This window comes from Stenotrophomonas sp. YJH_SMC_105-26, assembly GCF_059368915.1.
This window is the reverse complement of record NZ_JCAFSD010000002.1, coordinates 505,627-562,044: the sequence shown is the minus strand read 5'-3', so window position 1 is coordinate 562,044 and position 56,418 is coordinate 505,627. Positions and strand designations below refer to the sequence as shown.

General features: G+C 66.5%; 54 protein-coding genes and 1 tRNA gene (1 of these 55 only partly in view). 21 read left to right on the top strand and 34 right to left on the bottom strand.

Features of this window, described 5'->3' with window-relative positions:
- The first annotated feature begins 15 nt into the window (after nt 1–15).
- Nucleotides 16–561: a GspH/FimT family pseudopilin gene (locus tag AC5P7F_RS09505; protein WP_051007154.1), complete on the top strand. Its 546-nt coding sequence runs from the start codon at nt 16–18 to the stop codon at nt 559–561.
- 52 nt (nt 562–613) lie between these two features.
- On the opposite strand, the gene AC5P7F_RS09500 is transcribed toward AC5P7F_RS09505, so the two are convergent.
- From AC5P7F_RS09500 to grxD, 11 genes are all read right to left on the bottom strand, one after another.
- Nucleotides 614–690 (bottom strand) — tRNA-Asn (locus AC5P7F_RS09500).
- Between the two features lie 47 nt (nt 691–737).
- The gene (locus tag AC5P7F_RS09495; protein WP_014646597.1) at nt 738–1,145 is read right to left on the bottom strand and encodes a type IV pilin protein; all 408 of its coding nucleotides are present in this window, start codon (nt 1,143–1,145) and stop codon (nt 738–740) included.
- Between the two features lie 23 nt (nt 1,146–1,168).
- Nucleotides 1,169–4,936, bottom strand: a complete 3,768-nt coding sequence (locus AC5P7F_RS09490) for a pilus assembly protein (protein ID WP_049407951.1) — start codon at nt 4,934–4,936, stop codon at nt 1,169–1,171.
- A gap of 13 nt (nt 4,937–4,949) precedes the next feature.
- The gene (locus tag AC5P7F_RS09485) at nt 4,950–5,471 is read right to left on the bottom strand and encodes a pilus assembly PilX family protein (RefSeq protein ID WP_046429812.1); all 522 of its coding nucleotides are present in this window, start codon (nt 5,469–5,471) and stop codon (nt 4,950–4,952) included.
- Nucleotides 5,472–5,476: 5 nt separating this feature from the next.
- On the bottom strand, nt 5,477–6,634 hold the full coding sequence (locus AC5P7F_RS09480; protein ID WP_046429811.1) for a PilW family protein: 1,158 nt from the start codon (nt 6,632–6,634) through the stop codon (nt 5,477–5,479).
- Between the two features lie 8 nt (nt 6,635–6,642).
- On the bottom strand, nt 6,643–7,140 hold the full coding sequence (pilV, locus tag AC5P7F_RS09475; protein WP_046429810.1) for a type IV pilus modification protein PilV: 498 nt from the start codon (nt 7,138–7,140) through the stop codon (nt 6,643–6,645).
- A complete protein-coding gene (locus AC5P7F_RS09470) occupies nt 7,137–7,652 on the bottom strand; it encodes a pilus assembly FimT family protein (protein WP_041863227.1) in 516 nt (171 codons plus the stop codon). Before AC5P7F_RS09470 ends, pilV begins: the two co-directional genes overlap by 4 nt.
- 161 nt (nt 7,653–7,813) lie before the next feature.
- Nucleotides 7,814–9,202, bottom strand: coding sequence for a nucleotide 5'-monophosphate nucleosidase PpnN (ppnN, locus tag AC5P7F_RS09465; protein WP_014036604.1), 1,389 nt, complete (start codon nt 9,200–9,202; stop codon nt 7,814–7,816).
- Between the two features lie 252 nt (nt 9,203–9,454).
- Nucleotides 9,455–12,676 carry an outer membrane beta-barrel protein gene (locus AC5P7F_RS09460; RefSeq protein ID WP_164076932.1) on the bottom strand — a complete coding sequence of 1,074 codons (3,222 nt, stop codon included), beginning with the start codon at nt 12,674–12,676 and terminating at the stop codon, nt 9,455–9,457.
- Nucleotides 12,677–12,909: 233 nt separating this feature from the next.
- On the bottom strand, nt 12,910–13,686 hold the full coding sequence (locus AC5P7F_RS09455) for an SDR family NAD(P)-dependent oxidoreductase (protein ID WP_014646589.1): 777 nt from the start codon (nt 13,684–13,686) through the stop codon (nt 12,910–12,912).
- A complete protein-coding gene (gene grxD, locus AC5P7F_RS09450; protein WP_005415957.1) occupies nt 13,683–14,003 on the bottom strand; it encodes a Grx4 family monothiol glutaredoxin in 321 nt (106 codons plus the stop codon). The genes AC5P7F_RS09455 and grxD overlap by 4 nt, the downstream gene beginning before the upstream one ends.
- Before the next feature lie 120 nt (nt 14,004–14,123).
- Between grxD and AC5P7F_RS09445 the strand changes: the two genes are divergently transcribed.
- On the top strand, nt 14,124–14,702 hold the full coding sequence (locus AC5P7F_RS09445) for a superoxide dismutase (protein ID WP_075075694.1): 579 nt from the start codon (nt 14,124–14,126) through the stop codon (nt 14,700–14,702).
- A gap of 75 nt (nt 14,703–14,777) precedes the next feature.
- On the opposite strand, the gene AC5P7F_RS09440 is transcribed toward AC5P7F_RS09445, so the two are convergent.
- The 3 genes from AC5P7F_RS09440 to purE form a co-directional block, all read right to left on the bottom strand.
- Nucleotides 14,778–15,119 (bottom strand): carboxymuconolactone decarboxylase family protein, encoded by a 342-nt coding sequence (locus tag AC5P7F_RS09440; protein ID WP_004152082.1) that lies wholly within the window; start codon nt 15,117–15,119, stop codon nt 14,778–14,780.
- Nucleotides 15,120–15,231: 112 nt separating this feature from the next.
- Nucleotides 15,232–16,380: a 5-(carboxyamino)imidazole ribonucleotide synthase gene (locus AC5P7F_RS09435; RefSeq protein WP_164076933.1), complete on the bottom strand. Its 1,149-nt coding sequence runs from the start codon at nt 16,378–16,380 to the stop codon at nt 15,232–15,234.
- Nucleotides 16,377–16,880 (bottom strand): 5-(carboxyamino)imidazole ribonucleotide mutase, encoded by a 504-nt coding sequence (gene purE / locus AC5P7F_RS09430; protein WP_164076934.1) that lies wholly within the window; start codon nt 16,878–16,880, stop codon nt 16,377–16,379. Before purE ends, AC5P7F_RS09435 begins: the two co-directional genes overlap by 4 nt.
- Nucleotides 16,881–16,938: 58 nt before the next feature.
- Here purE and AC5P7F_RS09425 point away from each other — a divergent pair, with 58 nt between their 5' ends.
- The 4 genes from AC5P7F_RS09425 to AC5P7F_RS09410 all read left to right on the top strand — a co-directional run bounded on the left by AC5P7F_RS09425 (nt 16,939) and on the right by AC5P7F_RS09410 (nt 19,656).
- Entirely contained in the window at nt 16,939–17,208 is a 270-nt protein-coding gene (locus AC5P7F_RS09425) for a Trm112 family protein (protein WP_014036599.1), read from the top strand.
- Nucleotides 17,205–18,056: a carboxylating nicotinate-nucleotide diphosphorylase gene (nadC, locus tag AC5P7F_RS09420; RefSeq protein WP_014646586.1), complete on the top strand. Its 852-nt coding sequence runs from the start codon at nt 17,205–17,207 to the stop codon at nt 18,054–18,056. Before AC5P7F_RS09425 ends, nadC begins: the two co-directional genes overlap by 4 nt.
- Before the next feature lie 180 nt (nt 18,057–18,236).
- Entirely contained in the window at nt 18,237–19,238 is a 1,002-nt protein-coding gene (locus AC5P7F_RS09415; RefSeq protein WP_164076935.1) for a DUF2272 domain-containing protein, read from the top strand.
- 67 nt (nt 19,239–19,305) lie between these two features.
- Complete coding sequence (locus tag AC5P7F_RS09410; protein ID WP_005415950.1) at nt 19,306–19,656, top strand: DUF3301 domain-containing protein; 351 nt, start codon at nt 19,306–19,308, stop codon at nt 19,654–19,656.
- 104 nt (nt 19,657–19,760) lie between these two features.
- Here the strand turns inward: AC5P7F_RS09410 and AC5P7F_RS09405 are convergent, their stop codons facing one another.
- The 7 genes from AC5P7F_RS09405 to AC5P7F_RS09375 form a co-directional block, all read right to left on the bottom strand.
- Nucleotides 19,761–20,213 (bottom strand): ClpXP protease specificity-enhancing factor, encoded by a 453-nt coding sequence (locus tag AC5P7F_RS09405; RefSeq protein WP_014646584.1) that lies wholly within the window; start codon nt 20,211–20,213, stop codon nt 19,761–19,763.
- An 84-nt stretch (nt 20,214–20,297) separates the two neighbouring features.
- Complete coding sequence (locus tag AC5P7F_RS09400; protein WP_005408842.1) at nt 20,298–20,933, bottom strand: glutathione S-transferase N-terminal domain-containing protein; 636 nt, start codon at nt 20,931–20,933, stop codon at nt 20,298–20,300.
- Between the two features lie 134 nt (nt 20,934–21,067).
- A complete protein-coding gene (locus AC5P7F_RS09395) occupies nt 21,068–21,817 on the bottom strand; it encodes a cytochrome c1 (protein ID WP_032960911.1) in 750 nt (249 codons plus the stop codon).
- Entirely contained in the window at nt 21,810–23,069 is a 1,260-nt protein-coding gene (locus tag AC5P7F_RS09390) for a cytochrome b (RefSeq protein WP_014646581.1), read from the bottom strand. Before AC5P7F_RS09390 ends, AC5P7F_RS09395 begins: the two co-directional genes overlap by 8 nt.
- Nucleotides 23,069–23,689 (bottom strand): ubiquinol-cytochrome c reductase iron-sulfur subunit, encoded by a 621-nt coding sequence (gene petA / locus AC5P7F_RS09385; protein ID WP_004151998.1) that lies wholly within the window; start codon nt 23,687–23,689, stop codon nt 23,069–23,071. Before petA ends, AC5P7F_RS09390 begins: the two co-directional genes overlap by 1 nt.
- A gap of 199 nt (nt 23,690–23,888) precedes the next feature.
- Nucleotides 23,889–24,794, bottom strand: a complete 906-nt coding sequence (locus AC5P7F_RS09380; protein ID WP_014646580.1) for a lytic transglycosylase domain-containing protein — start codon at nt 24,792–24,794, stop codon at nt 23,889–23,891.
- Nucleotides 24,795–24,840: 46 nt separating this feature from the next.
- Nucleotides 24,841–25,809, bottom strand: a complete 969-nt coding sequence (locus AC5P7F_RS09375; RefSeq protein ID WP_164076936.1) for a WYL domain-containing protein — start codon at nt 25,807–25,809, stop codon at nt 24,841–24,843.
- Nucleotides 25,810–25,889: 80 nt separating this feature from the next.
- Between AC5P7F_RS09375 and AC5P7F_RS09370 the strand changes: the two genes are divergently transcribed.
- Together AC5P7F_RS09370 and miaB are read left to right on the top strand one after the other, a co-directional pair.
- Nucleotides 25,890–26,507, top strand: a complete 618-nt coding sequence (locus AC5P7F_RS09370; RefSeq protein ID WP_164076937.1) for a glutathione S-transferase N-terminal domain-containing protein — start codon at nt 25,890–25,892, stop codon at nt 26,505–26,507.
- A 187-nt stretch (nt 26,508–26,694) separates the two neighbouring features.
- A complete protein-coding gene (gene miaB / locus AC5P7F_RS09365; protein ID WP_053496485.1) occupies nt 26,695–28,113 on the top strand; it encodes a tRNA (N6-isopentenyl adenosine(37)-C2)-methylthiotransferase MiaB in 1,419 nt (472 codons plus the stop codon).
- 42 nt (nt 28,114–28,155) lie between these two features.
- Here miaB and AC5P7F_RS09360 read toward each other — a convergent pair whose 3' ends face one another.
- Genes AC5P7F_RS09360 through AC5P7F_RS09350 form a run of 3 tightly spaced genes read right to left on the bottom strand, consistent with a single transcriptional unit; the run spans nt 28,156 to nt 31,165 of the window.
- On the bottom strand, nt 28,156–29,268 hold the full coding sequence (locus tag AC5P7F_RS09360) for an ABC transporter permease (RefSeq protein ID WP_142234483.1): 1,113 nt from the start codon (nt 29,266–29,268) through the stop codon (nt 28,156–28,158).
- Nucleotides 29,265–30,188: an ATP-binding cassette domain-containing protein gene (locus tag AC5P7F_RS09355; RefSeq protein WP_164076938.1), complete on the bottom strand. Its 924-nt coding sequence runs from the start codon at nt 30,186–30,188 to the stop codon at nt 29,265–29,267. The genes AC5P7F_RS09360 and AC5P7F_RS09355 overlap by 4 nt, the downstream gene beginning before the upstream one ends.
- 20 nt (nt 30,189–30,208) lie before the next feature.
- Entirely contained in the window at nt 30,209–31,165 is a 957-nt protein-coding gene (locus AC5P7F_RS09350) for an HlyD family secretion protein (protein ID WP_164076939.1), read from the bottom strand.
- 524 nt (nt 31,166–31,689) lie between these two features.
- Between AC5P7F_RS09350 and AC5P7F_RS09345 the strand changes: the two genes are divergently transcribed.
- The 7 genes from AC5P7F_RS09345 (at nt 31,690) to AC5P7F_RS09315 (ending at nt 37,686) form a co-directional block, all read left to right on the top strand.
- Complete coding sequence (locus AC5P7F_RS09345; RefSeq protein WP_032960924.1) at nt 31,690–32,676, top strand: PhoH family protein; 987 nt, start codon at nt 31,690–31,692, stop codon at nt 32,674–32,676.
- Nucleotides 32,673–33,158: an rRNA maturation RNase YbeY gene (gene ybeY, locus AC5P7F_RS09340; RefSeq protein WP_014036587.1), complete on the top strand. Its 486-nt coding sequence runs from the start codon at nt 32,673–32,675 to the stop codon at nt 33,156–33,158. The genes AC5P7F_RS09345 and ybeY overlap by 4 nt, the downstream gene beginning before the upstream one ends.
- Nucleotides 33,159–33,235: 77 nt before the next feature.
- Complete coding sequence (locus AC5P7F_RS09335; protein ID WP_014646572.1) at nt 33,236–33,811, top strand: hypothetical protein; 576 nt, start codon at nt 33,236–33,238, stop codon at nt 33,809–33,811.
- Between the two features lie 77 nt (nt 33,812–33,888).
- Entirely contained in the window at nt 33,889–34,455 is a 567-nt protein-coding gene (locus tag AC5P7F_RS09330) for a hypothetical protein (RefSeq protein WP_014646571.1), read from the top strand.
- Nucleotides 34,456–34,519: 64 nt separating this feature from the next.
- Nucleotides 34,520–35,401 carry a transporter associated domain-containing protein gene (locus AC5P7F_RS09325; protein WP_164076940.1) on the top strand — a complete coding sequence of 294 codons (882 nt, stop codon included), beginning with the start codon at nt 34,520–34,522 and terminating at the stop codon, nt 35,399–35,401.
- Entirely contained in the window at nt 35,398–36,657 is a 1,260-nt protein-coding gene (locus AC5P7F_RS09320) for a lipoprotein N-acyltransferase Lnb domain-containing protein (protein WP_164076941.1), read from the top strand. The genes AC5P7F_RS09325 and AC5P7F_RS09320 overlap by 4 nt, the downstream gene beginning before the upstream one ends.
- A gap of 6 nt (nt 36,658–36,663) precedes the next feature.
- Complete coding sequence (locus AC5P7F_RS09315) at nt 36,664–37,686, top strand: magnesium and cobalt transport protein CorA (RefSeq protein ID WP_014646569.1); 1,023 nt, start codon at nt 36,664–36,666, stop codon at nt 37,684–37,686.
- 166 nt (nt 37,687–37,852) lie between these two features.
- Here AC5P7F_RS09315 and AC5P7F_RS09310 read toward each other — a convergent pair whose 3' ends face one another.
- The 7 genes from AC5P7F_RS09310 to AC5P7F_RS09280 all read right to left on the bottom strand — a co-directional run bounded on the left by AC5P7F_RS09310 (nt 37,853) and on the right by AC5P7F_RS09280 (nt 45,752).
- Nucleotides 37,853–39,217: an NAD-dependent succinate-semialdehyde dehydrogenase gene (locus AC5P7F_RS09310; RefSeq protein ID WP_049408076.1), complete on the bottom strand. Its 1,365-nt coding sequence runs from the start codon at nt 39,215–39,217 to the stop codon at nt 37,853–37,855.
- 83 nt (nt 39,218–39,300) lie between these two features.
- Nucleotides 39,301–40,143: an ABC transporter permease subunit gene (locus AC5P7F_RS09305; RefSeq protein WP_005415928.1), complete on the bottom strand. Its 843-nt coding sequence runs from the start codon at nt 40,141–40,143 to the stop codon at nt 39,301–39,303.
- A complete protein-coding gene (locus AC5P7F_RS09300) occupies nt 40,140–41,072 on the bottom strand; it encodes an ABC transporter permease subunit (protein WP_014646567.1) in 933 nt (310 codons plus the stop codon). The genes AC5P7F_RS09305 and AC5P7F_RS09300 overlap by 4 nt, the downstream gene beginning before the upstream one ends.
- Nucleotides 41,069–42,205, bottom strand: a complete 1,137-nt coding sequence (locus AC5P7F_RS09295) for an ABC transporter ATP-binding protein (RefSeq protein WP_014646566.1) — start codon at nt 42,203–42,205, stop codon at nt 41,069–41,071. The genes AC5P7F_RS09300 and AC5P7F_RS09295 overlap by 4 nt, the downstream gene beginning before the upstream one ends.
- Before the next feature lie 189 nt (nt 42,206–42,394).
- Nucleotides 42,395–43,504 (bottom strand): polyamine ABC transporter substrate-binding protein, encoded by a 1,110-nt coding sequence (locus AC5P7F_RS09290; protein WP_197641400.1) that lies wholly within the window; start codon nt 43,502–43,504, stop codon nt 42,395–42,397.
- 92 nt (nt 43,505–43,596) lie between these two features.
- Nucleotides 43,597–44,994, bottom strand: coding sequence for a glutamine synthetase family protein (locus tag AC5P7F_RS09285; protein WP_032960938.1), 1,398 nt, complete (start codon nt 44,992–44,994; stop codon nt 43,597–43,599).
- Nucleotides 44,991–45,752, bottom strand: coding sequence for a gamma-glutamyl-gamma-aminobutyrate hydrolase family protein (locus tag AC5P7F_RS09280; RefSeq protein WP_014646563.1), 762 nt, complete (start codon nt 45,750–45,752; stop codon nt 44,991–44,993). Before AC5P7F_RS09280 ends, AC5P7F_RS09285 begins: the two co-directional genes overlap by 4 nt.
- Nucleotides 45,753–45,913: 161 nt before the next feature.
- Between AC5P7F_RS09280 and AC5P7F_RS09275 the strand changes: the two genes are divergently transcribed.
- Both AC5P7F_RS09275 and AC5P7F_RS09270 read left to right on the top strand, forming a co-directional pair.
- The gene (locus tag AC5P7F_RS09275) at nt 45,914–47,191 is read left to right on the top strand and encodes an NAD(P)/FAD-dependent oxidoreductase (protein ID WP_164076942.1); all 1,278 of its coding nucleotides are present in this window, start codon (nt 45,914–45,916) and stop codon (nt 47,189–47,191) included.
- A 225-nt stretch (nt 47,192–47,416) separates the two neighbouring features.
- Nucleotides 47,417–49,009, top strand: coding sequence for an MASE1 domain-containing protein (locus AC5P7F_RS09270; protein WP_049405548.1), 1,593 nt, complete (start codon nt 47,417–47,419; stop codon nt 49,007–49,009).
- Between the two features lie 158 nt (nt 49,010–49,167).
- Here the strand turns inward: AC5P7F_RS09270 and AC5P7F_RS09265 are convergent, their stop codons facing one another.
- Nucleotides 49,168–49,656: a hypothetical protein gene (locus AC5P7F_RS09265; RefSeq protein WP_049405537.1), complete on the bottom strand. Its 489-nt coding sequence runs from the start codon at nt 49,654–49,656 to the stop codon at nt 49,168–49,170.
- A 157-nt stretch (nt 49,657–49,813) separates the two neighbouring features.
- Here AC5P7F_RS09265 and AC5P7F_RS09260 point away from each other — a divergent pair, with 157 nt between their 5' ends.
- The 4 genes from AC5P7F_RS09260 to AC5P7F_RS09245 all read left to right on the top strand — a co-directional run bounded on the left by AC5P7F_RS09260 (nt 49,814) and on the right by AC5P7F_RS09245 (nt 53,665).
- A complete protein-coding gene (locus AC5P7F_RS09260; protein WP_154583325.1) occupies nt 49,814–49,981 on the top strand; it encodes a hypothetical protein in 168 nt (55 codons plus the stop codon).
- A 134-nt stretch (nt 49,982–50,115) separates the two neighbouring features.
- Nucleotides 50,116–51,678, top strand: a complete 1,563-nt coding sequence (locus AC5P7F_RS09255; RefSeq protein ID WP_164076943.1) for an MASE1 domain-containing protein — start codon at nt 50,116–50,118, stop codon at nt 51,676–51,678.
- Between the two features lie 96 nt (nt 51,679–51,774).
- A complete protein-coding gene (locus tag AC5P7F_RS09250) occupies nt 51,775–53,118 on the top strand; it encodes a diguanylate cyclase (protein WP_069117316.1) in 1,344 nt (447 codons plus the stop codon).
- Between the two features lie 85 nt (nt 53,119–53,203).
- Nucleotides 53,204–53,665, top strand: coding sequence for a bacteriohemerythrin (locus tag AC5P7F_RS09245; protein WP_164076944.1), 462 nt, complete (start codon nt 53,204–53,206; stop codon nt 53,663–53,665).
- Here the strand turns inward: AC5P7F_RS09245 and AC5P7F_RS09240 are convergent.
- Nucleotides 53,646–54,947, bottom strand: a complete 1,302-nt coding sequence (locus tag AC5P7F_RS09240) for an MFS transporter (RefSeq protein ID WP_032961593.1) — start codon at nt 54,945–54,947, stop codon at nt 53,646–53,648. The two genes, AC5P7F_RS09245 and AC5P7F_RS09240, sit on opposite strands and share 20 nt — an antisense overlap.
- 200 nt (nt 54,948–55,147) lie before the next feature.
- Nucleotides 55,148–56,418: the 3' portion of an aldehyde dehydrogenase family protein gene (locus tag AC5P7F_RS09235; RefSeq protein WP_164076945.1), read on the bottom strand. The gene runs 226 nt beyond the window's last position; only the last 1,271 of its 1,497 coding nucleotides appear in the window; its start codon lies off the right edge, out of view; its stop codon occupies nt 55,148–55,150.

Below are 56,418 nucleotides of genomic sequence, written 5' to 3'. Positions count from 1 at the left end.
GCGGAGGCTGGATGCATGCACCCGACCCATGCCCCCTGCCCCCTCGGCCCCCGCTCTGCGCGGGGCGTGCACCTGACCGAACTGCTGGTGGTCATCGCCGTGCTGGCGGTGCTGCTGGCGGCGTCCTGGCCGGCGCTGCAGCCTTTGCTGCTGCGGCAACGCGCCGATGCACTACAACTGACCCTGCACGCCAGCCTGGCCGGCGCGCGCAGCGAGGCATTGCGCAGACGCGAGCTGATCGGCCTCTGCGCCAGTATCGACGGCCTGCACTGCAGCGACGACTGGAGCGCCGGCTGGATCATCTACCGCAGTGGCGACCAGCGCGGGGAGCCAACGTCGCCGGAGGCGATCCTGAACCATCACACCGGGCGCTCGGACATATCGATCCTTGCCCAGGCCAGCAGCGGGCGGCCCCAGCTGTTCTTCCAGGCAGACGGACGCAGCCCAGGGGCCAACCTGACCCTGCGCATCTGCGCGGGCAACCGGCTGCACGGTGCGTTGATCGTCAACAATGGCGGCCGCGTGCGAAGTGAACGCGTGGACCGCGATACGCCCTGCTGACTGCCTGCGCAGAAAAGCAAAAGCCGCGATTTCTCGCGGCTTTTGCAGTGTCTGGCGCCCGAAGTTGGACTCGAACCAACGACCCCCTGATTAACAGTCAAGTGCTCTAACCGGCTGAGCTATTCGGGCGGGGAGGCGCATTGTACTGGTCGATTACAGGAAGATCAACACCTGTTTCACCAGCAACTGGCAACGCCACCGTCGGCCGTCTTGCGGTTGGCCTGGTCCACGCTCATCGTGCCGCAGCTGTCCTTGGCCTGCGTGCCCTGCGGGGTGGCGGTGATGGTGAAGCTGGTGCCATCCCCCTTGTAGTCCAGGTTGTAGCGCACGGTACCGCCATCACGGGGCGACACCTTGGTCGGCAGCGCGTAGCCGGTGTAGGAGTTGTTGCTGGTGTGGTAGCGCTCGGCGCGCTGTGCGTACTCAGCCAGGTCCGCCTTCACCACGGCACGATGCGATCGGCGCACGTATTCCTGATAGGACGGAATGGCGATCGCCGCCAGGATGCCGATGACGATCACCACGATCATCAATTCGATCAGCGTAAAGCCAGCCGCGCGGCGAGGCATGTGAGTGTGCAACATGAGCGTGGATCCTCGCACTGGGGTTACTGGAGCTGGCGCCAGGACTGGCGACCGCAAGGGTAAGGCAGATACAGCGACTGGCTGCCCGCCGCGCCGACGGCCATCCAGCAGGAGCTGCCTCCGGGCGGCGCCTTGTTGTCCGTCGGACGCGGCAGCACCGACAGCGAAACGTCACGGACCGGCGCAGTTCCTCCGGTCTTCAACGCGATGGCGGCGGTCGCTGCCCCGGGCCGGCTGCCGGTCGGCGAGCCATAGCGCACGTTCTCCAACATCGGCAAGCCGCTGATCGACGACAGCCCGAACAGCCAGTTCGAACCGCTGGTCGAACAGCCCACCGACTGCATGTTGGGCACGTAGGTCGGCATGAAGACGATGCCACTGACCAGGATCGGGTTGCCCACCGCACGCTCGCCATTGCCGGCAGGCAGCTGGATCATCCAGCCCCGGGCATTTGCCGGGGCCGTCCCCGCCGTGATCTTGCGTTCATCAACGCCTGCAGTGGCGGCCGCGGCCGTGTACGGGACCAGGTTGGCAGCGGTCACCGTCGAGGTCACTGTCTTCCCCGACAGATCGTTCACGGCGTACAGCGCCTGCTGCGCCTTGTCATCCTTGTCGCTGGTGAAGGAGAAGCTGCCGGTGCCGAAATAGAGCATCACGCCGCCCGAAGGACCGGTGGCAGCAGTCATGCCACCGGTGATCGGCTGGCGGTAGGTCTTGGTGGAGGAGTCCTGGGCAACCTGGCTGGTGAACATCGGCACGGTCAGCGTGGTGTTCGCACTGCTGGTCAGGTCGAACTTCCACACGGCGCCACGCTGATCGGCGGCATAGACGGTGTCGGCCAGTCCATCACGGCCGCGCGCATCCTGGTTGGTACCGGTCCAGCGATCGACAACCACAACATTGCCCAGTCCGTTGCTCCCGGAGATGCCGGCGCCTGACGTACCCTCGACGGCTTCGATCATCCGGATGTCGCCACTGGCCATGTCGACCACGAACAGCACCGCCTTGCCATTGGCGCTGCCGTACCCATTGCCGAAGATCGCCTTCCAGGCGACGCCGGTGCCGCTCTTCACCGGCACGATCACCGGCTTGCCCAGCACGAATCCGATGTTGTTGCGCACCTCGTCCCTCAGCGACGCGTTGATGTCGCTGATTTCCCACAGCACGTTGCCGGTGCCGAAGCTGCCCGGCGTGGTGACGTCCAGCGCGAACACCGAACGGCCACCTGCACCCGTGGTGCCTACCAGGCTGGTCTGCCACGCGGTGCCGTTGTAGGTATCGGCCACGGCAATCGGGCCATCGACGTAATAGCGGTGGCGGAAGGTCTGGTCGGCCGTATCGGACTTGTAGGGGAACAGCAGGTTGGCCATGTGCCCCAGCGCGGTGGCCGGGATGTAGGCAAAGCTCTCCGTGCCACCGGTGCCGTCCTGCTTGGCATCGGCCTTCATGCCGCCATCGAAGGCGTGCAGCATGCCGTCATTGGCACCGACATAGACCATGTACCGCTGGGACTTGGCCTTGGTCGCCAGGTAGTCGGTGTAGCTCTTGGCGTAGGTGCCGCCGAGCTGGCGGTACCCGTAGTCGTCCAGCGGCGAGCTGACCACCGGCGCCGAATTGACGATGTCACCCAGCGGCGTGGTCCGGTCACGATACTTGCCGCCGTTGCGGACCTCGGTGGAGCTGTCGGCACTGAGATAGTTGATGGCACTGGCCAGATCGGCCTTGATCGTCGTCAGCTTGTCGGTGGAGCAGACCAGCATCGACGCGTACTTGCCGTCGGGTTTGCTGCACAGATCCTGCAGGCTGATACGGGCACTGTTGAAGTCCACCGGCGAACCCAGCTTGTTGGCCACGATCCGGCGGCCGGACGACGTCAGGCGGCTGGAGGCTTCCCACACCTCGGTGAGCTCCGCGACCTGGTCGGCGTTGACCTTGACGCTGGCCGCAGTCAGCTTGCTCGACCAGTCGGTGCCGCTGTTGGTGATGTCATAGCGTGGGGTGACCGCCAGTGAGCCGGTGCCGATGCGCGCACCACTGATACCGATCGTGCCTGAAGGCGACGCACCACCACTGATCGAGGACAGCACCCGACGCATGGCCTCGGTGACGTCCGCCGGGGTCTGCGCGTTGATGAATTCGCCACGGCTGTTGACGGCCGCATGCCACAGCTCATCGATGACGGTACCGTCATCGACGTCCAGCGGATTGCCATTGCCGGCCCAGTTCGGCGCCGTCTTGTACGGATCGGCGGTTGCGGCCTGGTTGACGCCGTAGATCTTGCCCTGCGCGCCCAGGGTCACGCCGTAGAAGTTCATGTGCAGGTCGGTCTGGCAGTCCAGGCGCTTCCAGTCCGGGCTGCTCTTGTCCAGGGAGCTGCACTTGTCACTGACCGGCACCTGCCCCGCCGGGAAGCTGGTCCCGGTGCGCAGGGGGGTCCGGGCGCCTGCATAAGCCGCCGCGGCGATGTCGGCGATGGTATTGCTGTAGCCGTCGGAGAACGGAATGGACGGCAGGTGGGTCGAGTTCACCGAGTCGGCGTCACCGAAGGACGCGCTCGGTGCATTGCCGGAGTTGGTGTAGCCATCGGTGAACAGCATGCCGCCATTACGCTGGCAGGCCAGCTGCACGGGGGCATCGGCGTCGGTACGACGGAACTGGTCGACCAGATACTCCACCGCGCGACGGTTGGGCGTGCCGCCGTTGGCCGTCAGCGCATAAATCTGCTTGTAGAGGTCAGCTCGGTTGGTGACCATGTCATACATGGTCGCGTTGCTGAGCTTGTTGATGGTGAAGTAGCCCACCCGCATCGTATCCACGCTCACCAGGGCGGCGGTCGACGAACCGACGATGGCCAGCACGCGGTTGCGGTGATACTGGAACCAGTTGGCGAAATTCTGGATCGCGGCGTTGTAGGCGGCCGGACTCGAGTAATTGCCCGGCTTGATCTGGTAGCGACGCAGGTTGCAGCCCGGACCACAGGCACCGGTAATCACCGGGCGACTGGCGTCGTCGGTCTTGTATCCGTCCGGTGCAGGCGCTGCAGCCGGCAGGTAGAAGGTCGCCGGAAAATAACTGATGGAGTATGTGGTATTGCCGGTGTTGCTGATCGCGGCGGTCTTCCATCCACCATCCCACCAGCTGTCGACATAGTATTCATTGCCGGTACCGGAAAGGTCGGGAATCCGCATACCGTTGACGAACTGGAACTTCTCCGACGTGTCGGCCCGATTGACGGTCATGTTGTACACGGCGTTGTAGCCGCGCTGGCCGGACCGGGGATCGGCGCGGGTCTGGGTGATCGAGGCATCTGCCCACAGCGTGCCATCGGCATTGGTCCACGGCCGATAGGTCACTGCCGGGTTGAAGTAACTGGCGTTGTAGACATGCGAACGCGCGAAGCCGTAGATATCCAGCGGCGGAATGGCGCGGCCTGGCGAGTATTCCTTGTTGAACTCCGCGTGCGGATACAGGTAGAGGTAACAGTCCACCGAGTTGCTGGCGCACGCCGAGCCCACGCTGAAGAAGCTTCCATCGTTGTTGAAGAAGCTGTTGGTGTTGCTGTTCCAGCGCATGCGGCCGTCACCACCGGGGAACATGCGTTCGAAGTTCATCGAACCCGAATCGTCCACCGCCATGATGAACGCCGGTGTCGCGCGCGTCTGCACGTTCATCGGCTCCTGTGCCAGCACGCCCTGCGCCTGTGCGGCAAACAAGGTATGCGCCAGATAGCCGCCAGCGGCCAAGACGGCAAGGCCAACGCCTGCCAGGATCCTGCGGTTGCGAGTGTTCATGGGCTCCCCACCCTCACAGCTTGAATACGGTATCGATCGCCGCACGCGACGTCGCATCACTGGTGGTATCACCGGCATAGGTCGTGATCTGGTAGACCGGCGTCGGCTTCTCCACCGACTTGCCCATGTCCAGCGCACCCTCCCCCTGGATGCAGCCCTGGATCTCACGGACATAGATGGCCGGCTTGCTGCCCAGCTTGGTTTTCGCGACCCAGGCCGAGGGGTCGAAGCCGTCATCGCACTGCTGGTTGATGTCGGAGGAGGCCACGGCCGGATTGGCGCCGGCATCCTTGCGGTTGGCGATGTTCTCCACGGCGTTCTCGGCGCTGCGTGCCGCGCCTTCCGCGTTCTGGAGCGCCATGTTGGTCGCCCGGTAGCCGGCCGCCATGCGTTCCTGCATGCCGGCCACCTGCATGCCGATCACGCCCAGCAGGGCCAGCAGCACCAGCATGATCAGCGCGACATAGAGAACGGCACCCTGCTGTCGTGCCTGGGCAACGAAGGGACGGCGTCGGGAGGAAGGATGAGTGCGCATGGTCGTCAGTTCCCGAACAAGCGGTTGCGCAGCGCAACGGACGCTTCATAGGCGCCACGATGGCGCTGGTCGTAAGGATCGGCCGGGGCAAAGCCCACCCCGAGGATGGCCGGATACGTGGCCGCACTGCCCGGCGCTTCGGCCGACGCACGCTGCGGACTGCGCGCCAGCAGGCCGACCTGCACCATGCCGACGCGGCGCCACTGCCCTGCGGCGGTGGCATCGGTACCGGTACTGACCGCACTGGCCACGCGCTGGTCGACGATGCGACCGGTCGGCGGCGTGGGCAGGGCGATATCCGGGGTGGCATCCAGTCCGTACAGGAACTGCATGTTCTCGATGCCTTCCACCAGCTCCTCGCCATCGGCGTAGCCGCCGGCGCCATTCGCGCGTGCCCGGTAAAGCGCCGGCTCGCCATTGGGATTGGTCGCGATGTAGTACGCCATGCCATCGGCGCGATACAGCATGGTCATCGCGTTGTTGATCGAATAGTTGCTCAGGTCGACCTTGTCCACCTTCAAGGTCGAACCGCTGATGGTGGCGGGGAAGACGTCGGCACGGGTGCAGTCGGCTATGCCGAAGACCGTCGGCGTACCTGCGGCGTTGGCCTTCAGTCGGGCCATGCCATCACTGGAGACGGTCAGCGTGGTCGCACCCGCGGCCACGGAGATGCCGGTCACCACGGCCCCTTCCGGACTCATCAGGCGCAGCACAAGGATGTCGCTGCCAGGCAACGGCGCCGGCTTGAGGTTGGTGATGCTCTTCGGTACCGACTGCGCCGCGCTCCACGCACGGCCCAGTGTCAGCGTGGCGCCCGGCGCCGTACCTGCTGCCTCATACCCCTGCACCGGAACCGAGAAATCCTGCGGGTCGCCACTGCCCGAGCTGATGCCCAGGTGATAGCCGATATCGCCGGTGTTCTTGACCACGTGGGCCTGGTCGTTGACGCAGCCGAAGTGGCCGGCCATGCGCAGGTCACGCTGCAGGAAATCCAGCGCGAAGCGCGCGTTCTCCTGGGTACGGGCCGCGCCTTCGGACAGCCGCGACGCCGCACGCGAGGCGATGAAGATCTGGGTGACGCCCAGCATCAGGACCAGGCCGATGACCATGGCGATCATCAGTTCGATCAGCGACAGGCCTCGGGCTCGCGAAATTGGACTCATGGGCGCGTTCACAGGAAGGTCGTCAGGCCGAAGGTGGTAAGGCTGTCGGGATCCTTCGGATCCCAGCGCTGGTCACCCCAGCTGATGGCCACGGTGACCTGGCCGGTGCTCTGCACGAAGGTCACCTGCGCGCTGGCCTTCTCGCCCAGCGTGCGCGCGACCTCACACTGCCAGCGCGCCACGTTCGTCTTCGGCGTCACGGCAGCGCCGGTCGGCCAGGCGCAGACGCCGCTGGGCTTCACCGAGCCGGCCGAGAACGAGGCCGAGGAGTAGGCGCCACCGGCCAGGGTATCGGTGCGCTGGGCGCGCATCAGTTCGATCAGGTCGTTGGCCAGGTTGGTCGCCTGGGTGCGGTAGTTTGCGCTCTGCACGAAGCGGACGTTGGTGGTCTGCAGCAAGGCAAAGCCCAGCAGCCCGAACGCCAGGATCAGCACCGCCACCATCACTTCGATCAGGCTGAAGCCACCCTGCGACGAGCGCGGGCGGGCCAGGTTGCGGCGGCTCATGAGCAGGCTCCCTTGGTCACCCGGACCTGGCCGGATTGGTTGATCGTCAACGTGCTTTTCGATTCACCGGCCTTGCACGCATCCGGCGACAGCACCAGGGTCTGATCAGCGACCGCCCTGCGCCGGCCGCGCCCGTCGAAGGCGATGACCGCGCCCGGTGGGCCGACTACGCTCAGCTGCGGATTGCCCTGAGAAAAGCGCAGCGCGACGTCATTGCTGCCCATCTGGCCGTCGCCATCCAGGTCCGACCAGGCCAGTACACCCTTGGACCAGTCGCCATCACAGGCCTTGCCATCGGCGCTGCCACAGACACCGCCACCGTTGCTGTTGCGGATGCCTTCGCTGCGGGCCAGGTTGGCCAGCGCGATCAGTTCATTGTTGGCGGTCGCCAGCCGGTTCGAGCGGATCATCCCGCGGAAGCTCGGATAGGCGATCGACGCCAGGATCACGAAGACGGCCAGCGTGACCATCAGTTCAACCAGCGTGAAACCGTTTTGCCGGCGCAAAGACATTGGACGCTCCCCAGCGTGTTGGTGGCCACGATGGGCCATCGCCCCGCCACCGGCAAGCGGCGGCAGGATGAACGGTCAATCCGGGGCGACGGGCGTCAAAGGCTTGACGACCCGCCCTCCCCTGCCAGTGCCGGCGCGATCCCCATCGCGCCGGCCCGGGTTCAGGCCAGCACCTGGTAGCAGGGCTGGTATTCGCCGGAGATCTTCATCCGGCGCTGCTCGACGAAGGCGCGCAGCAGCGCATCCAGCGCCTGCATCATGTCCGGGTCCCCGTGGATCTGGAACGGCCCGAACTGCTCGATGCGGCGCATGCCGTCCTCCTTCACGTTGCCGGCCACGATGCCCGAGAACGCCCGGCGAAGGTCGGCCGCCAGCGCGTGCGGCGCACGCCCGTGGTGCAGGTCCAGCGCGGCCATCGCCTCGTGGGTCGGCACGAACGGCTGCTGGTACTCCCACGGGATCTCGATCGACCAGTTGAAGAAGAACGAGTCCTTCTGTGCCAGCCGGTGCTCGCGCACGCGCTTGATGCCGTTGGCCATCTTCTTGGCCACCGCGACCGGGTCACCGATGATGATCTCGTAGCGCTCGGCGGCCTCGTCGCCCAGGGTCAGGCGGATGAAGCGATCGATCTGCTCGAAGTACGGCGCAGCCACGGTCGGGCCGGTCAGGATCAGCGGGAACGGCAGGTCCTTGTTTTCCTCGCGCAGCAGGATGCCGAGCAGGTACAGGATCTCTTCGGCAGTGCCGACGCCGCCGGCGAACACGATGATGCCGTGGCCGATGCGGACGAAGGCCTCAAGGCGCTTCTCGATGTCCGGCATGATCACCAGGTGGTTGACGATCGGGTTCGGCGACTCGGCCGCGATGATGCCCGGCTCGGTGAGGCCGATGTAGCGCGTGACGGTGCGGCGCTGCTTGGCATGGGCTATGGTCGCGCCCTTCATCGGGCCCTTCATCGCACCCGGACCGCAACCGGTGCAGATGTCCAAGCCGCGCAGGCCCAGCTCGTAGCCGACCTGCTTGGTGTACAGGTACTCGTCGCGCGAGATCGAGTGGCCGCCCCAGCACACCACCAGGTTCGGGTCACCCGGGTTGAGGATGCGCGCGTTGCGCAGCAGGCCGAACACCGCGTTGGTGATGCCCTCGGACGATTCCAGCTCGGCCGCGTAGGCCGGGCCCATCTCGATGGCCATGTAGGCCAGATCGCGCACGACGGCGAACAGCAGTTCGGCGACACCGCGGATGATCTCGCCGTCGACGAAGGCCATCGCCGGTGCGTTGACCAGGTCGATGCGCACGCCGCGATCCTGCTGCGCCACCTGGATGTCGAAATCAGGGTAGAGGTCGCGCGCCGCGCGCGGATCGTCCGAAGCGCTGCCGCTGGTCAGCACAGCCAGCGCGCAGCGGCGCAGCAGCTCATGCATGCCGCCGGCGGAGGCATCGCGCAGGCGTGCGACCTCGGCGCGCGACAGCACATCCAGCCCACCGCGCGGGTAGATCCGCGCATCCTGCACCGGCAGTGCACGGGCTGATTTTTCGTTCGTGGTCATATCCAATTTTTCGCTTCCTTCAAGGTTTCCGACTGTACTGCCGCCCCCTTAAAAAGCAAAACGGCCGGGAAGCCCGACCGTTGGATGTGTGCTGCCCGCGTTCGCCTGTCCGGGACCGCATCGGCGGCATTGGCACCGCGCACATTTCCAGATGCTACGCCGTTGCCCAGCACCCCGCAAGGACTTTCGCCTGAACGGGAAACGGCCGGGTTTCCCCGGCCGTTTCCACTTACCACTTCAAGCGCTGATGGATCAGAACTTGTACTTCAGGGTCAGCTGCATCGACCAACGCGACACGGCGGTATTGCCCTTGTCGTTGTTGTTTTCCTGCACCGACGGGTTGTCGGTCGAACCGGTGAAGGAGTACACGTACTTGCCGGTGGCCGGGTCGATACCTGCGTAGTTGGCAACGCGACGGGTCGAGTAGAAGCCGTAGTCGTCGATCAGGCCCCACTTCTTGTTCAGCAGGTTGCCGACATTCATGATGTCCAGGGCGACTTCACCCTTGTGACCCTTCATGAAGCCCGGGAATTCCTGGCTGACGCGGACGTCGAAGCTGTTGACCCACGAGGCGCGGTGGCGGTTGGCAGGGACCACGCTGCCACGGTAGGCATCGAGTTCCGGGTTCTGCGCCAGCCAATCGAAGAACTGCTTCTCCATCGCGGCACCGCCGGTGAACAGCACGTCGCCCGGACCCTTCGGCACGTAGAACAGGTCGTTGGTGGCAGCACCGTCGCCGTTGGCATCGTTGTAGAAGATGTAGCTGTACGGACGGCCCGAACGGCCTTCGTAGAACAGGCCGACGCGGGTGGCGTTGTCACCGAAGAAGTTGTGCTTCCACTCCAGGGTACCGGTGATACGGTCCTTCATCGCGTAACGCGAGTTGTAGGCCACGTTCTCGTTGGCATTGAAGATCAGCGTGTTGTTCCAGTTCGAGGTGTTCTGCGAGCTGGACAGCGGGCTGACTTCGGTCGACTTGGTGTAGGTGTAACCCAGCGACCAGCCCCAGTTCTCGGTCAGCGGCTTGGCCAGCGAGAAGGTGGCCTGGGTGCCGCGGCCCTTGTCGGTGTTGCGCAGGACCAGAACGTCGCCAATGTCGGACGGACGGTTGGCGCGGTCAACCGCACCCTTGGTACCGGTCGACATGCCGTAGTCGACACCCTTGTCGATACGGGTATTGGCCTGGTTGCGGCCAGCAGCGTTCCAGTAGATCGCGCGGCCATCCTGCCCGAAGGCGGTCGGCGCCGACACGTCCAGACGGTCGAAGTAGATGCCGTCCTTGACCTTGGTGAACAGCACTTCGGCCGATGCCACGATGCCGTACCACGGCAGCTCATGGTCGAACGCCAGGTTGGCCTTCCACACCGACGGCAGGCGGGTGCCCGGCGCGATGATGTCGACGTTCTGACGGGCCGAAGCCGGGCCGCCGGCCGGGATGTACGGGTTGTTGCCGTCCGGAGTGAAGGCACCGGCCGGGATGCTGCGCTCGTCGTACTCGATGTAGTTCAGGCCGGTGTTCTGATAGGCACCTGCCAGCCACACGTTCGGGGCGGCGCCGCCGAACAGGCCCACGCCACCACGCAGCTGGGTCGGGCGATCGCTGTCGAAGGTGTAGTTGAAGCCGACGCGCGGCTGCACCAGGTTCTTGTCGACCAGCTTGGTGTTGTTGAAGCCGTACAGCTGCTCGATGCGCGGGTTGTACAGGCGCTGGGTGCTGAAGTCAGGCATGTCGATGCGCACGCCGAACATCAGGTTCAGGTTGTAGTTGATCGCCCAGGTGTCCTGCACGAACACGCCAGTGTTCTTCAGGGTGAAGTCGGCCGGGATGTCGCTGCGGCTGCCATCGGCGCGCGGAGCACGCAGCTGGTAACGCGAAGCCTTGCCCGCCAGGAAGTCGTTGACGCTGTTGAATTCGTACACGCCGTTGAGGTTGCGGCCGTAGAAGTTCATCAGGTCATTCTTCGAGTAATCGAAGCCGAACTTGACGGTGTGGTCACCGATGTACCAGGTACCGGCACCAAAGGCGCTCAGTTCCTTCGACTCGACGATGTTGACGTGGGTGTTCTGTTCGGTACCGACGTACAGTGAATCGTTGCCCGACTTGATGCGGATCTGCGGCATATCGACCAGCGGGACGCGGTTGGCCGAGTAATCCTTGTGCGAGACCTTGAACTCGGTCGAGAAGTTCTCGGACCAGTCACTGAACAGTTCGCCCATCCAGGTTTCGTACTGGGTCGGCTGCTGGTACCAGAAGTTGCTCAGTGAGATGGCGCTGCTGCTGACCTGCGGGAAGCGAACGACGTTCTGCTCCATCTTGTTGTAGCGCAGGGCCGCACGGTGGTTCTCGTTGATGTTCCAGTCCAGCTTGACCGCATACTCTTCGATCTCGGTCTTGCTGTTCGGCGCCGTCAGGCTGCCCGGGTCGTAGCCCAGCTTGCCCAGGAAGTTCTGGACATCGGTGATCTGCTGCTGGGTGATGGTGCCACGGCCGATCGGCGTGTCGCTCAGGGCGACGCCGGCAGCCGAGCGCTCGTACTTTTCATAGTTGGTGAAGAAGAACAGCTTGTCCTTGACGATCGGGCCGCCGAAGGTCATGCCATAGGTCTTCTCGTCCTCGAAGCCGTTGAAGTCCTGCTTGTCACCTTCCAGGCGCGAGCGGACCATGTCCTTGTCGCGGTACGAACCGTACACGGTGCCGTGGAATTCATTGGTACCCGACTTGGTCACGGCGTTGATCACCGCGCCGGTGCCACCGGCGATGGTGGTGTCGTAGTTGGCCAGGTCGATGTTGATTTCCTGGATGGCGTCCATCGACACCGGCTGACGCTCGGTCGGCAGGTTGTTGGAACCCAGGCCGAACGGATCGGAGGCGCTGATGCCGTCGATGCGGATGGCGTTGTAACGGGTGTTCTGGCCGCCAGCCGAGATCGCGCCGTCCGCCTTGCTGACCTGCGAGATGCGCGGGTCGAGACGGACGTAGTCCTGGATGTTGCGGCTGGCCGACGGCAGCGCATCCATCGTTTCGCGGGTCACGTTGGTGCCGGTGCCCATCTTGTTGGCACTGAACAGGTCCAGGCCGCCGGCGGTGGCAACAACGTTCACCGCGTCCAGGTTGGTCGCAGCCAGATCACCGCCGAGGTTGGCGTTGACGGTGTTGACCTGGTTCAGGTTCAGGTAGACACCTTCCTCGGTCTTGGTGCCTTCACCGGACTTGGTGATGGTGATGGTGTACGGACCACCCACGCGCAGGCCGCGCGCGTTGTACCGGCCCGACGCATCGGTGGTGGCACGCGAAACAGTGCCCGACTCGGTGTGCGTGATGGTGACTTCAGCGCCGGCGACAGGCTGGCCTGCAGCGGACATCACCTGGCCGCCGACACCGGCGGAGGTGCTGCTCTGGGCGAAGGCGGGAGCGGCAGCAAGTGCAGCCACGAGACCAAGGGTAAGCTTGGACATCCGGAGTGGGTGGGTCATTTTTCGGTAGCCTCGATGCGAGTTGGCGATGGCGGAAAAAAAAGCGCATCCAAACAGCCCTGCGGGTGGCTGGTCGGAGAGTTATCTGGGGTTCCCTACCGCTTGGCTGAAGGCAGCCATAACGGTTAACACTAGATTAACACGCTACGCCATCAATGTGACGGTTGTGCGACAAACGGCACCGGTTCGCAACGCAATCGTGACGGGTTCTTCACTCCGCCTTTCCCCGGGGCTCACTCGCGGGGAACTGCCCCGCTGGCATCGAGAATCGTCCCCCGCCAGGCATGGCCGGCCCGGGACAACAGGGTGACGGCCGCAGCGGCGGCCGCTTCGGGCCCTTGCGCGGCCGGGTCCTGGTCGACGGAATAGGCGCGGGCACGCAGGGCCGTGCGCAGGGGCCCCGGGTACAGGCCGCTGACCCGGACCGGGCTGCGGCCCAGCTCATCGTGCAGGCTCGCGATCAGGCCACGCAGGCCGTGCTGGGCCACGCCATACCCGCCCCAGTAGGCCTGCCCCACCCGTTCGGGGGCATCGACCGCGAACACCAGGGCAGCATCCTCGCGCTGCCGCAGCAGCGGCAGGCAGGCCTGGGCCAGCCAGGCCGGGGCGGTCAGGGTGACATGGACCGCGCGGGCGAAACTGGCCGGGTCGGCCAGCTCGAACGGGGTCAGGCCGGGGAAATGCGCGGCGCAGACCAGCAGGCCATCCAGCCGCCCCAGCTCGCGCTGCAGGGCCTGGGCCAGTTCGGCATAGTCATCGGGGCCGGCACCCTCCAGGTCCATCGGGTACAGCAGGGGTTCCGGGCCGACCGCCTGGACCTGGGCATAGACCCGGTCCAGCCGGCGCGGCTTGCGCCCCAGCAGGACCACCGTAGCCCCGGCCGCCGCAGCGGCAATCGCCGCCGCACTGCCCAGCCCGCCGCCGGCACCGGCAACCAGCACCACGCGGTCCTGCAACGGGCGGCCATCGAGCGCCCCGTCAGTCGGTGACGTCGACGGCCAGGCACTCATCCCTGGGTCGCCTCTTCGACGATGCGCTTGAGCTCGCCGGATTCAAACAGTTCCATGACGATGTCGCAGCCGCCGATCAACTCGCCGTTGATGAACAGCTGCGGGAAGGTCGGCAGGTTGGAGAAGCGCGGCAGGTTGGCGCGGATCTCCGGTTCTTCGAGCACGTTGACGGTGCGCAGGGTGACGGCGCCGGCAGCCATCAACGCCTGCACGGCGCGGCTGGAAAAGCCGCACATCGGGTACTGCGGGGTGCCCTTCATGAACAGCACGAGCGGGTAACGATCGACCTCGGCCTGGATTTGCTGCATTACCGCCACAACCACACTCCTTGCTTCGCCGGACAACCCGACCGTGATGGTCGGCTAGACTGCCCACGGTAGCCGCCATTGTAAGCGGATGGAACAGGCTGCCGTCGTCCCCTGGCCACGAACCTGCACATGCCCATCGAATTGCCCGCCCTGCCCTACCTCTCCGGCTCCCTGCAGCCCCACCTGTCCGCGCAGACCGTGGAACTGCATCACGGCCGCCACCACCGCGCCTATGTCGACGCGGTCAACGCCGGCACCCTCGGCACCGAGTGGGAGGAGGCGTCGCTGGAAGAGATCGTGCGCCATGCCCAGGGCACGCTGTTCGATGCGGCCGCCCAGGCCTGGAACCACGGCTTCTACTGGCAGTGCCTGCGCCCGCGCGGCGGCGGCGAACCGCAGGGCCGGCTGGGCGAGCTGGTCAAGCGCCAGTTCGGTGACGCGCAGCGCCTGCGCGAGGAATTCAACCGCACTGCACTGGGCCTGTTCGGCTCGGGCTGGGTGTGGCTGGTGCAGCACCCGGGGGGCCAGCTGGGCATCCAGGCCACCCGCAACGCCGGCACGCCCCTGACCGGCGACAGCACCCCGCTGCTGTGCTGCGACGTGTGGGAGCACGCGTACTACACCGACTACCAGAATGACCGCGCGCGTTACCTGGACGCGTTCTGGCAGATGGTCAACTGGGAATTCGCCGAGAGCCAGCTGCGCTGACCCCCTGTAGAGCCGAGCCCATGCTCGGCTGGCCGGACAGCAGCCGAGCATGGGCTCGGCTCTACAGATGAAGCTTCACGCGCTCTCGTGCGCGGCCACCGCATCCATCACCCGCGCCGAGTACACCAGCGCGGCGCCGGCGTTGAGCGAGACCGCCACGCCCAGCGCCTCGGCGATTTCCTCGCGACTGGCGCCATGCTTCAGCGCCGCGTCCACGTGCACGGTGATGCAGCCGTCACAACGGGTGGTCACCGCCACCGCCAGCGCGATCAGCTCCCGGGTCTTGGCATCCAGGTGGTTGGTCTGGGCACCGGCATTGGCCAGGGTGGCGTAGCCCTTGACCGTATCCGGCGAGAGCTTGCCGATCTCGCCGATGCGGCCCTTCAGTTCCTTGCGGTAGGCATTCCAGTCGAGCATGGTCGTGACTCCTGTGAAAGGAGCTCCACGCTACCACCGGGAATGTTGCGCCGATGGCTGCACCGGTGCGCCACACCGTTGCACTGCCGGCCTGCGGCCGGCACTACCGGACTCAGCGGTTGCGCAGCGCGTGCACCGCCGGTGCCACCTGGGCCTGGCGGTCCAGTTCCAGGCCCACCTGGTCCAACGCGTCGGCCAGTGCCGCGGCATCGTCATCGCGCAACGTGGCATGGCCGACCTTGCGGCCTTCGCGCGACTCCTTGCCATAGTCATGCCAGTGGCCACTGGCCTGGGCCAGCACCGGCAACGGGTCGGGCATCCGGCCCAGCCAGTTCAGCATGCAGGCATGGCCGAGCATGCGGGTGCTGCCCAGCGGCAGGCCCAGCACGGCGCGCAGGTGGTTCTCGAACTGCGAGGTCTCGCTGCCTTCGATGGTCCAGTGGCCGGAGTTGTGCACGCGCGGCGCCATCTCGTTGGCCAGCAGCTCGCCATCGCGGCAGAACAGTTCCAGCGCGAACACGCCGACGTACTGCAGGTGTTCGGCGACGCGACGGGCATAGCTGATCGCCGCCTGCCGCTCGGCGTCGGACAGCACGACCGGGGCCACGCTGGCCGACAGCACACCGTCGACATGCCAGTTGCCGGTGATCGGCCAGGCTTCGAAACTGCCATCGCGGCCACGCACGGCCACCACGCTGACCTCGCGCTGGAAGGCCACGAAGCCCTCCAGGATCAGTCCGGTGCGCTCGACCTGTGCACCCAGCGCATTCCAGGCGGCATCAATGTCGGCTTCGCTGCGCAGGCGGAACTGGCCCTTGCCGTCGTAGCCCAGGCGGCGGGTCTTGAGGATGCACGGCAGGCCGAATTCGACGGCTTTCGCCGCCAGCTCGTCACGGCTGCGGATATCAGCGAAGGCCGGCAGCGGAATACCCAGCTGCTGGAACAGGGTCTTCTCGCTCAACCGGTCCTGGGCCACCGCCAGCGCGGCCGGCGGCGGGTAGACCGGCACGCGGTCGGCCAGGAACTGTGCACTGTCGGCGGGCACATTCTCGAAATCGAAGGTGACCACATCGACCTTGGCAGCGAAGTCCGCCAGCGCCTGGCGGTCGTCGAAGGCACCGACGGTGAGCGGCGCCAGCGGGCCGCTGCAGGCGTCGGCCGCCGGGTCATACAGTTCGAAGCGCAGCCCCAGCGGCGCACCGGCCAGGACCATCATGCGGGCGAGCTGGCCGCCGCCCAGGATGCCGACGGTCAGGCTCATTGGCGCGGATCGTCGTGGGCCATCACGTCTTCGGTCTGGCGTGCACGGAAGGCGTCGAGCGCCTGGCCGATCGCCGGCTGGTCGCTGGCCAGCATCGCGGCGGCGAACAGCGCCGCGTTGGACGCGCCGGCATTGCCGATGGCGAAGGTGGCGACCGGGATACCGGCCGGCATCTGCACGATCGACAGCAGCGAATCCATGCCGTTGAGGGCCTTGGACTGCACCGGCACGCCCAGCACCGGCACGGAGGTCTTGGCGGCGATCATGCCCGGCAGGTGGGCGGCCCCGCCGGCACCGGCGATGATCGCGCGCAGGCCACGCGGGCCCGCCTGCTCGGCGTAACTGAACAACACATCCGGCGTCCGATGCGCGGACACCACCTTCACTTCGAACGGAACACCCAGGGCTTCAAGCTTCTGGGCGGCGTGCTGCATGGTTTCCCAGTCGGAACGGGAACCCATGACGATGCCGACAAGCGGCGCGATCGGGTTGGGGGTCATTGGCCGTCACCTGCCTTAAAGACGTATTCTAGCCATCTTCCACGCAAGACGAAGAACCATGGATCGCAAGCTGCTCGACCTGCTGGTGTCGCCTGACACCCGCCAGCCCCTGTCCCTGCTGGATGGCAAGGGCCTGGAAGCCCTCAACAAGGCCATTTCCGCCGGCGCGGTGAACAAGGCCGATGGCAACCCGCTGGCGCAGCCGCTGCGCGAAGCGCTGGTCACCCGCGACCGCAAGCAGGTCTTCCGCGTCGACGACGGCATCCCGGTGCTGCTGGCCGAGGAAGCCATCCCGACCGCCCAGATCGCCGATTTCCCGACCGCATGAGCACGCTGCCGACGCCGGATGCGGCCGTTGTCGCCGCCGATGTCGCGCGTGCACTGGCCGAGGACCTGGGCAGCGGTGATGTCACCGCCGCCCTGCTGCCCGACCAGGCCGACAGCGCCTACCTGCTGTGCAAGCAGGACGGGGTGATCGCCGGCCGCCCCTGGTTCGACGCCACCCACCGCGCGCTCGACCCGGACGTACGCATCGAATGGCAGGTTTCCGACGGCGACGCGGTCACCGCAGGCACCGTGCTGGCCCTGCTGCATGGGCGCAGCCGCAGCCTGGTCAGCGCCGAACGCACCTCGCTCAACTTCCTGCAGACGCTGTCCGGTACGGCAACCACCACCGCCCGCTACGTGGCGGCGGTGGCCGGTACCGGCACGCGCATCCTCGACACCCGCAAGACCCTGCCCGGCCTGCGCCTGGCGCAGAAGTACGCGGTGCGCTGCGGCGGTGGCGAGAACCATCGTTTCGGCCTGTACGACACGGTGATGCTGAAGGAAAACCACATCCGCGCTGCCGGTTCACTGGCCGACGCCGTGGCGGGCGCACGCCGGCAGTGGCCTGCGCTGCCGCTGGTGGTCGAGGTCGAGGATCTGGCGCAGCTGCGCCAGGCGCTCGACGCCGGTTGCGAACGCATCCTGCTGGACGACTTCAGCCCCGACCTGCGCCGCGAGGCGGTACGCATCACGGCCGGCCGCATTCCGCTGGAAGTGTCCGGCAGCGTCGGCCTGGGTGGCCTGCGCTCGATCGCCGAGGATGGCGTCGACTGCATCTCCATCGGCGGCCTGACCAAGCACGTGCAGGCCATCGATCTGTCGTTGAAGCTCGGCCCACCGCCGGGCTGAGGCCTGCAGGACTTGTAGAGCCGAGCCTACGCTCGGCTGCTTGTCGATTTGCGGCACGCCCTGCGCGCGCTTCGCGCGATGAGCCGAGCATGGGCTCGGCTCTACACGACCCGGGACGCCTTCACGGCTCGGCTACGGCCGCCTCTGCGACGCTGCCGGCATCCCCCACAGGAGCCGCGCATGCGCCGGATGCTCTTGCCTGCCTGTCTGCTGCTGGCCGCGGCACCCCTGTCCGCAGCGGCGGCCGAAGCCTGCGATGTGCCACCGCGTTTCGGCCTGGGCCCATTGGCGGTGGCCATCCGCAATACTGCCTGCAATGAACACCGGCTCTGGTTCCGGCCTTTCATCGATCGCGATGGCCGCGCGGCGAGCCTGAGTGTCACCGAGGCCGAGAACGAACATCTGGCCGACAACGGGCTGATTGCCTGGCAGCGCGTGGCCGGCTACTGGCGCAACAGCGGCACGCTCAACGCGATGGGCAGCATCGCCGGCGCCAGCAGCTGTCTGGCACCACTGGGCACGCGCTACACCGACAGCGACTGCCGCACCTTCCTGATCGACAACCCGTGGTCGGCCGCGTTCATTTCCTGGGTGATGGTGCAGTCCGGCGTCCCCGGCTTCAACGCGTCGCCACGCCACATCGACTACATCCGTGCCGCGTACCAGGGCGGACCCTCGGGCGTGCCGTACCGGCTGGTCGATCCCGCGACCGCAAAGCCCGCACCGGGCGACCTGCTGTGCTTCCTGCGCGATCGCAGCACCACGCTCAGCTACAGTGGGCTGGTGCAGGCACTGGGCAACGGTTCGGTGGGCCACTGGAAATCACATTGCGAAGTAGTGGTGGCCGCCAACCTGGGGGGCGACCAGACCCTGTACCTGGTGGGCGGCAACGTGATGAACACGGTGGCGATGCGACTGCTGCCGCTGGACCGCACCGGGTTGATCAAGCTGCCGCCGGCGCGCGAACGCAACAGCACCGGCATCGAGCCCAGCTGCACGCCGGGCCGCGAGGACGAATGCAGCTTCAACCGCCAGGACTGGGCAGCGCTGCTGCAGCTGACGGCGACCGCGCCATTGGTGATGCCTTCGCCCTCCGCCGCGCCGATGCAGACGGTGCCGGCGACGGCGCCGTCTAACGTGCCCGCATCACCGATGTCCAGCGAACCGCAGCCACGGCGGTGAGTGCAGCGCTTGATCCAGCGCGCGTTCGCCGCCATCTTTGCCGGATCCACCTCTGACGGCTGACGCCATGCCCACCCTGCTGTTGTTGCTGATTGCCGGCGGAATCATCTATTTCTTCTGGAATGCGGCGCGTTCGGCCGCCGAGCGCGCGGTCGAGCTGGGCCGCAATGCCTGCCGCGCTGCCGACGTGCAGTGGCTGGATCAGGCGGTACATGCCACCGGCCTGCGACTGTCGCGTGGCGAGGACGGACGGCTCGGTTTCGAGCGCACCTTCAAGTTCGAGTATTCCTACGATGGCATCGATCGCCACGTGGGCCGCATGGTGCTGCGCGGCGACCAGCTGATCTCGTTCACCGGCCCCGGTGCCGCGCGGATCAGCCAGATCCGGCCGGATGTGGAGGATGCCGAGGATGTGTAAGAACTGAAGGTGTGCCGACCAACGGTCGGCACCCACACAATTCCGGCACCCACCGGTAAAACCTGCAAAGGAAGACGCCGCCCATCGGGGCGGCGTCGGAATGGTTACTTGACCACGCGCAGGTTCGGGCGGCCCTTGGGCGGCGGACTGGCCGGTGGCGTATCGTCCGGCGGCGTGCCGTCCTCGTGCAGCAGTTCGTCACTGGTCGGCGCGGTCTCGCTGCCCGGAATGTCATCCGGCAGCGCCATGCCCTGCCCGGTCTCGCGGGCATAGACCGCCAGCACGGCGCTGATCGGTACCTGCACCGGGTAGCTGGTGCCGGAGAAGCGGGCCGAGAAGCTCACCATTTCGTTGTCGATCATCAGCCGCACGACGGCGCGTTCGGCGATGTTGAGCACGACCCGGCCATCCTTGACCGCCGAAGGCGGCACCTGCACGCCGGGGACGCCGGCGTCGACCAGGATGTGCGGGGTCAGCTGGTTGTCGTTGATCCATTCCACCAGCGCCCGCAGCAGGTACGGGCGGTGGCTGGTCATGTGGAAGAAGTCTTCGGTCATGCGTGAAGTGTACGCGCCCGGCGCCCCGCCGGGGCGGATCGCCTGCACGCCGGTCGGCGTGCAGACGGGTTACGCAAGGTCGGATCAGACCGGCAGATCGCGCAGCTTCTTTTCCTGGTCGGTCAGGCTGCGGACGAAACCCGGGTGACGGAAGATGCGGTTGCCATAGTCCTCGATCGCCTTGCCGTCCTTCGGCAGCGGCACGTCCAGCGACTGCAGGCGCCAGATGATCGGTGCCATTGCACAGTCGGCCAGGCTCATTTCCGGATTGAGGAAGAACTTGCTGGCCTTGAACAGCGGCAGCGAGGCGGTCAGCAGTTCCTTCAGGCGCTTGCGGCCGGCCTCGGCCTGGGTCTTGTTGCCCAGCTGGATGGCCTGCACCTGCGGTACCCAGTCGTGCTCGATGCGCAGCATGGCCAAGCGGATACGCGCACGCGAGAGCGGATCGACCGGCATCAGCGGAGGATGCGGGTAGCGTTCGTCCAGGTATTCGCTGACCACCGACGCGGCGTACAGCACCAGCTCGCGCTCGACCAGGGTCGGCACCGAGTGGTACGGATTGAGATCGATCAGGTCTTCAGGCGGGTTCTGCGGATCGACCGGGACAAAGTCGAAGGTGACCCCCTTGGCCGCCAGCACCAGGCGTACCCGGTGGCACAGTACGTCGTCGTTCGAGGAAAACAGCGTCAGTGTATTGCGCATGCGTACGCTCGCCGCCATCAAAGGCTCTCCCACGACAGGAGACCGCCTGCCGCATCGGCGCCGCCGGCACCGTGCCAGCGGTCGACTCCACCCCGAGTGTGCAACCGACCATCACAAAAGCCAATAGGCCCGGGCGATGGCCGGCGGCAGAATCAGTGGACGTCCTTCCAGTATTCCTTCTTCAGCAGGTACAGCAGGAAAGTCAGCAGGGCCAGGAACAGGATCACCCATACGCCCAGCTGCTGGCGCTTGAGCGCGGCCGGTTCACCGGCGTATTCGAGGAAGTTGGTGATGTCCCGAACGGCCTGATCGTACTGGCCGGCATCGACCGACCCGGGCGTTTCGATTTTCAGGCCGGTCACCGGCGGGTCCATGCCAGGCGCTTCCGCCTTGCCGTGCACCGCATGCTGCAGGCCCTGCATCTCCCACAGCGGGTTGGGCATGGAGGCATTGGCGAACAGCGCGTTGTTCCAGCCCAGCGGGCGGCTGCTGTCCAGATAGAACGACTTGAGATAGGTGTAGACCCAGTCACTGCCCCGCACGCGCGAGATCAGGCTGAGATCGGGCGGCATCTTGCCGAACCACTTCTCCGCGTTCTCCTTGGGCATCGCCACCGGGATCGGGTCGCCGATCGCCGAGCCGGTGAAGTTGAGGTTGTTCATCACCTCTTCCTCGGTCAGGCCGAGGTCCTGCGCCATCCGCGAATAGCGCAGGTACTTCAATGCGTGGCAGCCGGAGCAGTAGTTCATGTACAGCTGCGCGCCGCGCTGCAGCGAGGCGCGGTCACCGAGGTCGTTGCCGGCCTGCAGCAGCGGGGTGCCGCCTTCGGCGGCGGAGGCCAGGAAACTGCCCAGCATCAGGGTGGCCGCCAGGGCCAGCCGGACCATCCAGCGCTCAGTCATGCGTGGTCACCCTCTCCGGTACCGGCTTGGTCCTGTCCAACCTTGTCCATAGCGGCATGGTGATGAAGAACGCGAAGTACAGGAAGGTCAACACCCGCCCGATGTAGGTCTCGTGCACATCGGTGCCCGGGCCGGAACCAATCACGCCCAGCCACACGAAGCACACCGCCAGCACGCCCAGCATCACCTTCGAGATCCAGCCGCGGTAGCGCACCGATTTCACCTTCGCCTTGTCCAGCCACGGCACCAGGAACAGGATCGCGATGGCCGAGAACATCACCAGCACGCCGCCCAGCTTGTTCGGCACCACGCGCAACATCGCGTAGTACGGCGTGTAGTACCAGACCGGCTTGATGTGTTCCGGGGTCACCAGGCGGTTGGCTTCGGTGAAGTTGTCGTGCTCCAGGAACAGGCCGCCGAAACCGGGGGCGAAGAAGATGATGAAGGCGGCGATGATCAGCAGGAAGCCGGCACCGACGCCATCCTTGAGCGTGTAGTACGGATGGAACGGAATGCCGTCGGCCGGGGCGTTCGGCGACCAGCGGTTGCCCTTGGGCCCCTTCTTGATCTCCACGCCATCGGGGTTGTTCGACCCCACCTCGTGCAGCGCGCCCAGGTGCAGCACCACCAGCAACAGCAGCACCAGCGGCAGTGCGATGACGTGCAGCGCGAAGAAGCGGTTGAGCGTGGCGTCACTGGGCAGGTAGTCGCCCATGATCCACTCGGTCAGGCCGTTGCCGATCACCGGTATCGCGCCGAACAGCGAAATGATCACCTTGGCGCCCCAGAACGACATCTGCCCCCACGGGAGCACGTAGCCCATGAAGGCTTCGGCCATCAGCACCAGGTAGATCAGCATGCCCAGGATCCACACCAGCTCGCGCGGCTTCTGGTAACTGCCGTACAGCAGGCCGCGGAACATGTGCAGGTAGACCACGATGAAGAACAGCGAGGCCCCGGTGGAGTGCATGTAGCGGATCAGCCAGCCCCACTCCACATCACGCATGATGTATTCGATGGAGCCGAACGCCTCGGCGGCGTTGGTCTTGTAGTGCATCGTCAGGAAGATGCCGGTGACGATCTGGTTGACCAGCACCAGCAGCGCCAGCGAACCGAAGTAGTACCAGATGTTGAAGTTCTTCGGCGCGTAGTACTCGGTGACGTGCTTGCGGTAGACCGGCATCAGGCCCGGCGCGCGGGCATTGACCCAGTCGGCCACGCCGCTGGCGGTACGAGCGAGGATATTGGCCATCAGGCTGCCCCCTGCGGATCGACACCGATGATGATGGTGTTGTCGTCCTGGTAATGGTGCGCGGGCACCTTCAGGTTGATCGGCGCCGGCACGTCCTTGAAGACGCGGCCGGACATGTCGAAGCGCGACTTGTGGCAGGGGCAGAAGTAGCCGCCCTTCCACTGCGGGTCATAGGGTTCAGGCCGGATCTCGGCGACCATTTCCGGCGAACAGCCCAGGTGCGTGCACAGGCCGACCAGCACGGAAATGTCCGGCTTGATCGAGCGCAGCTCGGGGTTCTGCTTCAGCACGTAGTCCGGCTGCTGGTCCTTCTCGCCGGACTCGGGGTCCTTGAGGCGGCCATCGAGCCCGTGCAGTGCATCGAGGATCGCCTTGGACCGCTTGACGATCCAGATCGGCTGGCCACGCCATTCCACGATCAGGCGTTGGCCTTCCTGCAGGGCGCTGATGTCGGCCACCACCGGTGCGCCGGCAAGCTTGGCACGGGCACTGGGGTTCCAGGATTTGATGAAAGGAACAGCGGTGAATCCGACGCCGACGGCGCCCACCACGGCTGTGGTGGCAGAAAGAAAACGCCGACGTCCGGTGTTGACTGGATCGTGTACCCCATCGTTGGCCATCCGGCACTCCGATATTGATTAGGTAGCTTTAAGGCTGCCAGCGGATCCGGTGGGGGCCAGAGCCGCATTGAATCATGGGCGAGTGTAGCGGAACCGTCGAGCGCCACACAACGCATTGCAACAACATTGATTACGGGGCTGCCAGCCAGTGGCCGGTCGGTACCGGCCATTGCCCAAGGTTGCCGGCCAGCGGCCGGCACTACTGGTGCGTCAATGCGGTGCGGTAACGCTCGGCCAGCTGCCCGACCCGGCGCACGTAGTACTGGGTCTCGCTGTAGGGCGGCACGCCACCGTGGCGGTCAACCGCGCCTTCGCCCGCGTTGTAGCCAGCCGCGGCCAGGGTCAGGTCGCCATTGAAACGCTTCAACAACCACGCAAGATACTGCACGCCACCGCGGATGTTCTGCCCGGCATCGTAGGAATCGCTGACTCCGAAACGGGCCGCGGTTGGCGGCATCAGCTGCATCAGGCCCTGCGCGCCGGCGCGGCTGAGCGCGGTCGGGTTGTAGGCCGACTCGGCGTGGATGATGGCGCGCACCACGGCTTCGTCGACGCCGAACTCGCGCGCGGCCGAGCTGATCTCGGTCTGGAACGCGGTGGTGTTCAACCGCACCGAACCGAAGTCCACGCGCGGGTTGACGCCACAGGCGTAGCAGCGCTCCATGAAACTGTACCGGATGGTGCGCACCGGGCCGAGGTTGGCGACCTGGGTCGGGCGCGCACTGGTGTAGTGGCGCACGCCGTCCTTCATGAAGGAATAGACCTGGCCGCTGACCATGCGCCCGCTGCGCGAGGCGACCGGGGGCGCGGGTACGGCGGCTGGCGCAGCCGCCGGCGCCGCAGCGCTGGCCGCCACCGCCACCGGGTTGCGCTCGATGCTGGCCACGGTGGTCGGCGCCGGCTTCGGCGCGGCCACCACCGGGCGCGGTGCCGGGCGGAGGTCGCGGCTGTAGCTGATGGCGCTGCAGCGGGCCCCGGCCAGGCGCTTGCTGACATAGCTGGTGACCCCGTCGGCGCCCTGGCACTTGAACAGGGTGCCCGCGCTGGCCGGCGCAGCGGTCAGCGCAGCGATGATGATCGCCGTTGTCCCCAGTATCCCCTTCATGCCGGCGAGTGTCCCAGCTTCGCCGGGGCTTGCCAAGCGACGCGGCTCAGCCTGTGACCGGCGGCACAGCCAGCACCTGCCCCAATCCGGCCAGGCGCTGTGCCAGTTCATCGCGCAGGCCCGGCGGCGTGGTCCACACCGCCACCGGCACCCGGTCCAGGCTGAGGATCTGCGCCAGCATCATGCCGCGGCTCTCGGCGCCCATGCGCAGCAGGCAATGGTCGGGCCCATCGTCCTCCAGCACACCACACCAGGGCGGGATGCAGCCTTCCAGCTCGGCGCGGCTGCCGGCCAGGCGGACGATGGCCTGCAGGGCGAACGGGGCCTGGCTGACCGCCTGCCGCACCATCACATCCGGCGGTGCGGGCGTACGGCGGTGCATGCCCGGCTCGGCGCATTCGCGCACCGCGCCCATCCGGTCCACGCGCAGGGTGCGCCAGTCCTGCCGGCCCAGGTCCCAGGCCAGCAGGTACCAGCGCCGCCCGTAGTTGACCAGGTGCTGCGCCTCGACCTCGCGCTGGGTCACCGCTTCCTGGGCACTGCGGTATTCGAAGGCCAGCCGTGACGCCTGCCGGCAGTGCTGGGCCAGCTGCCCGAGCAGGCGTGCGTCGGTGGACGGAAGGTCGGACAGGGTGGCGGTGGCGGCATGCACCTCGCCGGCCTGCTGGCGGCGACGGGTCGGCACCAGCGGATCGAGCTTGGACAACAGGCCGCGCGCGGTGTCGTCGATGCCGGCGACGGTCGCAGAGGCCGCGCGCAGGGCGATGGCCAGGGTAGTCGCCTCCTCCTCGTCCAGCAGCATCGGCAGCACCGGCGCCCCTGCCCCCAGCTGGTAGCCGCCGCCAACCCCGGACGAGGCCCGGACCGGATAACCCAGCTCGCGCAGGCGCTCGACGTCACGGCGGATGCTGCGCCGGTCCACGCCCATGCGCTCGGCGAGCTCGGCCCCGGACCACTGGCGACGGGCCTGCAGCAGGGCGATCAGGCGCAGCAGTCGATGGGCGGTATGGCGCATGAAGGATCGAGGACAGAAGTCGTCCGCAATAGTGCCCCAGGATGGCCTCCAGTTCACCACCCACCGCAAGGAGCAATGCCATGAATTCACGCCAGATCACCCTGTACCACGCCGCCCGTTCCCGCTCGAGCGGCGCCGTGGCCCTGCTCGAAGCACTGGGTGCCGACTACCGCATGCAGGTGCTGGACCTGAAGGCGGGCGCCAACCTGGCCCCGGCCTACCTGGCCATCAACCCGATGGGCAAGGTGCCGGCGATCGTCCACAACGGTGCGCTGGTGACCGAGCAGGTGGCGATCTATCTGTACCTGGCCGACCTGTATCCGGAGGCCGGCCTGGCACCGCCGATCGGCGACGCCCTGCGCGGGCCCTACCTGCGCTGGATGGCCTTCTATGGCGCCTGTTTCGAGCCGGCGATGATCGACAAGGCGATGCACCGCGAGCCGCCGCCGCGCCTGATGTCGCCGTACAACGACGCCGAGACCGTGCTGCAGGTGATCGAGGCCCAGCTGGCGCAGGGCCTCTACCTGCTCGGCGAGACGATGAGCGCCGCCGACGTGCTGTGGGGCAATGCGCTGGCCTGGACCACGGCCTTCGGCCTGGTGCAGCCCGCGCCGGCCACGGCCGATTACATCGCACGGATGAGCGCGATGACCGCCTTCGACCGTTCGCGGCAGATCGATGCGGAGCTGGCGGCGTAAGCAGCGGCCCCTTGTAGAGCCGAGCCCACGCTCGGCTGCTCCTCCGCCTTGCAAAGGCAGCCGAGCACGGGCTCGGCTCTACAGTGATGGCCACGCTGGGCATGGGCTCGGTTGCACGGGCGCGGCGGCTGGCGTGGGATGCGGGTAGAATTGCCCGCTTTCCCGCCACCCGAATGGATTAAGCGCCATGACCGGGACGCCAGACGTCTTTCCGCCCACCACACCGGGCGGTACCCCGCTCGTTGCCCTGCCCGCTGGTCCGCGCAAGCCCGACCAGGTGAAAGGCAAGCTGTACATCAAGACCCACGGTTGCCAGATGAACGAGTACGACTCGGCCAAGATGGCCGACGTGCTTGCCGCCAGCGATGGCCTGGAACTGACCGACAGCCCGGACGACGCCGACGTCATCCTGGTCAACACCTGCTCCATCCGCGAGAAGGCGCAGGAGAAGGTGTTCAGCCAGCTGGGCGTGTGGAAGGGCCTGAAGAACAAGGGCCGCGAAGTCATCATCGGCGTCGGCGGCTGCGTCGCCTCGCAGGAAGGCGAAGCGATCATCAAGCGTGCGCCGTTCGTCGACCTGGTGTTCGGCCCGCAGACCCTGCACCGGCTGCCGGAGCTGATCCGCGCACGCCGCGAACAGAAGCGCCCGCAGGTCGACATCAGCTTCCCCGAGATCGAGAAATTCGATCGCCTGCCCGAGCCGCGCGCCGAAGGACCCTCGGCATTCGTGTCGATCATGGAAGGCTGTTCCAAGTACTGTTCGTTCTGCGTGGTGCCCTACACCCGCGGCACCGAAGTCAGCCGCCCGTTCGAGGACGTGGTGGTGGAGGTGGCGCAGCTGGCCGCACAGGGCGTGCGCGAGATCAACCTGCTCGGGCAGAACGTCAACGCGTATCGCGGGCCCTATGGTGACGGTGAGTTCGCCGACCTCGGCCTGCTGATCCGCACCATCGCCGAGATCGATGGCGTCGGCCGCATCCGCTTCACCACCTCGCATCCGCTGGAGTTCAGCGATTCGCTGATCGATGCGTTCCGTGACGTGCCACAGCTGGCCAACTTCCTGCACCTCCCGGTACAGGCTGGCAGCGACCGCGTGCTGTCAGCGATGAAGCGCGGCTACACCGCGCTGGAGTTCAAGTCGAAGATCCGCAAGCTGCGTGCGGTGCGCCCGGACATCTCGATCAGCTCGGACTTCATCGTCGGCTTCCCCGGCGAGACCGATGCCGACTTCGAGAAGACCATGAAGCTGATCGAGGACATCGGCTTCGACCACAGCTTCTCCTTCATCTATTCGCGGCGCCCGGGCACGCCAGCCGCGGACCTGGAGGACACGATCAGCGATGCCGAAAAGCATGCGCGCCTGTCGCGCCTGCAGGAGCGCATCAATGCATACGCCGCCGGCATTTCCGAGAAGATGGTCGGCACCGTGCAGACCGTGCTGGTGGAAGGCCCTTCGCGCAAGAACCCGAACGAGCTGACTGGCAAGACCGAGAACATGCGTTCGGTGAACTTCCCGGCGCCGGCGCGATTGATCGGCCAGTTCGTGGATGTGGTGATCACCGAAGCGCTGACCAATTCGCTGCGCGCGCGGGTGGTGGCGGAATGAATCTTCGGGTCGGAGCCCCTGCGGGGATCCGACCCCCTGCCTTCAATCCAGCCGTTTGCGGAAGCGCAGGATCGCCAGGGTCATCATCACCACGATGAAGGCCAGCAGCGCCAGCGCGTCGTGCCACAGCTCCCACAATGAGGCGCCGCGCAGCATGATGCCGCGCACCAGGCGCAGGAAGTGGGTCAGCGGCAGCACCTCGGCCAGCCACTGCACCGGCCGCGGCATGCCGGCGAACGGGAACATGAAGCCCGACAGCAGGATCGACGGCAGGAACAGGAACAGGGTCATCTGCATCGCCTGGAACTGCGAGCGCGCACGCGTGGAGATCAGCAGGCCCAGCGCCAGGTTGGCCAGCACCAGCAGCACCGCGGCCAGATAGATGTCCAGCAGGCTGCCGCGAATGGGTACCTGGAACAGCCAGGTGCCCAGCACCAGCACCAGCGTGGTCTGCAGCAGGCCGATGGCCGCATAGGGCAGCACCTTGCCGACCATCAGCTCGCTGCGCGACACCGGCGTGGCGATCAGCAGTTCCATGTTGCCGCGCTCGCGTTCGCGCACCACCGCTACCGCCGTGAACATCACCAGGGTCATGGTCAGGATCACCCCGATCAGGCCCGGTACGATGTTCACCGCCGAGCGCCGCTGCGGGTTGTAGAAGCTGGTCACGCCGACCGGACCACTGGCGATGCTGCCTTCGCGCAGGGGACGGGTGTTGCTGGTCGGGCGCGTGTCCAGCGGCACCTGCGCCAGCTGGATCGCCGCGCTCTGCACCACGGTGTCGCTGCCATCGACCAGCACCTGCACCGCCTCGCGTCCATCGAAGCGGCGACGCTCGAAGTCGGCCGGCACCACGATGCCGACACTGATCTCGCCACGGCGCAGCGCCTGCATCAGCTGGGCAGGCGTGTAGGCTTCGCTGCGCGGCGTGATCACGCCGGTGGCCACCATGTCCTGCACCAGCGCGCGCGAAGCGGCGCTGTTGGCCTGATCGGCGACACCCGCATCGAGATGACGCAGGTTGAGGTTGATCGCATAGCCGAACAGCAACAGCTGCATCACCGGAATGCCAACGATCATCGCCAGCGTGATGCGGTCGCGGCGCAGCTGCCGCAACTCCTTGAGCATGATCGCCCACAGCCGGCGCAGGTTCATGCCGCCGGCTCCCGGCCGCGGCCACGGGTGGCGGCCACGAACACATCTTCCAGGTTTGGCGCCACCGTCTGGATGCGGGCCTGCGGGTCAGCGTTGGCAAGTGCACGGGCCAGCACTGCGACGTCCGCTGCGCCCTCATTGCACAGCACGCGCAGCTGGGTGCCGATCTGCGCCACGCTCAGCACACCGGGCAGCTCAGACAGTGCGCGGCTGGCCTGCCGCGGCTGCGACGACGTGACCTGCAACGTGCGGCCGTCCAATCGTGCGCACAGCTCAGCCGGCGTGCCATCGGCAACCAGTGCACCACGATCCAGGATTGCCATCCGGTGGCAGCGCTCGGCCTCGTCCATGTAGTGGGTCGACACCAGCACGGTGGTACCGGCGTCGGCAAGTTCAAACAGGGCTTCCCAGAAATCACGGCGCGATTCCGGATCGACCGCGCTGGTCGGCTCGTCCAGGAACAGCAGCTCGGGCGCGTGCACGACGGCGCCGGCCAGGGCGAGGCGCTGCTTCTGGCCACCGCTGAGGGTTCCGGCCAGCTGCGGCTGCCGGTCCAGCAGACGGTACTGCTGCAGCAGCTCGTCGACCCGCTGCCGGGCCTGCGCGCGTGGCAGATCCTGGATGGCGGCGAGGAATTCCAGGTTCTCGCGCACCGACAGGTCCTCATACAACGAGAAGCGCTGGGTCATGTAGCCGATGCGCCGGCGCAGTGCTTCGGCCTGCTCGGGAACCGCCAGCCCCAGCACCTGGATCTGCCCAGCGCTCGGTTCCAGCAGGCCGCACAGCATGCGGATGGTGGTCGACTTTCCGGATCCATTCGGCCCCAGGAAGCCGTACACCTGCCCGCGCGGCACGGTCAGGTCGACATTGTCCACGGCCAGAAGATCGCCGAAGCGGCGGGTCAAGCCCTGCGCATGCACCGCGATGTCGTCGCCGGTGTTCAGAAGCGCACCTGCACCGGCAGTCCGGCCGGAAGCTTCTGCATGTCGGTGGCCGTGTCCACTTCGATCTCGGCCAGATAGCTCAGGCGCTCGACGTCATCACCGGTCAGTGCGTAGTACGGGGTGAACGAGGGCTCGCTGCGGATTGAGCGCACGTGCCCCTTCAGCACGGTGCTGCCGCCTTCCAGCTGTACCTGCGCGGCCTGCCCGACCTTGACCTGCAGGCGCAGCGGCTGCGGCAGGTAGACGCGTGCATAGGGGCGCTCGCCAACCAGCATCACCGCCAGCGGCGCCCCGATCGGTGCCTGGTCACCCTGCCGGTAGGGCAAGGCATCGACCACGCCATCGCGCGGTGCGCGCAGCTGCAGCTTCTGCAGGTTGACGCCCTGCACCACCTGCTGCGCCTGTGCGGCGTCGGCGGCCGCCTGGCCCTGGGCGATGTCCTGCGCGCGACTGCCGTGCACCAGTTCCAGCCAGGCCTGCTCGGCGGCCCGCACGCTGGCCTCGGCACTGCCGGCAGCCGCCCGTGCACGGTCCAGCTCGGAGGCGGCGATCAGGCGCTGGCGTGCCAGCGGTTGCACCCGACGGTAGTAGGCCGTGGCTTCAGCAGACTGCGCGCGCAACGCGGCCAGCTGCGCCTGGGCCTGCGCGATCTGTTCCTGGCGCGGGCCGATCTTCAGTTCTTCCAACTGGGCCTGCGCGCGCACCGTGTCGGCCTGCGCCGCGGCGAACTGCGCGTCGCCGCGGGCGGGGTCGAGCTGCATCAGCACTGCTCCGGCCTTGACCTGCTGCCCCTCGCGTACCTCCACCGTGGCGATCACTTCGGCCGCCGGCGCCGGCACCGTGATCCGGTCCCACTCCAGCGTGCCGAGCGCTGCAGGCGGCGCCTGCCCACACCCGGCCAGCAGGCCGATACCCACCAATCCGATTCCACGCATCCCATTGCCGATGCCCATGCCATCCCCTCCTGCGACGGCGCCACGGTGCCATCCGCCCCGTGCACCCTCTATGATTCCGATCAGCCCTGACGGTTTTTTCACCACGCGTTGGCGAGCCTTTGGCTGCAAGGCTCCGCGCCACCTATCCACAGGTTGATTCGGCATCATTCCACAACCGGTGTGGAAAACCGGCGACACGGGATCCTGTTGCTCGCCTGGCAGCGGAACCTGCGCTGCGATCACGAAGAACGCCGGCGTGCCCGGGAAGTTCTCGGCCACGCGCTGCGACGTGCCCTCCCTCCCGGTCCGCCCGTCCTGCGGGTGCCGGCACGCCCGGGTCCGTGACGATTTTTTCACCACCCCCTCATGACGCTTGTGGCACAAGCACTGTAGAGGTCTATCCACAGGTTTCCGCAGCCCCCGTCCACACCGGGTGTGGAAAAGCATGTATCGACCCCGTGCTGGCCGCGCGCCCGCTGCGCGCGCTACCCTTGTCCTCCCTGAATACACTGCGGTGGAAGGCTTCCGCCCCACCCAAGGCAATGAAAAGCATCGAACATCGAGACTTCACCCTGTCGCCGGAAGACACCGAGCGGCTGGCCAACCTGTGCGGCCCCTTCGATGGGCACCTGCGCCAGATCGAGCTGAAGCTCGGCGTGGAGATCGCCAACCGCGGTTTCGTGTTCCGCATCAGCGGGCCCAACGAAGCCATCGTCGAGGCGCAGAAGCTGGTTGAAGCGCTGTACGCCGAAGCCGGCGAAACCACCTTCGACAACCACGCCATCCACCTGCGCCTGGCGCAGGCCAACGTCGAGCAGATCGCCGAACGCTCCTACGAAGCGCAGGAGGTGGCGATCAAGGTCAAGCGCGGCACGGTGCGCGGCCGCGGTGCCAACCAGGGCCGCTACCTGCACCAGATCGCCACGCATGACATCAACTTCGGCATCGGCCCGGCCGGCACCGGCAAGACCTTCCTTGCCGTGGCCAGCGCGGTCGAAGCGCTGAACGAATCACGGGTGCAGCGCCTGATCCTGGTGCGCCCGGCGGTGGAGGCCGGCGAGAAGCTGGGCTTCCTGCCCGGTGACCTGAGCCAGAAGGTCGACCCCTACCTGCGACCGCTGTACGACGCCCTCTACGAGATGATGGGCGTGGAGAAGGTGGTCAAGCTGCTGGAAAAGAACGTCATCGAAATCGCGCCGCTGGCCTACATGCGTGGCCGCACGCTCAACGATGCCTTCGTGATCCTGGACGAAGCACAGAACACCACCATCGAGCAGATGAAGATGTTCCTGACCCGCCTCGGCTACGGTTCCACCGCCGTGGTCACCGGCGACCTGACCCAGACCGATCTCCCCAAGCACGTGAAGTCCGGCCTGCGCGATGCCATCGACGTGCTGCGCGAGGTCGAGGGCGTCAGCTTCACCTTCTTCGAGTCGCGCGACGTAGTCCGCCACCCGCTGGTGGCGCGCATCGTCAGCGCCTACGATCGCCGTGACCTGCATCAGATCCAACCTGGAGCAACTCCATGACCCGTGGTCCCGTGCGACTGGACGTCGCCGTCAGTTATGCCCTGCCGCGCACCGGCCTGCCGGCGGCGGTCAGCTTCCGCAAGTGGGTGGCTGCTGCGCTGAAAGGCCGCATCCGCGAGGCCGACCTGGCCATCCGCGTGGTCGATGCCAAGGAAGGGCAGTCACTGAACCGCCATTATCGCGGCAAGGATTACGCGACCAACGTGCTCAGCTTCCCGGCCGAAGTGCCCGAAGGGCTGCCCAAGGGCGTGAAGTTTCCGCTGCTGGGCGACCTGGTGATCTGCGCACCGGTGGTGGCCCGCGAGGCCGATGAACAGGGCAAGGCGCTCAACGCCCACTACGCACACCTGACCGTGCACGGCGTGCTGCACCTGCTCGGCTGGGACCACGAGGACGACAAGGAAGCCGACGCCATGGAACAGCTGGAGCGCGAGATCCTGGCCGAGCTCGGCATCGCCGACCCCTACGCCGGCGAGCGCTGAGGCCCACGCACACCGGGATCTTCACGGAGGACGCGCCCATCGCGCTGCTGCCCGCACTCATCGCCGCTCTTCTGCAGGTGACCACTGCCCCGGGCATCGACCCCGGCCGGGAACGACCGTCGCCGTTCCCGGCCAGCGACAGCGCCGCCGACATTGCCGCCAAGGTCGCCGAGGTGCAGGCGTTCTTTGACGTCAGCCAACAGACGGCGCGTCAGGCGGTCGCCGAGGCGCAGCAGCACGCATTGATGGAACGTTTGAAAGCGCGCCACGCGGCACGCCTCGCCGGAATCTGGGTGGACAACGCGGCAGGTTGGAACGTCGTCGTTCGACTGACTGGCCCAGCACCCGCGGCCGATGAGACACATCCAGGGGCGGATGGCCCGCAACGCGTGCGCTACATCACCGGCGCCGCGATGACCGAAGCGGAGATGCAGCGCCGCCTGCACGCACAGCGGGACTGGCTGCTGGCCCAGCTGCCCGACCTGTTCGGCTATAGCCTGGATGTCACGACCGGGGAACTGGAGGTTGAGCTGCGGGATACCCCGGCCAACCGCGCGACGGCGGCGGCCGTGCGCGACCACTTGCAAGTGCAACTGGGCTACCCGGTCAGGCTGCGCTGGTACCCAGCGACCACGCGCAGGCATCCGCCCTGATTGCCTTGGGGCGCTCGCGATGGCTGGCCGGGACCGGTACGATCACCGGCCTGCCTCCCGTTGTGGATCCCGTGCCCGTGCTGCGTATTGCCCTGCCCCTGCTGCTCGCCGTGTCCGCCCCGGCCGCTGCCCTGGACCTGCCGGCCCTGATTGAATGCCGCCAGGGCGTGGCCGAGCAGGCCGCGTTGGCGCCCCTGCTGGCTGATCCACTGAAAGCCGTCGCCCACGGCCTGCAGCCGCTGCCGCAGGGCAACCAGTTCATGAGCGAGTACCGGCTGGCCCAGCCGATCAGCGTGTTCGGCGCCCGCACCGAACGGGTCGCCGTGGCCGGGTCCAGCGTCATGGCGATCCTCGACCAGGCCGATCCGCGGCCGCTGGCCAGGCAGCTGGGGCTGGAGACCGGCTACGACCAGGACGGCAAGTTCATGGCCGGCCGCGAGCTGGTCAGCCGCGACGTGACCGATCCGAAGACCGGCGAGGCCCGGATCGAGTCGATCATCCTCAGCGTCTCCACCGTGGCCTCCCATCCCGGCAAAACCCTGGCCGGCTGCACCTACAGCCTGGACCTGCCCGAGGAAGAAGCCCCCGCCCGGCCTGAACTGGCCCCGCCGCCGATCACCGGACCGGGCAGCGACGGTCACTGACAGGCCGCCACATCCTGCTAGACTTGGACCAACGCCCGGCTTGCCGGGTGCCCTTTTTCCAGAGATGTCAGAAGACGACAGTAGTAGCTCCGCACAGGAGCCCAGTGAAAAGAAGCGCGGCTGGCTTGAACGCCTGACCTCCGCCTTCTCCGGCGAACCCCATACCCGCGACGAGCTGGTCGCTGTCCTGCACACCGCGCAGGAAGAGGGCCTGATCGCCGCCGATACCCTGAAGATGATGGAAGGCGCCATTTCGGTGGCCGAGCTGACCGTGGGCGACGTGATGATCTCGCGCTCGCAGATGGTTTCGCTGCCGATCGAAGCGCCCTTCCTGGAACTGATGAAGCAGGTGGTCGAATCCGGCCATTCGCGCTTCCCAGTGCACGGCGAGAACAAGGACGACATCCTTGGCATCCTGCTGGCCAAGGACCTGCTGCGCGGCGTGGTCGCCGACAACGGCCCGGCCAACGTGCGCGAGCTGCTGCGCCCGGCAGTGCTGATCCCGGAGGCGAAGAAGCTCAACGTGCTGCTGAAGGAATTCCGCCTGTCACGCAACCACATGGCCATCGTGGTCGACGAGTACGGCGGTGTCGCCGGCCTGGTCACCATCGAGGACGTGCTGGAACAGATCGTCGGCGAGATCGACGACGAGCATGACGAGGCCGAGGATCCGTCGGCGCAGATCGCCATCCAGTCCGACGGCCAGTACGTGGTCGACGCGCTGACCCCGATCGGCGACTTCAACGAACGCTTCGGCGCTGCCTTCTCCGACGAGGACTACGACACCATCGGTGGCCTGGTCACCGAGGCCGTGGGCCACCTGCCGGAAGTCGGTGACGAGCTGGCGCTGGACCGCTTCATGTTCCGCGTGGCCCGCGCCGATGCGCGCCGGGTCCAGGCCTTCCACGTGACCGTGCTGCCGCCGGACGCGCAGGACGACGCTTGAAGCGCGGCTCCCTCCTGGCACTGCGCCTGAGGCTGTGGCTGGCACTGTGCGTGCTGGCCACGGCCCTGCCGCTGGCCGCCTTCGCGCAGCCGGCGGCACCCGAACCTGCTGCACCCGCCACCAGCGCCGAGGCTCCCGCCCCGCGCATCGGGGTGGTGACCATGCAGCCGGGCACCGTGTTCTTCGAGCGCTTCGGCCATGACGCCATCGTCGTGATCGATCCGCTCAGTGGCGAAGCGACCTCGTACAACTTCGGCTACTTCGATCCGTCCGAGGACGATTTCATCAGCCGCTTCGTGCGCGGCGACATGATGTACTACCTGGTGGCGCTGCCGCTGCAGCAGGATCTGTCGTACTACGACGAGACCGGCCGTGGCGCCAGCGTGCAGTGGCTGGACCTGCGCCCGGAGCAGGCACGTGCACTGGCCGCCGACCTGGCCGAGCGGGCCAAGCCGGAAAACGCGCGCTACCACTACGACTACTACACCGCCAACTGCGCCACGATGGTACGCGACACGGTGAACAAGGCGCTGGATGGCGGCCTGCAGTCGCAGCTGTCGGGGCGCTCGCGCGGCAATACCTACCGCAGTGAATCGGTGCGCCTGGCCTCGCCGGCACCATGGATGTGGCTGGGCTTCGATGTCGGCCTCGGGCCGTTCGCCGACCAGCCGCTGTCGCGCTGGCAGGAAGCCTTCGTGCCGATGCGCCTGGCCGACGCGCTGCGCCAGGCGCGCAACAGCGACGGCCGGCCGCTGGTGCAGTCCGAACAGGAACTGCTGCCGCACCGCATCGACCCGGAGCCGAAGGAATTCGCACGCCGTTGGTGGCCGTGGCTGCTGCTTGGGCTGGTCGTGGCCGGCGGCGTGCTGGCGCTGCGCAACCGCCCGCGCCTGCTGGCCGGGCTGGCCCTGCCGTTCTGGCTGCTGTGTGCCATCGCCGGCAGCCTGCTGGTGTTCCTGTGGGGCTTCAGCACCCACTACGCCGCCTGGGCCAACCGCAACCTGCTGCTGCTTTCGCCACTGGCCGTGCTGCTGCTGCCAGGCGCGATCGCGCTGCTGCGTCGGCGCGCGCCGGGCCGCATGTTCAGGGTCGTGCTGTGGCTGCTGGCGGTGCAGGCCGTGGCGGCGCTGGTGCTGCACTGGCTGAGCCTGCAGGCGCAGTACAACGTGCAGTGGATCGTGCTGCTGCTGCCCGTCCACGTCGCGCTGGCGTGGGTACTGGGGCGCCGTCCTCACTTGTCCGAAACACGGCACTGACGCACGATGGCGGGCATGTCATTGCCCGCCTCCGCTTCCGCCCCTGCCTCGGCCAACCCCGCCTGCGTCATCAACTGCGTCCACTACGATGACGACGGCAAACGCCACGACATCAGCCTGGATGCCATCAGCGATGTCATTGCCAGTGGCAACGGCTTCGTCTGGGTCGGCCTGTACGACCCCAACGACGATGTGCTGCTGAAACTGCAGGAAGAGTTCTGCCTGCACGACCTGGCCATCGAGGACGCGCGCAATGCGCACCAGCGACCCAAGGTCGAGACCTACGGCAATTCGCTGTTCGTGGTGGTGACCACCGCGCAGATGGTGGACGAACGCATCCAGTACGGCGAAACCCACGCCTTCCTCGGCCCGCGTTTCCTGGTGACGGTGCGCCACGGCGCCTCGCTGTCCTACGCCCCGGTGCGTGCACGGGTCGAGCGTGAACCGCAGCTGCTGAAGATGGGCCCGTCGTACTGCCTGTACGCGGTGACCGACTTCGTGGTCGACAACTACCTGCCGATCGTGCACCGCTTCCGCGACACCCTGGACCTGCTGGAAAAGGACATCTTTGCCGACAGCTACAAGCGCAGCACGGTGGTACGGCTTTACGAGCTCAAGCGCGAACTGAACAAGATGCGGATGGCGGTGGCACCGCTGCAGGATGTGCTGGCGCAGCTGCGCCGCTACCAGGGTGACCTGATTCCCGATGAAGTGAAGCTCTACGTGCGCGACGTGCATGACCACGCGGTACGCATCAGCGATGTGATCGACACCCTGCGCGAGATGCTGGGCACCGCACTGAGCGTGAACCTGTCGCTGGTGACGCTGGCGCAGGGCGAGACGGTCAAGCGCCTGGGTGCATGGGCCGCACTGCTGGCAGCGCCGACGCTGATCACCAGCTGGTACGGCATGAACTTCAGCCACATGCCCGAGCTGAGCCAGCCGTGGTCGTATCCGCTGATGATTGTCGGCGTGGGCGGTGTGTGCGTGGGCCTGTACCGGTTGTTCAAGCGCGCGAAGTGGCTGTAGCGCGAATCGACCAACGGTCGATACCCACCATGCACGGGGGCGTCGATACCCAGCAATACGGTAGGCCGCGACCGTTGGTCGTGGCACATGCCCCGCTTCTGGTAGTGCCGGCCGCTGGCCGGCAACCAGGGCAATGCCGGCCAGCGGCCGGCACTACCCTTCGGCATCAAGCCACGTAGACGGTCTTGATGTTCATGAACTCGTGGATGCCGTGGTCGGCCAGCTCCCGGCCGAAGCCGGACTGCTTGCTGCCACCGAACGGCAGCCGAGCGTCGCTCTTGACGATGGCGTTGACGAACGCGGCGCCGCATTCCATGCGCTGCGCGAAGGCTTCGCCGCGCACCGGGTCGCGCGTCCACACGCTGCCGCCCAGGCCGAAGCGGGTGTCGTTGGCCACGCGCAGCGCCTCGGCCTCATCCTTGACCCGGATCACCGCAGCCACCGGCCCGAACAGCTCCTCGTCGTAGGCAGGCATGCCTGGGCCGACCTGATCGAGCACGGTCGCCGGATAGCCCGCATGGGTGCCGGCAATGGGTTCGCCGCCGACCAGAACGCGCGCGCCCTTGGCGACGCTGGCCTGCACCTGCTTGTGCAGTTCGTCGCGCAGATCGGCACGGGCCATCGGCGCCAGCGTGGTGCCACGCTCACTGGGATCGCCATACTGGCGCTGGCCCGCGGCTTCAACGAAGCGTCGGGTGAAGTCATCGGCCACCGCATCGACCACGATGAAGCGCTTGGCCGCAATGCAGGTCTGCCCGCTGTTGTCGAAACGCGACTTCACCGCCGCCGCCACGGCCTTGTCGAGGTCGGCATCGTCGAGTACCACGAAGGCATCGCTGCCACCCAGCTCCATCACCGACTTCTTCAGCTGGCTGCCGGCATTGGAGGCGATCGAGCGCCCTGCCCGTTCGCTGCCGGTCAGCGTCACCGCCTTCACCCGTGCGTCGCGCAGCACCTCGGCAGCCTGGTCGTTGTCGATGTGCAGCACGTCGAACACGCCCTCAGGCAGGCCTCCGTCACGACACACCGCCAGGATCAGGTCGGCGCACTGCGGCACGTTGCTGGCGTGCTTGAGCAGGGCCACGTTGCCAGCCATGAACGCCGGGGCCAGGAAACGGAACACCTGCCAGACCGGGAAATTCCATGGCATCACCGCGAACACGCAGCCGATCGGCTCGTAACGCACGTAGCTGCGCTGGGCTTCGGTATCGATCAGCTGCGGCTTGAGATAGTCGGCCGCGTGGTCGGCGTAGTACTCGCAGGCGGCAGCGCACTTGTCGACCTCGGCCAGCGCCTCGGCCTTGAGCTTGCCCATCTCATGGGTCATCGCCTGCTGCAGGTCGTCGCGACGCGTGCGCAGCTGCGCGGCGATCTGGCGAAGGACGGCACCGCGATCCTGCAGCGAGCGATCGGCCCAGCCGGGGAAGGCATCGGCGGCAGCCTGCAGGCGCTGCTCGATGTCGGCAGCGCCCATCAGTTCATGGCGGTAGGTCACCTGGCCGGTGGCCGGGTCGATGATCTCGACGGTCATGGGGGATCTCCATCTGGAAGACCCCCATTGTGCGCCGCTGTCCGTGAGCCGGATGTTGCCGGCGCTGTCGACAGGCCGTGTACTCAGCCGTTGTCCTGCCGCGCCAGCTGCAGGTCGCGCTGGCGCCGCTTCTCGGCGCGGGCGTTGATGTACCAGCCGATCACCGCAGCGATCGACACCGCCGACACCAGCAGCGTGGCCAACGCGTTGATCTTCGGACTGATGCCCATGCGCACCGAAGCGAACACCTTCATCGGCAGCGTGGTCGAGCCCGGCGTGGCCACGAAGCTGGCCACCACCACGTCATCCAGCGACAGGGTGAAGGCCAGCAGCCAACCCGCCACCAGCGCCGGCGCGATGATGGGCAGGGTGATGCGGGTGAACACGGTCAACCGGCTGGCGCCCAGGTCCATCGCCGCTTCTTCCAGCGACAGGTCCATTTCCTGCAGGCGCGAGGACACCACCACGGTGACGAAGCAGAGGGTGAAGGTCACGTGCGCGATCCAGATGGTGGCCAGGCCACGCGCCGGGAAGCCGGGAATCGCGCCCATCGATGCCAGCAGCGCCATCAGCGAGAAGCCCAGGATCACGTCCGGCATCACCAGCGGCGCGGTCACCAGCGCGCCGAACAGTGGCTTGCCACGGAATCGCTTGAAGCGGGTCATCACCATCGCCGCCAGCGTACCCAGCACGGTGGCGGTACAGGCGGTCCAGAACGCCACCACCAGGCTGGTCCACATCGCGTCCATCAGCGCGCGGTCGGCGAACAGGTCGCTGTAGGCGCGGGTGGAGAACCCGGCCCAGACCATCGCCAGCCGCGAGCTGTTGAACGAGTAGAACATCAACAACAGGATCGGCAGGTACAGGAAGGCGAAGCCGAGCAGCAGCACGCCCAGCCCCAGGCCCTTGGCGGTACGCGGGCTCATGCCTGCTTCCCTTCCAGCAGGCGCTGCTGGGAACGGTTGAACAGCAGGATCGGCACCAGCAGCAACAGGATCATCGCCACCGCCATCGCCGAAGCGCCCGGCCAGTTGCGGTTGTTGAAGAACTCGTTCCACAGCTGGCGGCCGACCATCAGCGTCTCCGAACCACCGAGCATTTCCGGGATCACGAACTCACCCACCGCCGGGATCATCACCAGCATGCAGCCGGCGATGATGCCGGCCTTCGACAGCGGCAACGTGATGCGCAGGAACGCCTGCCACGGCTTGGCGCCGAGGTCGTAGGCCGCTTCCAGCAGGCGGTGGTCATGCTTGACCAGGTTGGCGTACAGCGGCAGCACCATGAACGGCAGGTAGCAGTAGACGATGCCGATATAGGCGGCGGTCGGCGTATCGATCAGCTGCAGTTTCGGCAGCCCCATCGACGTCATCAGCGTCTGCAGGCCAGTGAACTGCAGGAACTGGTCAAGCAGGCCATTGCGGTCCAGGATTGCCTTCCACGCATACACGCGGATCAGGAACGAGGTCCACGACGGCAGCACCACCAGCATCATCGCCACGTTGCGTGCGGCCGGCGACAGGCGCGCGATGGCATAGGCCATCGGATAGCCGATCAGCAGGGTGAAGAAGGTGGAGATCGCCGCGATCTTGATCGAGCTCAGGAACGCCTGCGCATAGATCGAATCGCGGAACAGCGCCAGGTAGTTCTCCAGGTTCAGCTTCAGCGAGAAGCCGCCGTCGGCGTACTGCAGCAGCCAGGTATACGGCGGCGAGCCGACCCGGCTGAGCGAGAAGCTGATCATCAGCACGATCAGGAACGGCACTGCGAAGAACAGCAGCAGCCACAGGTACGGAATGCCGATCACCGTGGCACGCAGCCCCGGCAGCCAGCGCTTCAGGCCGGCGACGCTCATGAGGTCAGCACCACGCCGTCGTTGTCGCGCCAGTGCACCCACACGCTGTCACCCCAGGTCAGGCCGTCGCTGGCCCAGCGCTGCGAGTTGGCGAAGTTGGCCAGCACCTTGGCGCCGCTGGGCAGCCGCACGTGGTAGACCGAATGGCTGCCGAAATAGGCGATGTCCTCGATCACGCCCTGCGCTTTGTTGGTGTGCCCTTCCGGCTCGTCCTTGCCGATCATCACCTTTTCCGGGCGCAGCGCGAATGCGACCGGCTGCCCTTCGTAGCAGGTGATGCCATGGGCGATGTAGATCGGTGCCGGGAACAGCGGCGAGCGCACGGTCACGTACTCGGGCAGGTCCTCGTCGATCACCCCGTCGAACAGGTTGACCGAACCGATGAACTCGGCGACGAAGCGGTTGGCCGGCTGCTCGTAGACCTCGTCCGGCTTGCCGACCTGCTGGATCCAGCCGGCATCCATCACCGCGATGCGGGTAGCCATGGTCATCGCTTCTTCCTGGTCGTGGGTGACCATCACGCAGGTCACGCCCGACGACTCGATGATGCTGACCAGTTCCAGCTGCATCTGCGAGCGCAGCTTCTTGTCCAGCGCGCCCATCGGCTCGTCCAGCAGCAGCAGCTTCGGCCCCTTGGCCAGCGACCGCGCCAGCGCCACGCGCTGCTGCTGGCCACCGGACAGCTGGTGCGGCTTGCGCTTGCCCAGGTGGCCCATCTGCACCAGGTCGAGCATCTCGCCGACGCGCTTGCTGATCGCGTCCTTGCCCAGGCCATCCTGCTTCAGGCCGAAGGCAATGTTCTGTTCGACCGTCATGTGCGGGAACAGCGCATAGGACTGGAACATCATGTTGACCGGCCGCTGGTACGGCGGCAGCGCGTCCAGGCGCTGGCCATCGACGGTGATGCTGCCCTTGGTGGGCGTCTCGAAGCCGCCCAGGCAGCGCAGCAGGGTCGACTTGCCGCTGCCGGAGCCTCCGAGCAGGGCAAAGATCTCGCCCTTGCGCACGTCCAGATTGACGTCGTCGACGGCGACGAAACCGTCGAATTCCTTGCGCAGGTCACGAATGGAGAGATAGCCGGGCGCACCGGTCGTGTCGACGACGGCGGCTACCGGCTGGGCTTCAACGGGCATGGGGGCTCCGGGAGCGGGCGGTGGACAGCGGCCGCCATTCTAACGGCCGGGGGCTGCAGGGGATATGACGGCAACGGGTGGCACCCACCGGGCCGGGGGGATCTGCAGATCTGGTGGGGGCCGACCGTTGGTCGGCCCCGCCGGAAAAGCATGCCGACCAACGGTCGGCACCCACCTGCCAGCCAGCCCTTAGCGCCCGGTCTTCACCTCGGTCCACAGCCGGGTGTAGAGCTTGTCGGTCTCCGGCGTGTTGATCGAGTAGGTGAACATCTTCTCGGCCACGTCGGCCGGCGGGTAGATGGTCGGGTCGGTACGGATCGCCTCGTCCACCAGCGGGGTCGCGGTCGGCACCGGGTTGGCGTAGTGGATGAAGTTGGTGTTGGCCGCGGCAGCCTTCGGCTGCAGCAGGTAGTTGATGAAGGCGTACGCGGCTTCCGGATGCTTGGCGTCCTTCGGGATCGCCAGCATGTCGAACCACTGCGGTGCGCCTTCCTTCGGGATCGAATAGGCCACGTGCACGCCATTGCTGGCTTCCTCGGCGCGGTCGCGGGCCTGGATGATGTCACCCGACCAGCCGACCACCAGGCAGGTACCGCCGTTGGCCAGCGAACCCACGTACTGCGAGGAGTGGAAGTTCTGCACGTACGGGCGGATCGACTTCAGCAGGTCGGCGGCCTTCTGCAGCTCGGCCGGGTCGCCGCTGTGCGGGTCCAGGCCCAGGTAATGCAGTGCGATCGGGATCATGTCCGCTGGCGTGTCCAGGATGGTCACGCCGCAGTCCTTCATCTTGCTGATGTTCTCCGGCTTGAACACCAGGTCCCAGCTGTTGGCGATGTCGGCGCTGCCGCCGAAGCGCTGCTTCAGCATGTCCACGTTGTAGCCGATGCCGGTGGTGCCGATCATGTACGGCACGCCGTACTGGTTGCCCGGGTCCTGGGTGGCGATGCGCTTCATCACCGCCGGATCGAGGTTGGCCAGGTTCGGGATCTTGCTCTTGTCCAGCGGCAGGAACACACCGGCCTGGATCTGGCGACCGAAGAAGTTCAGGGTCGGCACCACCACGTCATAGCCGCTGTTGCCGGCCAGCAGTTTGGTCTCGACCATCTCGTCACTGTCGAACACATCGTAGGTCACCTTGATCCCGCTCTCCTTCTCGAAGGTCGGAATGGTGTCCTCGGCGATGTAATCGCTGTAGTTGTAGACGTTCAGGACCTGGCTGTCCTGCGCGCCGCCATTGCCACCGCCACAGGCGGCGAGCATGGCGGAGGCCAGGCCGAGCGTGAGGATACGCAGCTTCATCGGGTGCTCCAGAATGCGGGAAGGGGGGGCCGGCGGGGCCGGCGACGGGTGCCAGCCTACCCCCCGGCGGCGGATTTTTCTATTCCGGATGCTCAGACGTTCAGCAGCAGGAACTCGCGCTCCCACGAGCTGATGACGCGGAAAAAGGTCTCGTATTCCTTGCGCTTGACCGAGATGTAGGCCCGGCAGAAGCGCTCACCCAGCAGGGCCTGCAGCTCGCTGCACCGCTCCAGCCCGTCCAGCGCCTCGCCCAGCGAGCGCGGCAGGTTGTAGCCCAGTTCCTTGGCGCTGCCGGTCACCGGCGCATCCGGTGCCAGCCGCTCGCGGATGCCCAACAGGCCGCAGGCCAGGGTCGCGGCCATCGCCAGGTAGGGATTGGCATCGGACCCGGCGAAACGGCTTTCCACGCGCATGTTCTCCGGCGTATCCAGCGGCACGCGCAGGCCGCAGGTGCGGTTGTCGAAACCCCAGTGGACGTTGCTCGGCGAGACTTCGCCGAACACCAGCCGGCGGTAGGAGTTCACGTTCGGCGCGAAGAACGCCATCGCCTGCGGTGCGTACTTCTGCAGGCCGCCCAGGTAGTGGCCGAACACCGGGCTGAACTCGCCCTCGGCATCGGTCTCGCCAGCGAACACGTTGCTGCCATCGCTCACCCGCACCAGGCTCTGGTGGATGTGCATGGCACTGCCCGGCTCGTTTTCCATCGGCTTGGCCAGGAACGTGGCATACACCCCGTGGCGCATCGCCGCTTCGCGCATGGTGCGCTTGAACAGGAACACCTGGTCGGCCAGGTCCATCGCATCGGCATGGGTGAAGTTGACCTCCAGCTGCGCCGCGCCGGACTCGTGGATCAGCGTGTCCACGTCCAGCTTCATCGCATCGGCGTAGTCGTACATCAGGTCGAGGATCGGGTCGAACTCGTTGACCGCATCGATCGAGTACGACTGCCGCGCGGTCTCCGGGCGCCCGGAGCGGCCGGCCGGTGGCAGCAGCGGGAAGTCCGGGTCGGTGTTCTTCTGCACCAGGAAGAACTCCAGTTCCGGCGCCACCACCGGGCGCAGGCCCAGCTCGGCGTAGGCTGCCAGCACGCGGCGCAGCACGTTGCGCGGCGCCAGTTCGTGCGGCTCACCGCTCTTGGTGTAGCAATCGTGGATGACCTGCGCGGTGGCGTCGGCCGCCCACGGCACCATGCGCACCGTGTCCGGATCGGGGCGCAGCATCATGTCCGAGTCGGACGGCGAGGTCAGCTCGTAATAATCGTCAGGGAACTCGCCGGTGACGGTGGTGGCGAAGATGCCCTCAGGCAGGCGCGTGCCGTAGTCGTGCGAGAACTTGTCGGCGGGAATGATCTTGCCGCGCGCGTTGCCGGTGATGTCCGGCACCAGGCATTCCACCTCGGTGATGCGCCGCTCCTTCAGCCAGCGCAGCAGCGTGCTTTCCTGCGGTGCGGGGGGCGTGGCCGTCTTGCGCGGGCGCGTTCGGGAACTCATCGGGAATCCAGTCGGTTCTGTTGGTGCTGCCGGCAAGCCTGGCCGAACGCACGGAAAATAGCGTGATAGAACGGCGCCTGCATGACACGCCACTCCGGGTGCCACTGTACGCCGAGCACGAAACGATGGTGCAGGCTGCGTGCCGCTTCGACCAGCCCATCGTCGGCCACGGCCTCGACCTGCAGCCCCTGCGCCAGGCGGGCGACACCCTGCCCGTGTACCGAATTGACCTGCGCGCGGCCACTGCCGTGCCACTGCGCCAGCCAGCCATCGGCGGCCAGCGTGACCGCGTGCGCCGGCCCATACTGCACCTCCACCGGCGCCTGCGGTTCTTCGCGATGGTCGGCCAGGCCAGGCACCGCGTGAACCTGCGGATGCAGGCTGCCGCCCAGCGCGACGTTCAACTCCTGGAAGCCGCGGCAGATCGCCAGCACCGGCAGGTCCAGCGCCAGTGCCTCGTGCAGCAACGCAAAGGCATTGGCATCGCGGGCCGGGTCATGTGGATTGCCTGGCCAGCTGCGGCCACCTTCGTAGTGCTGCGGTTCGATATTGCTGACCGCGCCGGTCAGCAGCAGGCCATCCAGCCCCTGCAGCCAGTCGCCGGCCGGCAGCGGTGGCTGCAGGCTCGGCAACACTACCGGAGTCACCTCGGCCGCCTCGGCCAGCGCGCGCACGTACTTCTCGCCGGCCACCGCGAAACGGTGATGGCCGAGCACGGTGCTGTCGGTGGGCAGGCCCACCCAGGGCAGGCGGCGCATGGGAAAACTCCTTGGCGTGCCAACACGTTACCCGTCGCCCGGCGAAGCCGGCAAGTCGGTGCCGTCACACCACAGCCGTCACGCATCGGCGAAACTACCGGGGTGAACGCCGATCGACCTGCCCCGCTCCGCCCTCCCGCCCTGCACCCGCGAGGCCTGCAGTGAGCGCCGCGTTCCCGCCCAGCTGGTACGCCGCCAGCCTGCCCGAACCGCCCGCACTCCCCCCGCTGCAGGGTAATGTGCAGGCCGACGTTGCGGTGCTGGGCGCCGGCTATACCGGCCTGACCGCAGCCCTGGAACTGGCGGCACGTGGCCGGCGCGTGGTAGTGCTGGAAGCGCAGCGGATCGGCTGGGGCGCGTCCGGCCGCAACGGCGGGCAGGCGCTGGTCGGCTATGGCTGCGAGGTGGACGAACTGGAGCGTCAGCTCGGTCGTGATGATGCGCGCCACCTGTTCGACTGGTCGCGCGACGCGGTGCAGGCGATGCGCGCCCGCATCGATCGCCACGGCATTGACTGCCATTGGGTGGAAGGCCACGCCAGCGTCGCCATCCGCGAACGCCATGAACGGGAACTGCGCGTCCACTGCGAGCACCTGCAACGCCACTACGACTACCCCATGCAGTGGTGGGACCGCGACGCCCTGCGCGCGCAGCTGGACAGCCCGCGCTATCGTGCCGCGATGTTCGATCCGCTCAGCGCGCACCTGCACCCGCTGGCCTATGCGCGCGGTCTGGCCGATGCGGCGCGCGCGGCCGGCGTGGTGATCCACGAGGATTCGGCGGTAACCCGCGTGCAGCGCGGACCGCAGCCCACCCTGCACACCGCGCAGGGCAGCGTGCGCGCCGCGCATCTGGTGGTGGCCGGAAATGCCTGGCTGCAGGGCCTGCTGCCCGAGCTGGAACGGCGGATCATGCCGGTCGGCACCTATATCGGCGCCAGCGCGCCGCTGGGGGCCGAGCGCGCCCGCGCCCTGATCGGCAACGACATGGCCGTGGCCGACACCGCCTGGGCATTGGACTATTTCCGCCTCAGCCATGACCATCGGCTGCTGTTTGGCGGGCGCGCCAGCTACTCGGCGCTGCCCCCACCCGGCCTGCGCGGGGTGATGCAGCGGCGCATGCACCAGGTGTTCCCACAGCTGGCCGACGTGGCGCTGGACCAGGTCTGGGGCGGCTATGTGGACATCACCCGCAACCGCGCCCCGCATTGGGGCCGGCTGGACGGCGACCTGTACTTCGCGCAGGGCTTCTCCGGCCATGGGGTGGCCGCCGCCGGGCTGGCCGGCGAGGTGATCGCCGCCGCCATTGCCGGCCAGAGCGAGCGCCTGGACGTGTTCCAGCGCCTTCGGCATGCGCCCTTCCCCGGCGGCCGGCTGCTGCGCACGCCGCTGCTGGTGGCGGCGATGTCCTGGTACAAGCTGCGGGATGCGTTGTGGTGAAGATTCTGCATCTCCACCTGTATTGAACGTTCTGACAAACGTACCGCAGCGCTGATCGTGCTGCACACGTCACAGATTTTCACGCGACATCTGTGATGGATGGCTGGACAATTTCCTAAATGCGCAGCTATGCAATTGCATAATCGTTCGCAGACCGATACCGTCCTGAGAAACCGGGCCCCGCGGCGAATGGATGCTGACAGGGGACACGTAGGAGAGGGGGACGTGCGATTGGACTGGTGGAAAGAAGGATTGTTGCTGAAGGTGCGCATTCGTCCGGCTGGCCTGATGATTGCCTTGCTTTATGCAGTTGCCTATTGGGCAACCCGACAGCTGTCGCTGGATCAGTTCTATTTGCCAGCCGGCATCCGGGTGGCAGCCGTGCTGTTGTGCCCGCCGCGCCTGTGGCCCTACCTGCTGCTGGGCGAATATGCGTACTTTGCACAGTCCCGCGTGCCGATGATCGAGAAGTACGGCCTGACATGGGTCATTGTTGCCTCCGCATTCCTCATGCCAGCGGTGATGCTGATTGTGAAGCTGCAACGGCGACTGATGGCGGAGTCGCAGACGATCGGCCTCTTGTTGATTGCCGCCGCTTCCAGCGTCGTTATTACTCTGCTCAACCTCAGCTTTTCCCATCTGCTCTGGCCAACACCTCCTTCCACACCCTTCCTGACCAATGCCGCGCGCTTCAGCGTGGGTGATTTCATCGGCATTCTGACGGTGGCCCCCATCGCCATGCTGTGGGCGCGGCAGGACGTGGGGCAGGAGTGGAACGCTCGACGAAAGACCCCGATGCTGGCAGCACTTTCATCGATGCTGCTGATCGGGATAGCAGCGACTCAACTGCCCGCAGACTGGATTGCATTGAAGGCAACGTTCCTGCTGCTGTTGGCACTCCCCGCGGCCGCGCTTACCTGCCTGTATGGCTGGAAGGGGGCTGCCCTTGCAGTGCCGGTGCTCAACATGGTCATCGGCCTGACCACGCCCAACACCCATCCCACCGCATTCGATCCCGCGGCCTTCATCACCCAGCAGATCATGGCGATCAGCGGCATCGTATTGCTGCTGCTCGGATCACGCATCACCCACTTCTACCACCGTTACAGGCTGCGCGAGATGGGGGAAAGGGACGCCATCCATCTGGCGAGGAGCTCGCAATTGGCCAGCGAGATGGAGCTGCGTGAACGTGCCCTGCACCTTCGCAAGCTCGGCGACGGCATTGATACGTCGCTGGTTGAGCTGGCCGAATGGCTCAAGGCCCAGGGACATCACGCAGTGGCCAACAGCCTTCTGCATACCTCGAATGTACATTCGCGGCTCTTTCGCGAACAGACAAGCATGGTCTATCCCTCGGGCCTGGAGCATCTTGGGCTTTACGTGGCCCTGCAGGCGGGTGGCATCCGTGAGTCGTGGAAGCTGACGGAGCGCGTTCTCCGCCCGGATCTGAAAGGCGACCCCTGCAACCTGAGCGTGGAACTGCAGTTGGCCGCTTACCGGACACTGATTGACGCGGTCTCCATTCTTCTCAAGCATGAAGGTGGTCAGATTCGCATTCGTGCAAGGTGCGGCAGAATGGGCTCCAGGCGCGGAATCCTCATGGTCGTGTCACTGCTGGAACAGCGCAGACGCCTTTCCAAGCAGACAACGATGGCAGCGTTCGAGCGACTGACCGGGCGAACCCTCCCCTATGACGGGACCGTTGACTGCTATCGCAACCGGGTCAGGATTCTGTTCCTCGACCGCGAAACCAGACTGGAGGCAGTAGCCAGTACTCCATCGCGGTACGGCTGCCCCGCACCCTCTGCGCTGCAGTAGTGCATTTCACAGTCAAGCGACCGGATCGAACCAACACAGCAGAATCGCATAACGTCCCGCTCGTCCCCCTGGCCCAGGGCGTCATGGGCACCCGGCGAACACCGGGTGCCCATGCAGTCTGATACTGAAGCTGGCCGATATCCCGGCAACTGTCAGTATCAGGGTGCCTCTACTGCCCACAACACATCAGCTCCGCTTGCATATCTGACCAGCGTGAATGCGGGGGCCCGATAGACAACCGTTCTGGTGGCCTTGGCGGGAACAGGCAGGCGCTGCTCCGGCAACGACACCTTCGCAGACGGGTCACCTGCCGGCAGCACCCAGAACGTGCCGGCAGCATTGCCGATCACGATGTGCACGTGCCCTGCGAGATCGTTTACCTGGAAATAATCCATGCCATCGCGCTCGAACCCATAGACCAACCAGCCGGGATCCACGCTGAGGTCTTGTGCCTGCGGAATCGACTGGCCGAGTCCTTGGCCGGCCAACTTGATTCCATGGTCGTCACTCGGGGCAAAAGCAAAAACGGATACCGGCACCAACATCAATGCACCAGCAAATGCATGAATTCGGAAACTTCTCACACTGACCTCCAGGTTGGATGCAATACGGATCAAGAAGGATGCTACCGCCAATCGCATCAGCATATACCGGGCGGACTCCGCAGTGCCTGTCGGAGATAATCCACTGGATCGATGCAAACCCATGCCACGCCGAAGCTGCCTCCGAAATCGCCAATACCCGCGGCGAAACCCGCGCACGGTGTGGGTCAGCGGCATCTGCGACAAGGCCCTGGACAGGCGCGTGCAACAGCAGGATGTCGTCGATTGTGTGACGGCGAACACAGCGGACAGCATCAACCGCCGAATGTGGCGGGTGCAACGGCTGAAACGCGATCGACACATGGGCGCACTGATTGTGGATGATTCACCGTTCTCTGGTGGCTATGCCGCCGCACTGCCGGGCATGTAGGGCCTCGAAGCATGGGAAGCCGCCGATTGCAGCGCAAAGGGAGGCCAGACACCTCGATTGCACCCATCTCCAACTGTCGATAGTGTCTGCGGAAGTGGTCAGTCATCACTGGCCAGGAGATGAGAGGCGCGGGCTTGGACCGATTCAAAGAAGCAATTGAACTGAGCTTCCGGATCCGACCCGTCGGAATCGCACTCGCGGCCGTCTACGCCCTGGGCTGCCTTGCCTCGCGTCAGTTCTCGCTGGATCAGTTCTTCCTGCCCGCGGGCATCCGGGCAGCGGCACTACTGATCGTCCCGACCCGCCTGTGGCCCTACCTGCTGCTTGGCGAGTACGCGTACTTCGCAACCTTGCGCATTCCCATGATCGACACCTACGGCCTGGCCTGGGTCATCCTGGCCTCGACGCTGCTGATGCCGGTGGCGATGCTGGTGGTCTACCTGCATCGCATGAGAATGCCATCGGAGTCCGCCACCGGCCTCTGGTTGCTGTCGTTGACCTTCTGCATGGCGTTGTTCGTCCCGGCTCTCAATATGGGCATTTCATTTGCTCTGTGGTCGAACCCACCGCCGAGCAACCTGCTTAGCGCAGTTGATCGCACGATCTTTGGCCACTTCGCCGCCATCATCACCCTCGTGCCGTTGGCATTCCTCTGGTCGCGACGACACGCGGCCCCCAGTTGGACGCGCCGCTTTGCTGCGCCTACGGTCACGGCCATCCTGGTGATGCTGGTCCTGGGCCTGTGCATGCAGCTTACGGCCATCAGCGCCCACACCACACGCACCCACCTGGTACTGCTGTCCTCCCTCCCAGCGATCGCCCTGACCTTCATGCATGGGTGGCGTGGCGCTGCCATCGCGATTCCGCTGTTGAACCTTCCACTCCATTTCGCCACACCCAGCACCGGCCTACCGTCCTCGTTCGACCTGGGCACCTTCGCCACCCAGCAGAACATGGCCGTGATGAGTGTCGCACTGCTCGCCCTGGGGTCCAGCATCAGCTATCACCATGAGCGTGCACGGTGCCGTGGACTGGCAGAGGAAACCGCGTTGCGCCTGGCACGTAGTTCGCACCAGACCCGTGAGCGTGAGCTTCGCGAGCGCGCCTCCCATCTCAAGCAACTCGGCGAAGGCATGGACAGCTCGCTCGGCGAGATGGTCAGCTGGCTGAAGGCGCAGGGGCATCATGCGGTGGCCAACAGCCTGCAGCACGCCTCATCCGTGCACTCGCGGCTGTTCCGTGAACAGGCCAGTCTGGTCTACCCCACGGGGCTGGAGCAGGTTGGGCTGTATATCGCGCTGCGGGTTGGCGGCGCATGCGAAAGCTGGGACAACTCCCATCGCGTGATTCCGCCCCGGCTGGAGGGCAACCCCTGCCTGCTGACTGTCGACCTGCAGCTCGCCATCTATCGCTCGCTGATCGAGGCGGTGTCGCTGCTGCTGGAACTGGAGTCGGGACAGGTCAGCGTGCGCGCCCGGAGCGGCCAGGCGGGCGACCGGCGCGGCATCGTGGTGGTCGTTGGCCTGCTTGACCGCGGTCGCACGCTGTCGAACCGGACCGTTCAGCAGGCCATCGAGCGTCTGGCCGGCCGGATAATGGCCTACGGCGGCACGGTGCATTGCCGTGGCAACCGGCTCCGGCTCGTCCTGCACGAATCGCTTGCGGGTACAGCGGCGGCATTCGCATCGCCTGCCTGATCGGTGAACGACGCGCAGAGCACGCTGCTCCGGCTAAAGTTGCACCCGAAACCGCCGCTATCCGTGCCGAGTCCCTCCCTCGTGAGCCACCGCATCATGCCCGTCCTGCCGCAGGCCGCCGTCGATGGCGACCTGGCCGATCCGCTGCCGCAGCGGATCCTGCTGGTCGAAAACTCCCGTGCGTTCACCGGCATGCTGCGCGAGGCCATCGAGCAGCGCCTGGAACTGCCGGTGGTGATCGCTTCCACCCTGGCCGAGGCCGATCGCCTGCTGAGCGAGGATGGGGGCTGGTTCCTGGTACTGACCGGGCTGGTGCTGGCCGACGGCGACCGCGACGCGGTGGTCGAGTTCTTCCTCAGGCGCGGCCTGCCCACCGTGGTGGTCAGCAGCGTCTACGACGAGGATCTGCGCAAGCGCGTACTGCAGCAGCAGATCATCGACTACGTGCTGAAGAACACGCCGGGCAGCATCGACTACCTGGTGTGGCTGGTGCAGCGCCTGGAGCGCAACCGGCGCATTGCGGCACTGGTGGTGGACGACTCGCCGTCCGCGCGCGGCTATGCCGCCGCCCTGCTGCGCATGTATGGCCACGAGGTGCACGAGGCCGCTGACGGCAACGAGGGCCTGGCCGCGATCGACGCGCATCCTGCGATCCGCCTGGCCGTGGTCGACCAGGAAATGCCCGGCATGCAGGGCGTGGAGTTCACCCGCCGCCTGCGCACCCTGCGCTCGCGCGACAAGGTGGCGGTGATCGGCATTTCCGGCAATGCCGATGCCTCGCTGATCCCGCGCTTCCTGAAGAACGGCGCCAACGACTTCCTGCGCAAGCCGTTCTCGCGCGAGGAGTTCTTCTGCCGGGTCTCGCAGAACGTGGACCAGCTGGAGCTGATCGGCACGCTGCAGGACCTGGCCACCCGCGACTTCCTCACCGGCCTGCCCAACCGTCGCTGCTTCCTGGAACAGAGCCAGCGCCAGCTGCCGCAACTGCAGCTGCATGGCCAGTGCGTGGCGGTGGCAATGATCGACATCGACCACTTCAAGCACATCAACGACACCTACGGCCACGAAGCCGGCGATGACGCGCTGCGCGCGGTGGCCGGTGCGGTGGCCGCGCATGCCCGCAGCCACGACCTGACCGCCCGCTTCGGCGGCGAGGAGTTCTGCCTGCTGGTGCCGGACATGGAGCAGGACGAGGCCCTGCTGTACTTCGAGGAACTGCGCCAGCGCATCGCCGCGCTGGAAGTGGACATCGGCACCGCCAGCCTGCGCATGACGGTGAGCATCGGCCTGTGCTGCCTGCGCCCGCAGCGCGATGCACTGCATCGGCTGATCTCCGAAGCCGACCGCCAGCTGTACCTGGCCAAGGCCGGCGGCCGCAACCGGGTCAGCTGCACCACGGTGGCCAGCCCGCTGCGCCCGCGCGAGCCCGCGCTGACCTGACCGGGCAGCCTTGATCCAGATCAACGCCGCGCCAGCGCGGCAGCTCTACAGTCAGCCCCGACATACGCATGAAGGGGAGCCGGGGATGGCACTACTGGTCTGGCAGGACGATCTGAACATCGGCATCGATGTGATCGACCAACAACACCGCCGCATCATCGAGATGCTCAACCATTTGCACGTGGCCCAGTCCAGCATGCAGCGTGCGGCAGTGGGCGAGGTGATCGACGAAGTGGTGGACTACACCATGTCGCACTTCGCGTTCGAGGAAGAACTGATGGAGGAAGCGGGCTATCCGTTCTGTGCCGCGCACAAGCGCGTGCATGAAGTCTTCATCAAGCGGGTATCGGAGTACCGCATGCGCTTCCAGGCCGGCGAGGACATCAGCGATGAACTGCGCACCATGCTCTCGCGCTGGTTGTTCAACCACATCCGCGGCGATGACCAGGCCTACGCCGAACAGGTCAAGGCGCACTTGAACCAGTTCGCCCGCGAACACCAGGGCGGCGGTTGGCTGGGGCGCACGCTCAAGCGCTTCTTTGGCTGAGCCGCAGCGCGCGCCGGTGCAGGGCCACCAGCGCGCACAGGGTCGCTGCCGCAGTCAGGCACAGGTAGTAGCCGACCGCGACCAGGCCGAAGCGTTCCGCCAGCCAGGTGGCCAGGTACGGCGCCGGCGCCGCACCCAGAATGCCGGCCAGGTTGAATGACAGCGAGGCGCCGGTGTAGCGCACTTCCACCGGGTAGATCTCGGCCAGGAAGGTGCCGCAGGGGCCGTAGGTCAGCCCCATCAGGAACAGGCCCAGGCACAGGAACGCCGTGACCAGCCAGGGACTGTGCGGCTGGAACAGCGGAGCGAACAGCACGCCGAAGCCGATGATCAGCACGCTGGCCACGATCATCGTGCGACGCGTGCCCCAGCGGTCGCCATAGCGCGCCGACAACGGGATGCCCAGCGCGAAGAACAGCATGCCGGCCATCTGCATCAGCAGGAACTGCTCGCGGCTGTAGCCCAGCACGGCGGTGCCATGGCCGAGGCTGAACACGGTCATCAGGTAGAACAGCACGAAGGTGGCGAACGCCCCCAGCGTGCCCAGCAGCATCGCCACCGGATGGTCACGCAGCACCGTCCACATCGGCAGCCGCACCGGCGCCTTGCGCTCCAGTGCCTGCTTGAAGTCGGGCGTCTCATGGATGTTCAGGCGCACCCACAGGCCCAGGCCGACCAGCAGCGCGCTGGCCACGAACGGAATACGCCAGCCCCACTGCAGGAAGTCGTCCTGGCTCAGGCAGCGGCCGAGCGCCAGGAAAATGCCCGCCGACAACAGGAAACCGATCGGCGCGCCCAGCTGCGGGAACATGCCGTACCAGGCGCGCTTGCCCGGCGGCGCGTTCTCGGTGGCCAGCAGCACCGCCCCACCCCACTCGCCGCCCAGCCCCAGGCCCTGGCCGAAGCGGCACAGCGCCAGCAGCGCGGGCGCCCACAGGCCAATCTGCGCGTGGGTCGGCAGCAGACCGATCAGCACCGTGGACAGGCCCATGGTCAGCAACGCGGCGACCAGGGTGGCCTTGCGGCCGATGCGGTCGCCGAAATGGCCGAACACCGCCGAGCCGACCGGCCGTGCGATGAACGCCACCGCGAAGGTCGCCAGTGACTGCAACAGCGCCGCCTGTTCGCTGCTGTCCGGGAAGAACAGGTGCGGGAACACCAGCACTGCGGCCGTGGCGTAGATGTAGAAATCGAAGAATTCGATGGTGGTGCCGATCAGGCTGGCCAACAGGACGCGGCGGGGAGAGTTCACGGGCGGTGCGGCAGCGGTGATCGTCGACATCGGCAACACGGGTAACGGCGGATCGCCCGATTCTGCCACGGGCCGGTGGCCGCACGGGACGATGGTTTCAGCCGACACCGATGCCAACGAGGGGGGCAGGCACCATTGTTCTGCAGGTTCTCGCCCCTGCTCGACCACATTCCACGAAATGCAGCCGAGCATCGGCTCGGCTCTACATGTGGGCGCAAGCCCCGACGCCGTTACAGCTGGATCCAGGTGGCCTTGATCTCGCTGTACTTGTCGAACGCATGCAGCGATTTGTCGCGCCCATTGCCGGACTGCTTGTAGCCACCGAACGGGGCGGTCATGTCACCGCCATCCCAGCCGTTCACCCAGACGCTGCCGGCGCGCAGCTGGCGTGCGACGCGGTGGGCGCGGCCCAGATCGCGCGTCCACAGGCCGGCGGCGAGGCCGTAGCGGCTGTCATTGGCCAGGCGCACCGCTTCGGCTTCGTCGTCAAAGCCGAGCACCGCCAGCACCGGCCCGAATACTTCCTCGCGCGCCAATGCCTGGTCGGGGCTCACCTGATCGAACACCGTGGGCTGCACATAACAACCGCCCGCCTCGACATCGGCGCGATGACCGCCCAGCAGCAGGCGGGCGCCCTCGCTTTCGGCACGCACGATATCCCCCATCACCTTGTCCAGATGCGCGACATCCACCAGCGCGCCCATCGGTGCGTCGGCGTCAAGCGGGTGGCGCGGCTGCATGTGCTGGCCGTAGGCAACCACCTGGTGCACGAAATCCTCGCGGATCGAGCGCTGCACCAGCAGCCGTGACCCGGCAGTACAGACCTCGCCCTGGTTGAAGAAGATGCCCCGTGCCACCGCCTTCGCAGCGGCATCCAGATCGGGGGCATCGGCAAACACCACGTGCGGGCTCTTGCCACCACACTCCAGCCAGACCCGCTTGAGGTTGGACCGCCCTGAATACTGCAGCAGCCGCGCGCCGGTGGCCGTGGAGCCGGTGAACGCCAGCACGTCCACATCCATGTGCAGGGCCAACGGCTCACCGACGCGCGCACCGTGGCCCGGCAGCACGTTCAGCACGCCCTCCGGCAGGCCCGCTTCGGCGGCCAGCGCCGCCAGCCGCAACGCACTCAGGGGCGAGCGCTCGGAAGGCTTGAGCACCACCGAGTTGCCCATGGCCAATGCAGGCGCGATCTTCCAGCACGCCATCAGCAACGGGAAGTTCCACGGCACGATCGCCGCCACCACGCCGGCGGGCTCGCGCGTGACCAGGCCCAGCTCATGCGGGCCGGTGGGCGCGACCTCACCGTACAGCTTGTCCACCGCTTCGGCCGTCCAGCGCAGGCAGCGCACCGCGCCGGGCAGGTCGATACGACGCGCATCACGCACCGGCTTGCCCATGTCCAGGGTTTCCAGCAGGGCCAGCTCGTCCGCGTGTTTTTCCACCAACGCCGCCAACGCCAGCAGCACGCGCTTGCGATGGGCCGGGCTGGCCTGTGACC

Bases quoted from the DNA above. Each gene is read 5' to 3' on its own strand.
- AC5P7F_RS09505 (WP_051007154.1), top strand. From the start codon at position 16: ATGCACCCGACCCATGCCCCCTGCCCCCTCGGCCCCCGCTCTGCGCGG.
- AC5P7F_RS09495 (WP_014646597.1), bottom strand. From the start codon at position 1,145: ATGTTGCACACTCACATGCCTCGCCGCGCGGCTGGCTTTACGCTGATC.
- AC5P7F_RS09490 (WP_049407951.1), bottom strand. From the start codon at position 4,936: ATGAACACTCGCAACCGCAGGATCCTGGCAGGCGTTGGCCTTGCCGTC.
- AC5P7F_RS09485 (WP_046429812.1), bottom strand. From the start codon at position 5,471: ATGCGCACTCATCCTTCCTCCCGACGCCGTCCCTTCGTTGCCCAGGCA.
- AC5P7F_RS09480 (WP_046429811.1), bottom strand. From the start codon at position 6,634: ATGAGTCCAATTTCGCGAGCCCGAGGCCTGTCGCTGATCGAACTGATG.
- pilV (WP_046429810.1), bottom strand. From the start codon at position 7,140: ATGAGCCGCCGCAACCTGGCCCGCCCGCGCTCGTCGCAGGGTGGCTTC.
- AC5P7F_RS09470 (WP_041863227.1), bottom strand. From the start codon at position 7,652: ATGTCTTTGCGCCGGCAAAACGGTTTCACGCTGGTTGAACTGATGGTC.
- ppnN (WP_014036604.1), bottom strand. From the start codon at position 9,202: ATGACCACGAACGAAAAATCAGCCCGTGCACTGCCGGTGCAGGATGCG.
- AC5P7F_RS09460 (WP_164076932.1), bottom strand. From the start codon at position 12,676: ATGACCCACCCACTCCGGATGTCCAAGCTTACCCTTGGTCTCGTGGCT.
- AC5P7F_RS09455 (WP_014646589.1), bottom strand. From the start codon at position 13,686: ATGAGTGCCTGGCCGTCGACGTCACCGACTGACGGGGCGCTCGATGGC.
- AC5P7F_RS09445 (WP_075075694.1), top strand. From the start codon at position 14,124: ATGCCCATCGAATTGCCCGCCCTGCCCTACCTCTCCGGCTCCCTGCAG.
- AC5P7F_RS09440 (WP_004152082.1), bottom strand. From the start codon at position 15,119: ATGCTCGACTGGAATGCCTACCGCAAGGAACTGAAGGGCCGCATCGGC.
- AC5P7F_RS09435 (WP_164076933.1), bottom strand. From the start codon at position 16,380: ATGAGCCTGACCGTCGGCATCCTGGGCGGCGGCCAGCTCGCCCGCATG.
- purE (WP_164076934.1), bottom strand. From the start codon at position 16,880: ATGACCCCCAACCCGATCGCGCCGCTTGTCGGCATCGTCATGGGTTCC.
- AC5P7F_RS09425 (WP_014036599.1), top strand. From the start codon at position 16,939: ATGGATCGCAAGCTGCTCGACCTGCTGGTGTCGCCTGACACCCGCCAG.
- nadC (WP_014646586.1), top strand. From the start codon at position 17,205: ATGAGCACGCTGCCGACGCCGGATGCGGCCGTTGTCGCCGCCGATGTC.
- AC5P7F_RS09415 (WP_164076935.1), top strand. From the start codon at position 18,237: ATGCGCCGGATGCTCTTGCCTGCCTGTCTGCTGCTGGCCGCGGCACCC.
- AC5P7F_RS09410 (WP_005415950.1), top strand. From the start codon at position 19,306: ATGCCCACCCTGCTGTTGTTGCTGATTGCCGGCGGAATCATCTATTTC.
- AC5P7F_RS09405 (WP_014646584.1), bottom strand. From the start codon at position 20,213: ATGACCGAAGACTTCTTCCACATGACCAGCCACCGCCCGTACCTGCTG.
- AC5P7F_RS09400 (WP_005408842.1), bottom strand. From the start codon at position 20,933: ATGGCGGCGAGCGTACGCATGCGCAATACACTGACGCTGTTTTCCTCG.
- AC5P7F_RS09395 (WP_032960911.1), bottom strand. From the start codon at position 21,817: ATGACTGAGCGCTGGATGGTCCGGCTGGCCCTGGCGGCCACCCTGATG.
- AC5P7F_RS09390 (WP_014646581.1), bottom strand. From the start codon at position 23,069: ATGGCCAATATCCTCGCTCGTACCGCCAGCGGCGTGGCCGACTGGGTC.
- petA (WP_004151998.1), bottom strand. From the start codon at position 23,689: ATGGCCAACGATGGGGTACACGATCCAGTCAACACCGGACGTCGGCGT.
- AC5P7F_RS09380 (WP_014646580.1), bottom strand. From the start codon at position 24,794: ATGAAGGGGATACTGGGGACAACGGCGATCATCATCGCTGCGCTGACC.
- AC5P7F_RS09375 (WP_164076936.1), bottom strand. From the start codon at position 25,809: ATGCGCCATACCGCCCATCGACTGCTGCGCCTGATCGCCCTGCTGCAG.
- AC5P7F_RS09370 (WP_164076937.1), top strand. From the start codon at position 25,890: ATGAATTCACGCCAGATCACCCTGTACCACGCCGCCCGTTCCCGCTCG.
- miaB (WP_053496485.1), top strand. From the start codon at position 26,695: ATGACCGGGACGCCAGACGTCTTTCCGCCCACCACACCGGGCGGTACC.
- AC5P7F_RS09360 (WP_142234483.1), bottom strand. From the start codon at position 29,268: ATGAACCTGCGCCGGCTGTGGGCGATCATGCTCAAGGAGTTGCGGCAG.
- AC5P7F_RS09350 (WP_164076939.1), bottom strand. From the start codon at position 31,165: ATGGGCATCGGCAATGGGATGCGTGGAATCGGATTGGTGGGTATCGGC.
- AC5P7F_RS09345 (WP_032960924.1), top strand. From the start codon at position 31,690: ATGAAAAGCATCGAACATCGAGACTTCACCCTGTCGCCGGAAGACACC.
- ybeY (WP_014036587.1), top strand. From the start codon at position 32,673: ATGACCCGTGGTCCCGTGCGACTGGACGTCGCCGTCAGTTATGCCCTG.
- AC5P7F_RS09325 (WP_164076940.1), top strand. From the start codon at position 34,520: ATGTCAGAAGACGACAGTAGTAGCTCCGCACAGGAGCCCAGTGAAAAG.
- AC5P7F_RS09315 (WP_014646569.1), top strand. From the start codon at position 36,664: ATGGCGGGCATGTCATTGCCCGCCTCCGCTTCCGCCCCTGCCTCGGCC.
- AC5P7F_RS09310 (WP_049408076.1), bottom strand. From the start codon at position 39,217: ATGACCGTCGAGATCATCGACCCGGCCACCGGCCAGGTGACCTACCGC.
- AC5P7F_RS09305 (WP_005415928.1), bottom strand. From the start codon at position 40,143: ATGAGCCCGCGTACCGCCAAGGGCCTGGGGCTGGGCGTGCTGCTGCTC.
- AC5P7F_RS09300 (WP_014646567.1), bottom strand. From the start codon at position 41,072: ATGAGCGTCGCCGGCCTGAAGCGCTGGCTGCCGGGGCTGCGTGCCACG.
- AC5P7F_RS09295 (WP_014646566.1), bottom strand. From the start codon at position 42,205: ATGCCCGTTGAAGCCCAGCCGGTAGCCGCCGTCGTCGACACGACCGGT.
- AC5P7F_RS09290 (WP_197641400.1), bottom strand. From the start codon at position 43,504: ATGAAGCTGCGTATCCTCACGCTCGGCCTGGCCTCCGCCATGCTCGCC.
- AC5P7F_RS09285 (WP_032960938.1), bottom strand. From the start codon at position 44,994: ATGAGTTCCCGAACGCGCCCGCGCAAGACGGCCACGCCCCCCGCACCG.
- AC5P7F_RS09280 (WP_014646563.1), bottom strand. From the start codon at position 45,752: ATGCGCCGCCTGCCCTGGGTGGGCCTGCCCACCGACAGCACCGTGCTC.
- AC5P7F_RS09265 (WP_049405537.1), bottom strand. From the start codon at position 49,656: ATGCTGATGCGATTGGCGGTAGCATCCTTCTTGATCCGTATTGCATCC.
- AC5P7F_RS09250 (WP_069117316.1), top strand. From the start codon at position 51,775: ATGCCCGTCCTGCCGCAGGCCGCCGTCGATGGCGACCTGGCCGATCCG.
- AC5P7F_RS09245 (WP_164076944.1), top strand. From the start codon at position 53,204: ATGGCACTACTGGTCTGGCAGGACGATCTGAACATCGGCATCGATGTG.
- AC5P7F_RS09240 (WP_032961593.1), bottom strand. From the start codon at position 54,947: ATGTCGACGATCACCGCTGCCGCACCGCCCGTGAACTCTCCCCGCCGC.